Source organism: Bacillus sp. (in: firmicutes) (genome assembly GCA_017656295.1).
GTDB lineage: Bacteria > Bacillota > Bacilli > Bacillales > JACDOC01 > JACDOC01.
Genome location: JACDOC010000016.1, coordinates 1 through 57,671 on the forward strand (window position 1 = coordinate 1; position 57,671 = coordinate 57,671).

At 39.5% G+C, this 57,671-nt stretch carries 53 protein-coding genes, 3 riboswitches and 1 other annotated feature (1 of these 57 running past the window's edge); of the genes, 40 read left to right on the plus strand and 13 right to left on the minus strand.

The window, feature by feature from the left end; genetic code table 11:
• The first annotated feature begins 89 nt into the window (after positions 1-89).
• The 4 genes from H0Z31_11875 (at position 90) to H0Z31_11890 (ending at position 4,944) form a co-directional block, all read left to right on the plus strand.
• Positions 90-1,217, plus strand: coding sequence for a sugar ABC transporter substrate-binding protein (locus H0Z31_11875; protein MBO8178140.1), 1,128 nt, complete (start codon positions 90-92; stop codon positions 1,215-1,217).
• Positions 1,210-2,685 carry a sugar ABC transporter ATP-binding protein gene (locus tag H0Z31_11880; GenBank protein MBO8178141.1) on the plus strand — a complete coding sequence of 492 codons (1,476 nt, stop codon included), beginning with the start codon at positions 1,210-1,212 and terminating at the stop codon, positions 2,683-2,685. The genes H0Z31_11875 and H0Z31_11880 overlap by 8 nt, the downstream gene beginning before the upstream one ends.
• A gap of 56 nt (positions 2,686-2,741) precedes the next feature.
• Positions 2,742-3,719 carry an ABC transporter permease gene (locus H0Z31_11885; protein MBO8178142.1) on the plus strand — a complete coding sequence of 326 codons (978 nt, stop codon included), beginning with the start codon at positions 2,742-2,744 and terminating at the stop codon, positions 3,717-3,719.
• Between the two features lie 178 nt (positions 3,720-3,897).
• Positions 3,898-4,944: a methyltransferase domain-containing protein gene (locus H0Z31_11890; protein MBO8178143.1), complete on the plus strand. Its 1,047-nt coding sequence runs from the start codon at positions 3,898-3,900 to the stop codon at positions 4,942-4,944.
• Between the two features lie 47 nt (positions 4,945-4,991).
• Here the strand turns inward: H0Z31_11890 and H0Z31_11895 are convergent, their stop codons facing one another.
• From H0Z31_11895 to H0Z31_11905, 3 genes are all read right to left on the minus strand, one after another.
• Positions 4,992-6,029, minus strand: a complete 1,038-nt coding sequence (locus tag H0Z31_11895) for a ribonucleotide-diphosphate reductase subunit beta (protein ID MBO8178144.1) — start codon at positions 6,027-6,029, stop codon at positions 4,992-4,994.
• 19 nt (positions 6,030-6,048) lie between these two features.
• Positions 6,049-8,292 carry a ribonucleoside-diphosphate reductase subunit alpha gene (locus H0Z31_11900; protein ID MBO8178145.1) on the minus strand — a complete coding sequence of 748 codons (2,244 nt, stop codon included), beginning with the start codon at positions 8,290-8,292 and terminating at the stop codon, positions 6,049-6,051.
• A gap of 127 nt (positions 8,293-8,419) precedes the next feature.
• Positions 8,420-8,618: riboswitch (cobalamin riboswitch) on the minus strand.
• A gap of 330 nt (positions 8,619-8,948) precedes the next feature.
• Entirely contained in the window at positions 8,949-9,386 is a 438-nt protein-coding gene (locus H0Z31_11905; protein ID MBO8178146.1) for an Hsp20/alpha crystallin family protein, read from the minus strand.
• Between the two features lie 221 nt (positions 9,387-9,607).
• Between H0Z31_11905 and H0Z31_11910 the strand changes: the two genes are divergently transcribed.
• The 8 genes from H0Z31_11910 to H0Z31_11945 all read left to right on the plus strand — a co-directional run bounded on the left by H0Z31_11910 (position 9,608) and on the right by H0Z31_11945 (position 17,917).
• The gene (locus H0Z31_11910) at positions 9,608-10,900 is read left to right on the plus strand and encodes a homoserine dehydrogenase (protein ID MBO8178147.1); all 1,293 of its coding nucleotides are present in this window, start codon (positions 9,608-9,610) and stop codon (positions 10,898-10,900) included.
• A 5-nt stretch (positions 10,901-10,905) separates the two neighbouring features.
• Positions 10,906-11,967, plus strand: a complete 1,062-nt coding sequence (locus H0Z31_11915) for a threonine synthase (protein ID MBO8178148.1) — start codon at positions 10,906-10,908, stop codon at positions 11,965-11,967.
• Positions 11,964-12,887, plus strand: a complete 924-nt coding sequence (locus tag H0Z31_11920; protein MBO8178149.1) for a homoserine kinase — start codon at positions 11,964-11,966, stop codon at positions 12,885-12,887. The genes H0Z31_11915 and H0Z31_11920 overlap by 4 nt, the downstream gene beginning before the upstream one ends.
• Before the next feature lie 203 nt (positions 12,888-13,090).
• A riboswitch (PreQ1 riboswitch) is annotated at positions 13,091-13,134 on the plus strand.
• A 92-nt stretch (positions 13,135-13,226) separates the two neighbouring features.
• Positions 13,227-13,892 (plus strand): 7-cyano-7-deazaguanine synthase QueC, encoded by a 666-nt coding sequence (gene queC / locus H0Z31_11925; protein ID MBO8178150.1) that lies wholly within the window; start codon positions 13,227-13,229, stop codon positions 13,890-13,892.
• The gene (gene queD / locus H0Z31_11930; GenBank protein ID MBO8178151.1) at positions 13,889-14,332 is read left to right on the plus strand and encodes a 6-carboxytetrahydropterin synthase QueD; all 444 of its coding nucleotides are present in this window, start codon (positions 13,889-13,891) and stop codon (positions 14,330-14,332) included. Before queC ends, queD begins: the two co-directional genes overlap by 4 nt.
• Complete coding sequence (gene queE / locus H0Z31_11935; GenBank protein MBO8178152.1) at positions 14,325-15,053, plus strand: 7-carboxy-7-deazaguanine synthase QueE; 729 nt, start codon at positions 14,325-14,327, stop codon at positions 15,051-15,053. The genes queD and queE overlap by 8 nt, the downstream gene beginning before the upstream one ends.
• A gap of 193 nt (positions 15,054-15,246) precedes the next feature.
• Positions 15,247-16,026, plus strand: a complete 780-nt coding sequence (locus H0Z31_11940; protein MBO8178153.1) for an alpha/beta hydrolase — start codon at positions 15,247-15,249, stop codon at positions 16,024-16,026.
• 469 nt (positions 16,027-16,495) lie between these two features.
• Entirely contained in the window at positions 16,496-17,917 is a 1,422-nt protein-coding gene (locus H0Z31_11945) for a S8 family serine peptidase (protein ID MBO8178154.1), read from the plus strand.
• Positions 17,918-18,015: 98 nt separating this feature from the next.
• Here H0Z31_11945 and H0Z31_11950 read toward each other — a convergent pair whose 3' ends face one another.
• The gene (locus H0Z31_11950) at positions 18,016-18,480 is read right to left on the minus strand and encodes an Hsp20/alpha crystallin family protein (GenBank protein MBO8178155.1); all 465 of its coding nucleotides are present in this window, start codon (positions 18,478-18,480) and stop codon (positions 18,016-18,018) included.
• 467 nt (positions 18,481-18,947) lie between these two features.
• On the opposite strand from H0Z31_11950, the gene H0Z31_11955 reads away from it, so the two are divergent.
• A complete protein-coding gene (locus tag H0Z31_11955) occupies positions 18,948-21,779 on the plus strand; it encodes a 2-oxoglutarate dehydrogenase E1 component (GenBank protein ID MBO8178156.1) in 2,832 nt (943 codons plus the stop codon).
• A 19-nt stretch (positions 21,780-21,798) separates the two neighbouring features.
• On the plus strand, positions 21,799-23,040 hold the full coding sequence (gene odhB, locus H0Z31_11960) for a 2-oxoglutarate dehydrogenase complex dihydrolipoyllysine-residue succinyltransferase (protein ID MBO8178157.1): 1,242 nt from the start codon (positions 21,799-21,801) through the stop codon (positions 23,038-23,040).
• 370 nt (positions 23,041-23,410) lie between these two features.
• Here the strand turns inward: odhB and sda are convergent, their stop codons facing one another.
• Positions 23,411-23,548, minus strand: a complete 138-nt coding sequence (gene sda, locus H0Z31_11965; protein MBO8178158.1) for a sporulation histidine kinase inhibitor Sda — start codon at positions 23,546-23,548, stop codon at positions 23,411-23,413.
• Between the two features lie 254 nt (positions 23,549-23,802).
• Between sda and H0Z31_11970 the strand changes: the two genes are divergently transcribed.
• From H0Z31_11970 to H0Z31_11980, 3 genes are all read left to right on the plus strand, one after another.
• A complete protein-coding gene (locus tag H0Z31_11970; protein MBO8178159.1) occupies positions 23,803-24,516 on the plus strand; it encodes an AAC(3) family N-acetyltransferase in 714 nt (237 codons plus the stop codon).
• A gap of 152 nt (positions 24,517-24,668) precedes the next feature.
• Positions 24,669-26,312: an AMP-binding protein gene (locus tag H0Z31_11975; protein MBO8178160.1), complete on the plus strand. Its 1,644-nt coding sequence runs from the start codon at positions 24,669-24,671 to the stop codon at positions 26,310-26,312.
• A gap of 133 nt (positions 26,313-26,445) precedes the next feature.
• Positions 26,446-27,327: a gamma-glutamylcyclotransferase gene (locus H0Z31_11980; GenBank protein ID MBO8178161.1), complete on the plus strand. Its 882-nt coding sequence runs from the start codon at positions 26,446-26,448 to the stop codon at positions 27,325-27,327.
• 59 nt (positions 27,328-27,386) lie between these two features.
• Here the strand turns inward: H0Z31_11980 and H0Z31_11985 are convergent, their stop codons facing one another.
• Together H0Z31_11985 and H0Z31_11990 are read right to left on the minus strand one after the other, a co-directional pair.
• A complete protein-coding gene (locus H0Z31_11985; protein ID MBO8178162.1) occupies positions 27,387-27,722 on the minus strand; it encodes a hypothetical protein in 336 nt (111 codons plus the stop codon).
• Positions 27,723-27,931: 209 nt separating this feature from the next.
• Positions 27,932-29,419 (minus strand): aldehyde dehydrogenase family protein, encoded by a 1,488-nt coding sequence (locus tag H0Z31_11990; GenBank protein ID MBO8178163.1) that lies wholly within the window; start codon positions 29,417-29,419, stop codon positions 27,932-27,934.
• A 330-nt stretch (positions 29,420-29,749) separates the two neighbouring features.
• On the opposite strand from H0Z31_11990, the gene H0Z31_11995 reads away from it, so the two are divergent.
• From H0Z31_11995 to H0Z31_12005, 3 genes are all read left to right on the plus strand, one after another.
• The gene (locus H0Z31_11995) at positions 29,750-29,956 is read left to right on the plus strand and encodes a hypothetical protein (GenBank protein ID MBO8178164.1); all 207 of its coding nucleotides are present in this window, start codon (positions 29,750-29,752) and stop codon (positions 29,954-29,956) included.
• Between the two features lie 110 nt (positions 29,957-30,066).
• Positions 30,067-30,663, plus strand: coding sequence for a DedA family protein (locus tag H0Z31_12000; protein ID MBO8178165.1), 597 nt, complete (start codon positions 30,067-30,069; stop codon positions 30,661-30,663).
• Between the two features lie 81 nt (positions 30,664-30,744).
• Entirely contained in the window at positions 30,745-31,176 is a 432-nt protein-coding gene (locus H0Z31_12005; GenBank protein ID MBO8178166.1) for a hypothetical protein, read from the plus strand.
• Positions 31,177-31,198: 22 nt separating this feature from the next.
• Here the strand turns inward: H0Z31_12005 and H0Z31_12010 are convergent, their stop codons facing one another.
• Positions 31,199-31,663 carry a hypothetical protein gene (locus H0Z31_12010; GenBank protein MBO8178167.1) on the minus strand — a complete coding sequence of 155 codons (465 nt, stop codon included), beginning with the start codon at positions 31,661-31,663 and terminating at the stop codon, positions 31,199-31,201.
• 243 nt (positions 31,664-31,906) lie between these two features.
• On the opposite strand from H0Z31_12010, the gene H0Z31_12015 reads away from it, so the two are divergent.
• The 3 genes from H0Z31_12015 to H0Z31_12025 are packed head-to-tail and all read left to right on the plus strand — an operon-like array spanning position 31,907 to position 36,430.
• Positions 31,907-32,776 (plus strand): MoxR family ATPase, encoded by an 870-nt coding sequence (locus H0Z31_12015; protein MBO8178168.1) that lies wholly within the window; start codon positions 31,907-31,909, stop codon positions 32,774-32,776.
• Between the two features lie 10 nt (positions 32,777-32,786).
• Positions 32,787-34,700: a VWA domain-containing protein gene (locus H0Z31_12020; GenBank protein MBO8178169.1), complete on the plus strand. Its 1,914-nt coding sequence runs from the start codon at positions 32,787-32,789 to the stop codon at positions 34,698-34,700.
• Between the two features lie 29 nt (positions 34,701-34,729).
• Positions 34,730-36,430 carry an ABC-ATPase domain-containing protein gene (locus tag H0Z31_12025; protein ID MBO8178170.1) on the plus strand — a complete coding sequence of 567 codons (1,701 nt, stop codon included), beginning with the start codon at positions 34,730-34,732 and terminating at the stop codon, positions 36,428-36,430.
• Between the two features lie 68 nt (positions 36,431-36,498).
• Here the strand turns inward: H0Z31_12025 and H0Z31_12030 are convergent, their stop codons facing one another.
• From H0Z31_12030 to H0Z31_12040, 3 genes are all read right to left on the minus strand, one after another.
• Positions 36,499-36,558 (minus strand): YjcZ family sporulation protein, encoded by a 60-nt coding sequence (locus H0Z31_12030; protein ID MBO8178171.1) that lies wholly within the window; start codon positions 36,556-36,558, stop codon positions 36,499-36,501.
• Positions 36,559-36,674: 116 nt separating this feature from the next.
• Positions 36,675-36,779 (minus strand): YjcZ family sporulation protein, encoded by a 105-nt coding sequence (locus H0Z31_12035; protein MBO8178172.1) that lies wholly within the window; start codon positions 36,777-36,779, stop codon positions 36,675-36,677.
• A gap of 211 nt (positions 36,780-36,990) precedes the next feature.
• Positions 36,991-37,947 carry a site-specific integrase gene (locus H0Z31_12040; GenBank protein MBO8178173.1) on the minus strand — a complete coding sequence of 319 codons (957 nt, stop codon included), beginning with the start codon at positions 37,945-37,947 and terminating at the stop codon, positions 36,991-36,993.
• A 249-nt stretch (positions 37,948-38,196) separates the two neighbouring features.
• A riboswitch (SAM riboswitch) is annotated at positions 38,197-38,300 on the plus strand.
• A gap of 89 nt (positions 38,301-38,389) precedes the next feature.
• Between H0Z31_12040 and H0Z31_12045 the strand changes: the two genes are divergently transcribed.
• A complete protein-coding gene (locus H0Z31_12045; GenBank protein ID MBO8178174.1) occupies positions 38,390-38,752 on the plus strand; it encodes a hypothetical protein in 363 nt (120 codons plus the stop codon).
• Entirely contained in the window at positions 38,752-39,144 is a 393-nt protein-coding gene (locus H0Z31_12050) for a VOC family protein (protein MBO8178175.1), read from the plus strand. Before H0Z31_12045 ends, H0Z31_12050 begins: the two co-directional genes overlap by 1 nt.
• Positions 39,145-39,207: 63 nt before the next feature.
• Here H0Z31_12050 and H0Z31_12055 read toward each other — a convergent pair whose 3' ends face one another.
• Positions 39,208-39,540: a thioredoxin family protein gene (locus tag H0Z31_12055; GenBank protein MBO8178176.1), complete on the minus strand. Its 333-nt coding sequence runs from the start codon at positions 39,538-39,540 to the stop codon at positions 39,208-39,210.
• A 149-nt stretch (positions 39,541-39,689) separates the two neighbouring features.
• On the opposite strand from H0Z31_12055, the gene H0Z31_12060 reads away from it, so the two are divergent.
• From H0Z31_12060 to argF, 4 genes are all read left to right on the plus strand, one after another.
• On the plus strand, positions 39,690-40,073 hold the full coding sequence (locus H0Z31_12060; GenBank protein ID MBO8178177.1) for a MerR family DNA-binding transcriptional regulator: 384 nt from the start codon (positions 39,690-39,692) through the stop codon (positions 40,071-40,073).
• Between the two features lie 2 nt (positions 40,074-40,075).
• The gene (locus tag H0Z31_12065; GenBank protein ID MBO8178178.1) at positions 40,076-41,593 is read left to right on the plus strand and encodes a long-chain fatty acid--CoA ligase; all 1,518 of its coding nucleotides are present in this window, start codon (positions 40,076-40,078) and stop codon (positions 41,591-41,593) included.
• Complete coding sequence (locus H0Z31_12070; protein MBO8178179.1) at positions 41,590-43,269, plus strand: acyl-CoA dehydrogenase family protein; 1,680 nt, start codon at positions 41,590-41,592, stop codon at positions 43,267-43,269. The genes H0Z31_12065 and H0Z31_12070 overlap by 4 nt, the downstream gene beginning before the upstream one ends.
• 232 nt (positions 43,270-43,501) lie before the next feature.
• On the plus strand, positions 43,502-44,449 hold the full coding sequence (gene argF, locus H0Z31_12075; protein ID MBO8178180.1) for an ornithine carbamoyltransferase: 948 nt from the start codon (positions 43,502-43,504) through the stop codon (positions 44,447-44,449).
• 294 nt (positions 44,450-44,743) lie between these two features.
• Here argF and H0Z31_12080 read toward each other — a convergent pair whose 3' ends face one another.
• Positions 44,744-44,986, minus strand: a complete 243-nt coding sequence (locus H0Z31_12080; GenBank protein ID MBO8178181.1) for a YkuS family protein — start codon at positions 44,984-44,986, stop codon at positions 44,744-44,746.
• Between the two features lie 108 nt (positions 44,987-45,094).
• On the opposite strand from H0Z31_12080, the gene H0Z31_12085 reads away from it, so the two are divergent.
• From H0Z31_12085 to ilvA, 11 genes are all read left to right on the plus strand, one after another.
• Positions 45,095-45,226: a YuzL family protein gene (locus tag H0Z31_12085; GenBank protein MBO8178182.1), complete on the plus strand. Its 132-nt coding sequence runs from the start codon at positions 45,095-45,097 to the stop codon at positions 45,224-45,226.
• A gap of 380 nt (positions 45,227-45,606) precedes the next feature.
• Positions 45,607-46,737, plus strand: a complete 1,131-nt coding sequence (locus tag H0Z31_12090) for a DUF2156 domain-containing protein (protein MBO8178183.1) — start codon at positions 45,607-45,609, stop codon at positions 46,735-46,737.
• Positions 46,738-47,096: 359 nt separating this feature from the next.
• Complete coding sequence (gene ilvD, locus H0Z31_12095; GenBank protein ID MBO8178184.1) at positions 47,097-48,761, plus strand: dihydroxy-acid dehydratase; 1,665 nt, start codon at positions 47,097-47,099, stop codon at positions 48,759-48,761.
• Positions 48,762-48,774: 13 nt separating this feature from the next.
• Positions 48,775-49,016 (plus strand) — a binding site (T-box leader).
• Positions 49,017-49,094: 78 nt separating this feature from the next.
• Positions 49,095-50,792 carry an acetolactate synthase large subunit gene (ilvB, locus tag H0Z31_12100; protein ID MBO8178185.1) on the plus strand — a complete coding sequence of 566 codons (1,698 nt, stop codon included), beginning with the start codon at positions 49,095-49,097 and terminating at the stop codon, positions 50,790-50,792.
• Positions 50,789-51,307, plus strand: coding sequence for an acetolactate synthase small subunit (ilvN, locus tag H0Z31_12105; protein MBO8178186.1), 519 nt, complete (start codon positions 50,789-50,791; stop codon positions 51,305-51,307). Before ilvB ends, ilvN begins: the two co-directional genes overlap by 4 nt.
• Before the next feature lie 26 nt (positions 51,308-51,333).
• Entirely contained in the window at positions 51,334-52,356 is a 1,023-nt protein-coding gene (ilvC, locus tag H0Z31_12110) for a ketol-acid reductoisomerase (GenBank protein MBO8178187.1), read from the plus strand.
• Positions 52,343-53,878 carry a 2-isopropylmalate synthase gene (locus H0Z31_12115; GenBank protein MBO8178188.1) on the plus strand — a complete coding sequence of 512 codons (1,536 nt, stop codon included), beginning with the start codon at positions 52,343-52,345 and terminating at the stop codon, positions 53,876-53,878. Before ilvC ends, H0Z31_12115 begins: the two co-directional genes overlap by 14 nt.
• A 16-nt stretch (positions 53,879-53,894) precedes the next feature.
• The gene (gene leuB / locus H0Z31_12120) at positions 53,895-55,004 is read left to right on the plus strand and encodes a 3-isopropylmalate dehydrogenase (GenBank protein ID MBO8178189.1); all 1,110 of its coding nucleotides are present in this window, start codon (positions 53,895-53,897) and stop codon (positions 55,002-55,004) included.
• A 150-nt stretch (positions 55,005-55,154) separates the two neighbouring features.
• Complete coding sequence (gene leuC, locus H0Z31_12125; protein MBO8178190.1) at positions 55,155-56,573, plus strand: 3-isopropylmalate dehydratase large subunit; 1,419 nt, start codon at positions 55,155-55,157, stop codon at positions 56,571-56,573.
• A gap of 10 nt (positions 56,574-56,583) precedes the next feature.
• Positions 56,584-57,177 (plus strand): 3-isopropylmalate dehydratase small subunit, encoded by a 594-nt coding sequence (gene leuD / locus H0Z31_12130; protein MBO8178191.1) that lies wholly within the window; start codon positions 56,584-56,586, stop codon positions 57,175-57,177.
• Between the two features lie 43 nt (positions 57,178-57,220).
• Positions 57,221-57,671 carry the start of a threonine ammonia-lyase gene (gene ilvA / locus H0Z31_12135; GenBank protein MBO8178192.1) on the plus strand. It continues 506 nt past the right edge of the window, so the window shows 451 of its 957 coding nt (coding positions 1-451); it begins with the start codon at positions 57,221-57,223; the stop codon falls past the right edge of the window.

The window sequence follows — 57,671 nt, forward strand, 5'->3', positions numbered from 1 at the left end:
TCTACGAAACGTCGATGCTTATAAAAATCAAAGAAATTTAAAGAAAAAACGAGTAAATCAATATTTTATAGAGGGAGAGAGTGTGAAGCATGAAAAACATTCAATGGAAATGGCTACTTGTCTTTATTAGTGTTATCTGGTTAGTAAGTGGTTGTACAAACGAACAAGATCAAGTGAGTGCACCAGTAGAAGAAGAGAAGACTTCTGAAACGAAGACAACGAAAACAAGTTCGTCAAGCGAAATCCCGGCAGTGTTTGATCGTCCAATCAAAATCGCGTCTGTCAATCAATTGTCGATCGGGACCTTTACTTCACAATATATTCAAGGGATTAAAGAGCAAGTGGAAGCATTTGGTGGAGAGGTGCAATTTTACAATGCCGATAACGATTTAACGAAAATGGCTTCGCTACTTGATACTGCCATCAACCAGGGAGCGGATGCCATTTTAATTGACCATGGTCGTGCCGACGCTTTGGAAGCAGGTGTAAAAAAAGCGCTTGAAAAAGGAATTCCAGTGGTTGCATTTGACAATGATTTGAATCTTCCTGGAGTAACGGTTATTGACCAAGATGATTATAGTTTGGCGTGGAATTCCCTACGGACGTTAGCTCAAGACTTAAATGGGAAAGGAAATATCGTTTATATTTGGGTAGCTGGCTATACGCCAATGGAAAGACGGAATGTGATCTATGAGGCGTTTAAACAAAGATATCCGAATATTCAAGAAATTGCACGATTCGGTACGGCATCTGCCAACACAGCGTTAGATACGCAAGCCCAAATGGAAGCAATTTTACAACAGTATCCAAATAAAGGAGACATCGATGCGGTATTTGCGACATGGGATGAGTTTGCCAAAGGAGCCGTTAAAGCAATCCAACAAGCTGGACGTGATGAGATTAAAGTATACGGCATCGATTTAAGCGATGAAGATTTACAATTGATTCAGCAGCCGAATTCTCCATGGGTAGCAACTACGGCGACAGACCCATCCGAAATAGGACGTATTCAAGTGCGGTTTGCTTATCAAAAGTTAGCAGGGGAAGAAACACCAGATATTTTCTCAGTTACCCCTTACTTAGTGCACAGGAACCAACTGCCTGAACAAACGGTGACGATGAATGACTTACACCAATACATCCCTGGTTGGGGGCAAGCTGAAGTAGCTGTATCACCATGGATGAAAGCGTTGGAGGAGCGCGTTAAAAATGAGTAAGCTAGAGGTTCTGCAAGTTTGTAAGTCCTTTAATGGAGTTCCGATTTTACAAAATATCAATTTTTCAGTTAAAAGAGGGGAAATTCATGCGCTCATTGGGGCAAATGGTGCAGGAAAAAGTACATTAATGAAAATTTTAGCTGGTGATTACGAAAAAGATGCCGGAGAACTATGGATTGACGGGAGAAAGGTGCACTTTACATCACCCGAAGACGCTTTACAACATGGCGTTGGGATGGTCGTTCAAGAAGTCGATACCGCGCTTGTCCCAACGCTTTCAGTCACAGAAAATGTCTTGCTTCCGTTTCTTACATCGGCTTCCATGCTAATTCGTCCTACTCAATGGAACAAACGAGCAGCCCAACATTTAGATGAAGTGGGTGCATCGATTCAGGTAACGAAACAAGTTTCTGAGTGTACGATATACGAAAAACAACTCATTTTATTGGCTCGAGCGGTGGCTCAACGAACAAACTATTTAATTTTAGATGAGCCGACCGCTCCGTTATCTTCTTATGAAACGGAGAAGTTGTTCGAAGTGATATCACACTTAAAGGAAAATGGTGTTGGTATCATATTTATTTCCCATCGGTTAAACGAAGTGAAGCGATTAGCCGATCGGGTTACCATTTTACGAGATGGAACTGTTGTTCAAACAGCCTCTACCTCTCAGCTTTCAATAGAGGAAATGATTGAGAAAATGGTGGGGAAGGTAGTAGGCCATAAAAGAAAAACGAAAGAAAAGAAAAAAGAAGTACTTCTATCTATTGATGACCTTTTTGTACCGTCGACCAGTCAAACAGTTCAACTTTCGGTCCATCAAGGGGAAGTCGTCTGTGTAGTCGGGCTCATCGGAGCGGGGAAAAGCGAAACTGCTCGGGCAATTGTCGGAGCGGATCGGGCGGTCGGCTCCATTCAACTATACGGAAACACGTATACCTTTTCTTCACCAGCTGATGCCATTCGTGCTGGCATCTGTCTAGTCCCCGAAGAACGCAGAAAAGAAGGGATTTGGATTGATGAATCGGTCATCCAAAATTTATCGATCCCACAATTGGCTTATGAAAAGAAATGGGTTATCCCTACGTTAAAAGAAAAAGAGGCGATCACCATCATCGAAAAATTACGAATTAGGGCCGCTTCCTTGTATGAGCCATTACGTTATTTGAGCGGAGGAAATCAACAAAAGGTCGCGATTGGTAAATGGTTATCCATTCCTGCATCCGTTTACGTATTTGATGAGCCGACGAAAGGAATCGATATCGGGTCAAAAGAAGAAGTGTTTCGCATCATCGAAGAATTAGCTCAAAATGGGAAAGGCATTCTTTATTTTACATCGGATGTGGATGAAGCTTTCGCAATTGCCGATCGTATTTTAATCATGCAAGATGGGGTAATTAAAAATGAGTTGCTGCCAAGTGAAATCGATGTACCAACATTAACGAAGGCAGTATCAGGAGGGATTTAGTCGTGACACAACCCGTCGTAACGAAAGAACAAGTAACCTATAAAAATGGGTTTTCATTGGGCACCTTCTTTAATAAATATGGAACACTTTTGGTTATCGTTGGAATCATTTTCTTTTTTAGTATTACAAACGACCGCTTTTTCACGTATAGCAATTTCACCGATATATTGCGTTCGATCTCGATTGTTACGTTTGTAGCTCTTGGCGTCACATGCTCACTCATTGTCGGCGGCTTTGATTTATCGGTTGGGTCAATTGTTAGCATGAGCACGATTACAAGTGCGGCGATGCTCGTTTGGTATCGGCAAGAGCTTCTTGTCGCCTTAGTCGTTCCCATCCTCGTCGGGCTACTTATCGGGCTGTTCAATAGTTTTGTTGTAATTCGTTTAAGAATCCCAGATTTATTAGGGACGTTAGCGGTCATGTATATCATCAATGGGGTCCATTTAACAGCAACAAAAGGGTATTCCATCTACAATAATATGATGTTAACCAATGGAGAAATGGCACCTGGTAAATTTATCCCTTCATTTTTATTTATTGGTCAAGGAAAATGGTTATCGATTCCGTTTCCCGTTCTTCTCATGCTTGCTGCGGTCATATTTCTTCATTTATTTTTTCGATACACAAAGACGGGCAGATTGCTCTATGTAACGGGTGGCAATCCTGAAGCGGCACGCTTGTCAGGAATTTCGGTGAATCGTTACCGGACCTATGCGTACTTGTTAAGTGCATTTTTTGCTTCGGTTGCCGGTATCGTTTTAGCTGCTAGAGTCGGTACTGGACAAGTGTCAGCAGGAGCTTCCTTATTAATGGATGCCGTCGCTGCTTCTTTTATTGGGTATTCCGTGTTTGGTCAAGGAAAACCAAACGTCATTGGCACGTTTTTCGGGGCAGTGTTAATTGGTGTGTTATTGAATGGACTGACGATGTGGAACGTACCGTATTATGCGATGGATATCTTAAAGGGGAGTATTTTAGTGTTAGCGTTAGCGATTATGTACGTGCAGAAAAAAGGAGTTTTTCATAAATAAGTTAGTAAGCGCTAGAATATCATGTTCTAGCGTTATTTTTTTGATGCACAAACATACAAGAGACTAGGTAGAGTTGTCGAAAGTTGTTTTAGAAAAGAAACTGACCAGAAACTGCTTTTGATGTACAATTTTTATTAGAAAATTCAGAAAAATAGGAGGTGCGCCAATGAAGGGGACGATGGAAACGGAATCGCATTCGTCGGTATACATAAAGGATGAAGTGGCGATAGAGAATACATTTTTAACGAATAGCTATCGAGTGGATTTACGAACGTTGTCACCTCAACAAAAAGATCGATTTGTAAAATGTTCAAACATTCGTGATTGGAGTATGGTTACGTGGAAAGATGTCGGCAAACCTTATGAAGTGACAACTTATTCTAAAGATCGCTTAGCATGGGAAAAGGAGCACCATCAAACGATGGATCCAAAAACTTCCTGGCAATTTTTTAATCAAGCGTTTCACGAGTGGTTTGTGAAGGATGTACCAAAAGAAATGGACGATAAAAAGAAAGCATTTTTTCGAAGTTTAAAAAGTTTTCGTTTACAAGAAATTCAAACAGCTCTTCAAGATGTCATCCAAATTCATTTATGGAACTATGTGCATCGGGTCGAAGACGGAATTTGGGACCCTCGTGGAAAGCGGGCACTTTTTGAAGGATTAGATGTAACCAAGCCTAAAATCCTTTTTTTAGGTGCGGCGGAAGGATACGAAGGGATGCAATTAGCGGCCATGTATCCCGGTGCTGAAGTCGTATTAGTGGATTACGATGCCTATTGTCGTGATACAAGATTTCAAGACTTTCCTGAATCGTATCCGTTTTTAGGGGGGGATTTGGCAACAGGTGGTAAAAAAGTATACTATAAAAAAGATTTTCACATTGAATATATCGTAGAAGATATTCGAAATTTACCATTTGGAAAAGAATTTGATATCGTTCTATCGGTCGGGTTACTCGAACATTTTCCAGATGAGAAAAAGCCGGAAGTCATCGAATGGCACCGAAAATTTCTTAAACCGACAGGGTATTGTATTATGACAACGCCACGTAATCAATGGAAATCACGTATGTATTATCGAGTGATGGCCGATGTCATGAACCATACGTACCGTGAATTGATGACGGTCGAACAAATGGGACTCTATGCCTATGAAAACGGATTGAATATTGAACGTCACGGATATATAAAAGTTCATAATGGATTGATTGCCACCGTAAGATAGCCCTCTTAAAAAAGGGTTGTCCCAATATTTAGAGACAACCCTTCCTTTTATAGTTCATCAAAACCATTATCGACATAATTGACTTTCGTGTATTGTCGTGATTTTTGTTCAAAGAAATCGGATTTCCCTAAATCAACTTCCTCATACGCTTTAATCCAACGAAGAGGGTTCTTGCGATATCCTTCAAACGGTCGATCATATCCCAATTGATTGGCACGAACATTTGCATAAAACTTAATGTAATCTTCTACTTCATTAATAAAAATTCCATCAATGCGATGGCCGATAATGTATCTTGCCCATTCGATTTCTAATTCAGCTGCTTGAAGAAATGTTTGCTGAACAAAAGGTTCAAGCTTTTTCTTATATTCGGGATATTCATTCAATATTTCTTTAAAAATTTTCACAAACAAGTCTACGTGAATATGCTCATCGCGATTAATGTAATTAATCATCGTGCTTGTAGCTACCATTTTTTGATTACGAGCAAGGTGATAGAAAAAGGCGAAACCTGAATAGAAAAATAAACCTTCTAAGATTACATCAAACACAATGGACTTTAATAAATGTTCTACGTTTGGTTGTTCGACAAAATCTCGGTATCCCCGAACGACAAAATCGTTTCGTCGTTCTAAAATGGGCTCTGTTCGCCAAAATTCAAAGACTTCATCTTGTTTTTGTTTGGACACCAAGCTTGATAACACGTACGAGTAGGAATGGTTATGAATCACTTCCTGCTGGGCAAGCATAATCATGAGGGCATTTAAACTAGAATCCGTTAAATAATCGGCTACTTTTCCTGCATAATCGGTTTGAATGCTGTCTAAAAGTGCCAATAGCCCAATAATTTTTAAAAAGGTATCTTGTTCTGCTTCACTTAAATTCGGAAATTGTTTTATGTCTTGAGCCATATTGATTTCAAAAGGCGTCCAAAAGTTGGCCAGCATTTTTTTATATTTAGGATAGGCCCATGGAAAACGAACATCGTCCCAATTTAAAACATTTGAAGATTTCCCATTGATGATTCCAGTTGATCGGTTTGGGGCTGTTTTATCCATTAACGTTCGTTTCGATACGGAATGCATAGCTTGAACCTCCCATTGTTTAACTTGAGCACGAATCGCATTCTTCTAACAGTGAAGAAGTTGACCGTAAGTAATATGTGGTTTTTAATCCAGATGACCAAGCAAGTAAGTGTAATTCCAATAATTCTTTTGCTTTTATGTTATTTTGAACATACAAGTTAAACGAAATGGATTGATCAATATGCCGTTGACGGGCCGCATTTTGACGGATGCTCCAACGTTGGTCGATAAAATAGGCTGATTTATAAAACCAAGTAGTTTTTTCATTTAAATCTGGAGCAGTGACCGGAATCTTATAATCCTTCTTTTCTTCTGAGTAGTGTTTTTGAAAGATCGGGTCGATACTAGGTGTACTTCCTGCAATCAGTGCTGTTGAAGAATTCGGAGCAACGGCTAATAAATAGCTGTTACGAATCCCATATGTTTGTACATCTTTTGCTAGACGTTTCCACGGAAACGGCGACTTCGTTGCATTCAAATACCCACGCTTTTCAAAATAGGTTCCGGTTTCCCATTCAGAACCGCAAAATGCAGGAGCATATCCTTTTTCTTTTGCCAATTTCATGCTGGCATGAATCGTTAAAAAGGCGATTTTTTCGTATAAGCGATCGGCATACGCTACCGCTTCATCGCTCTCCCATGTAATGCCTTTTAAAGCTAATAAATGATGCCAGCCAAACGTACCTAATCCAATGGCCCGGTACTTTTTATTCGTTAATTGAGCTTGTAAAACAGGAATCCGATTCAAATCAATAACGTTATCGAGCATACGAACTTGAATCGGGATCAGTCGTTCGAGAACATCTTCCATCACCGCACGGGCTAACGAGATGGACGATAAGTTACAAACGACAAAGTCACCAGGACGTTTTTCAATTATTATTTTTCCATCTTCGGTATATTGTGTCGATTGAATCGTTGGGCTTTGATTTTGGGTAATTTCGGTACACAAATTGCTAGAATAAATCATCCCCAGATGCTTCATTGGATTTTTTCGATTAACCTCATCCCGGTAAAACATAAACGGGGTTCCTGTTTCTAATTGACTCTTTAAAATTCCTTTCATAACTTCGATTGCGGGTACTTTTTCTTTTGATAGCATTGGGTGGTTGACGCATTCGAAATATTTCTCACGAAAAGAACCTTGTCCTTTTTTTTCATCGTAAAAGTCTTCCAATGAATAACCCATCACTTTTCGAACTTCATGTGGGTCAAAAAAATACCAATCTTCGCGGGCTTCCACTTTTTCCATAAATAAATCGGGGATGCATACTCCTGTAAATAAGTCGTGCGTACGGAAGCGTTCGTCCCCGTTATTTAACTTCGCATCTAAAAAGGAAAAGATGTCTTTATGCCAAACGTCGAGGTAGACACAAATGGCTCCTTTTCGTTGACCGAGCTGATCGACGCTAACGGCCGTGTTGTTTAACTGCTTCATCCACGGAAGAACACCGGAGGAAGCTCCTTTAAATCCTTTTATATCACTTCCTCGGCTTCGGATTTTTCCAAGATAGACACCGATTCCACCACCATATTTGGATAAGTTGGCAATATCCGTATTGCTATCAAATATTCCTTGTAAACTATCATCCACCGTATCTATAAAACAACTAGATAATTGTCCATATGTTTTCCCAGCATTTGCTAGAGTAGGGGTAGCGACTGTCATATATAAATGGCTTAACGCCCAATACGCTTCTTGGATATAGTGCATTCGGATTTCAGCTGGTTCATCTTGCATTAACGTCATAGCGATGATCATCCAACGTTCCTGAGGTAGTTCATAAAGTTCTTTATCGTACCCACGTGCTAAGTACCGGTCAGATAACGTTCGTAAACCAATGTATGTAATCAATTGATCTTTGGAAGAATCGATGAACTTTTCAAGCTGTTCAATTTCCTTTTGTGTATACTTTTTGAGTAAAAACGGAGCGTAGATCCCTTTATTTACTAATGTAACGATTAAGTCGTAAAAAGACCCGTATTTTTGTTGAACATGATATCTACGATTCCGGGCAGCTTGACGATACAATTGGTGGAGATGTAAGTGAGCAGCAACATATGTCCAATCAGGTTCTTCTACATCGATTTGGGCTAAGCTTTCTAATATCATTTCATGGAGCCATTCAGCTTCAGAAAGCCAAGGTTTATGAGATAACACTCGATTACTTCGACAAATAAGATGCTCGACGTATTTTGATGGAAAACGAGGGCTTATTTCCGAAAAGATTTCTTCAGACAAAAGAGTCGTCAGTTGTGTCATATGGTTTCCTCCTATTTAGTCAAAATAAATAAAAAAGCCGCTCCCAAAATTGAGCGGATCAAACGATAGGAAAAGGAGGATGCCACCTTTTCACCTATCGTTTCATCTTCTCAATCCCCGGAGAATCGAAACTACTCCAAAAACAGGCAGGTCTCCTGACTTATGCTTCCTCCTACTTAGGACCCTTCCCGTATAGACGCCGATTAAGCTGGTCTAAACAGTGGATGTGTCCTGTTCGTCCACACTTACAGTTGCGGGGACAGTTCCGGAATTTCACCGGATTCCCTATTAAGTCCAGTTTGGACACCTGTTTTCGTGGTGAAAACACAATATATTGTTGTGGTAATTTGCGGTAACACTATATATCGTAAATGATTCTACCACACTCGACATATAAAAAACAACCAAAAAGTCCACCATTTTTGAAAATTGTACCATCTTTCTTGTTGTAACAAATTTGTAACACGAAAATCGTTGACGAAGAGGGGAGTACAACTTATAATGAAATTGAAAATCGTTCTCAATCAAAAAAATTACCCCCTCTATACAAGGATGGAGAATGATTCATGAAAAACCCCCTTTTGCCCTAGAAAAAGACGAGTCATAGCGACTCGTCTTTTTTTGTTGTGCGCCCGGCATGGGTGTAATCTATAGGGTTAATGAAATTCCACATCAATACGTCGACGTTGAGGTGGATTTTTTTTCGTTGCCCGAATCTCTAATATCCCATTGCGGTACGTGGCTTTAATCGAAGATTCGTCGATATCAGCAGGTAGGGTAAGGGAACGATGAAACTTACCGAAATACCGCTCTTGATGATGGGTTTGCTCTTCTTTAACGTCATAATGCCGTTCAATCTTACCACTGATTGATAATACGTTATGATCGACATCAATCGTTACATCTTCTTTTCTCTCTAGACCAGGAATTTCACAATGAACAATCACTTCGCGGTCGGTTTCATGTACATCCATTCTTGGTGTGCCAAAACGTTCCGGTGTCCAAGAAAACAGTTGTGGAAAACTGGAATTAAAAAACCGCTCTAAATCTCGTTGAAAACGTGTAAATGGATGTTCATACGGTGTTAGAGCCATTCGTTTTATCCCCCTTCGTTAAATGGTTCGAAATTAGTTTTAATAAGTTCAAAAATATTATTCATTAATAATAAAAAACGCGAACAAATGAAGGCGCTTTCATGAAAATTATAAAAATTTATTATTTTTAGTATTGTTTTCCTAAAGTAATCATGTTATATTGTCTATCATACAAAAACAATTGTACTCTACGAAAATACAAAAAATGAGGTGAGGCACTCATGAATGGCGTGATTAAAATTGGGTTGTTAGGCTTAGGGACGGTCGGTTCTGGGGTGGTAAAAATTATCCGTAATCACCAAAAAGAGTTACAACATCAAGTCGGTTGCCCGGTACACGTTCAAAAGGTGTTATTACGCGACGTAAATAAAAGGCGCCTAGTCGATATTGAAAAAGATTTGTTAACAACTGATCCAGATGAAGTGATTAATGATCCAGAAATTGATGTGATTGTAGAGGTAATGGGAGGAATTGAAGAGGCTCGTAAGTATATTTTACAAGCATTAAATAATAACAAGCATGTTGTTACGGCAAATAAAGATTTAATTGCATTGTATGGTTCCGAGTTACAGGACGCGGCAAACAGAAATGGATGCGACTTGTATTACGAAGCAAGTGTTGCTGGTGGTATCCCAATCATTCGTACCATTATCGATGGGCTCGTCTCCGATCGTATTCAAAAAGTGATGGGGATTGTCAATGGAACAACAAACTATATTTTAACGCAAATGGACCAAAAAGGGTTGCCATATGAAGTCGCTTTAAAACAAGCGCAAGACTTAGGATTTGCCGAAGTCGATCCTACATCAGATGTAGAAGGTCTAGATGCGGCCAGAAAAATGGCCATTTTAGCTCGACTTGCATTTTCGATGAATATCGATTTAGAAGATGTGGAAGTAGAAGGAATTGCGAACGTTTCGAAAGAAGACTTAGAGTATGGAAAACAATTTGGGTACACAATGAAGCTAATCGGATTTGCACATCGAGATCAAAATCGGGTTGAAGTGAGTGTACAACCTACGTTTCTCACTCAAGGACACCCATTAGCGTCCGTAAATAATGAATACAATGCGGTGTATGTCACTGGTGAGGCCGTAGGTGAAACGATGTTTTACGGACCGGGTGCAGGTAGCTTACCAACAGCTACATCCGTTGTAGCCGATATCGTTTCCGTCATTAAACATATGCGGCTTGGGGTAACAGGTCGGGAATCGTTCCGCCCGCAATTTGAAAAACAATTAAAAAATCCAGACGAACGGTTTGCCAAATATTTTTTAAGACTTCACTTGAAGGATGAAGTCGGTACGTTTGCTGAAATGACGAGCTTATTTGCGAAGTACAATGTAAGCTTTGAAAAAATTTTACAACTTCCTTTGAAAAACGAAAATACAGTTGAAGTTGCTGTCGTCACTCACCATGCATCATTATACCAATACCAACATTTATTGCATGAACTAAAACGACTAGATGTTGTGAAAGATTTCATCAGCATATACCGTGTTGAAGGGAGCTAGCCAGCATGTTATGGGAAGGATTATTAAAAAAGTATCACGATTATTTACCGGTTACAGAGAAAACACCAGCACTCACCCTACAAGAAGGAAATACGCCGCTTCTCTTTTTACATCGTCTGTCTGAACAATGGGGAATCAAATTATACGTAAAAGTGGAGGGGGCGAATCCAACTGGTTCGTTCAAAGACCGTGGAATGGTCATGGCAGTTGCGAAAGCAGTAGAAGAAGGAAGCCGTACAGTCATTTGTGCGTCTACTGGAAATACATCTGCCTCAGCTGCTGCGTATGCAGCTCGGGCAGGCATTCGTTCTATAATCGTCATTCCTCACGGGAAAATTGCCTACGGAAAATTAGCTCAAGCCATTATGTATGGGGCAGACATTGTTCAAATCGAAGGGAATTTTGACCAAGCGCTAGCACTTGTACGAGAAATTAGTCAATCAAGCAATGTAACTCTTGTGAATTCTGTTAATCCTTACCGTATTGAAGGACAAAAAACTGCGGCTTTTGAAATTTGTGAACAATTAGGGAAAGCCCCTGATGTGTTGGCCATACCGGTTGGAAATGCAGGCAACATTACCGCTTATTGGAAAGGGTTTAAAGAATACGATGAACGCCATCATTCCGGTAGGCCAAAGATGTTAGGATTCGAAGCGGAAGGTGCTGCGGCCATAGTTAAAAACGAAGTGATTGAACATCCAGAAACGATTGCGACAGCGATTCGGATCGGTAATCCTGCTAGCTGGAAAAGTGCGTTAGAGGCTTGTGAACAATCAAAAGGCAAAATGTCATATGTTACGGATGAAGAAATATTGCAGGCGTTTCGTTTATTAGCGAAAACAGAAGGGGTATTTGCTGAACCTGCCTCTTGTGCTTCAATTGCCGGAGTAAAAAAACAAGTCGAAGCCGGTCGTATTCCTAAAGGAACAACAGTGGTAGCGGTCCTAACTGGTAATGGTCTAAAAGATCCACAAATAGCAGTAGAACAACTGCAAGTAGAGCCAACCGTTCTTCCTTATGATCAAGATGCCATTAAAAAATATATTTATGGTGTGGTAAACCAATGAGCCAATTATTTTCCCTCCGAATTCCGGCAAGTTCGGCAAATTTAGGTCCCGGATTTGACTCGTTTGGTTTAGCGTTACAAAAATATTTAACCCTTTATGTGGAACGAAATAACGAGTGGGTGTTTCAGCATCAAAGTGATCATTTATCTCATTTGCCAACAGGAGAAGACCATTTCATTTTCCAGGTAGCCCAACAAGTGGCCAAACGGTATGAGCGGACGTTACCTCCATGTCGAGTGATGGTTGAAAGTGATATTCCTTTAGCACGAGGGTTGGGCAGTAGTGCTTCTGCTGTTGTAGCGGGAGTGGAATTAGCAAACCATTTGCTTCAATTAAATTTATCAACAAAGGAGAAAATATCCTTTGGGATTCACTTTGAAGGACACCCAGACAACATCAGTGCGTCTCTTTTAGGCGGCTTTATCATCAATGGTTTTGATGGGAAGGAATTTGATTGGGTTCGAATCGACCAATTCGATGTGGACATCGTTATGATCATTCCACCTTATGAATTAAAAACCGAGCTTGCGAGGTCCGTTCTCCCTCGTCAATTTCAAAGAGAAGAGGCAACAAAGGGAAGCTCCATCGCGAATCTTGTTCTTGCAGCCTTACTTCAAAAAGATTACGAAAAAGCAGGGGATTGGATGGAAAAAGATCTCTTTCATGAACCGTATCGTGCCTCACTGATTCATGATTTTCGGATTATACGTAAACAAGCTAAATATTTTGGAGCTTTCGGTACAACCATTAGCGGAGCGGGGCCAACCATGATTTCAATTGTGCCGAAAGGATTTGGCGAGCACATCCAAAAAAAATTGAGTTATCATTATCCATCATTTGTCATTGAAAAGGTAGGTATTGAACCAAAAGGAGTTCAAGTCCAGTTCTATTCACAAGGACGGACAGAAAATATTGTATAATTAGAAAAGCAGTCAACTAAATTTGATGTTGACTGCTTTTTATGTGCATCGGGAATGTTACATTCCAAGTTCCGTACTACTTTTAATATTTTTAACATATTTTTTAAGATAAAATCATGGTCACATTGAGTGAAATTTTATATAATGATACTTTGGTAGTTATTTAGAAAAAACTAAAAGAAGAATTCTGTATGGTAGTTCATGCAGGAGAGGTTCGCGAACTCCCTCTATAAAAAACTACGGAAAATGTTTATTTTCCTCTATTCTTTTAGTTTTTCATAGAGCAAAGTTCATGGATCCCTTTCTTCTTTCAGTAGATAGACGAAAGGAGATAGATGTATGAAACAGGAAAAAGCAATTGTTGTATTTAGTGGTGGACAAGATAGTACAACATGTCTATTTTGGGCACTAAAACAATTTCAAGAAGTAGAAGCGGTGACGTTTAATTATGGTCAACGCCATTCATTAGAGATAGAGTGCGCAAAAGAAATCACTAAAGAATTAGGTGTGAAACATCATATATTAGATATGAGTTTATTAAATCAGCTCGCTCCCAATGCGTTAACGAGAGATGATATTGAAATCAAACAAGAGCAAGGTCAATTACCAACGACGTTTGTCGATGGCCGAAACTTATTATTTTTATCATTTGCCGCTGTATTAGCGAAACAAATCGGAGCCAAACATATTGTGACAGGAGTTTGTGAAACCGATTTTAGTGGATACCCTGACTGTCGAGATGTATTTATTAAATCCCTCAACGTTACGTTAAATTTGGCGATGGACTATCAATTTGTTATTGATACCCCATTAATGTGGCTGAATAAAGCAGAAACGTGGGAGCTTGCTGACGAGTTAGGTGCATTTGATTATGTCCGTGAAAAAACGTTAACATGCTATAACGGTGTGAAAGGGGACGGTTGTGGAGAATGTCCAGCCTGTCACCTTCGAAAGCGTGGCCTTATTGAATATTTACGGAAAAAAGAAGGGGTGATGAACGGATGATGCAACAAATTTATCCTATCGTTTCTCATCCGTATCGCTACGAATTAAATAAAGACTTTCATTTTGCCGCTGCCCACTATATACCGCATGAAAAAGCAGGCAAATGCAGTCAAGTCCACGGACATACGTATTTTGTCAATGTAACGATTGTAGGCGACCAATTAGATGAAACGGGATTTTTAATTAACTTTCAGGATATTAAAAAATTAATTCACAAAAAATTTGATCACACACTATTAAACGATCATACCGATCAGTTTTCCGATAAAGATCACGAGCGTTTCCCAACAACGGAAATTGTTGCACAAACCATATGGGAAATTATTCAAAAACATTTAGATACATTACCAAATCGACCGAAATGCGTTCAAGTGTTCTTACGCGAAACGCCAACGAGCTACGTGATTTATCGCCCAAAAGACGGTGACTTCCGTGAATAAAATTCCAGTGATCGAAATTTTCGGACCAACCATTCAAGGTGAAGGGATGGTCATTGGGCAAAAAACGATGTTTGTTCGAACAGCTGGATGCGACTATGCTTGCGCGTGGTGCGATTCGGCATTTACGTGGGATGGGTCTGGCAAAGATGATATTCGCTTGCTAACGCCTGAAGAAGTTTGGGATGAGCTGAAAGCATTAGGACAATCCAACTTCTCCCATGTAACGATCTCTGGTGGAAATCCAGCTCTTTTAAAAGGGATTGGCCCGTTGGTTGATTTATTACATGAACATAACATCGTTGTCGCTTTAGAAACACAAGGGAGTCGTTGGCAAGATTGGATGCTTCATATCGATGAGTTAACGTTATCACCAAAGCCCCCAAGTTCCCGTATGGAAACAGATTGGAAAACGTTAGATAAGATCATTGGTCGCCTTTCGGAGGAAGGGAAAGGACAATCAAGTTTAAAAATCGTCGTGTTTGACGAAAAAGATTATGAGTATGCGGTAACGGTACACAAACGATATCCGCATCTTCCTTTTTACATGCAAGCTGGTAATTCATGGGTAAATGATAATAATGATGATGGATTACTGTTACATCGATTAGTGAATCGATACGAATGGTTAATAAGCCGCGTCATGAACGATGAACGCATGACCCGAGTACGCATTCTCCCTCAGCTTCATACGTATGTATGGGGGAATAAGCGAGGAGTATAAAACGGACGGTTCTGCCTATGGTGGAACCGTTTTTTTAATGAAGAGATGGAAAATGACATAAACTAACATTCGAAATATTTACGTAGAACGTTGAAATACCTTTATCATTGGTTAAATAATAAACAAAATTCGGAAGTTATTTAGAAATGGATAACTCCTAGCTTTTTTACAACTTATGAGAGGAAGTATGATTATGGAAATGGTGAAAGTTAGAGATGCGCAAATTGCATATGAAAAGAGAGGTTCGAGTGGACCAACTCTTTTATTTGTTCACCCTCCAGGATTGGGAAGAAAGACGTTTCTTCGTCAACTTCCGCTACAATCGGTGGCACAGCTGTATTTAATCGACTTGAGTGGACATGGGGACAGTGAAACCATCAATTGCTATCCACTATTGGACCTATTTATTGAGCAACTACATGCAATCATTCAAGCTGAACAACTAAAAGAGGTTGTGTTATTTGGTTATTCGGCAGGAGGGTGTGTCGTGCAGAAATTCGTTTTAACGTATCCTCACCTTGTCAAAGGAATCATCTTATCTGGAGGATATCCAATAGTTCGAACAAAAATGTTTCGACTTGAGCATCAAATAGGGATGTATATGGTTCGGCATCATCCGCATGCGTTAACTTCCCTTTTAGCGAAAAGTCACTTTAAAGATCGTTGGTTGGAAGAACAATTACGACAACAAATTGAAGCTGCTGATAGGAAGACGTGGGAAAATTATTATAAAGAAGCACTACATTTTAATTGTGTAAGTGAATTATCCTCTATTACTTGTCCATTAATGCTCCTTTATGGTAAAAATGCAACATGGATCAACAAACATGCATCCTATTATCACGTTTGCCCACAGAAAGAAATTTATTACATCAAGGGGGCTAATCACCAATTGCCGACACGATGGGCAAAAGTCGTCAATCAACTAACATCGGAGTTTATAACAAGAATTTACGATAAATATATTATGTAAACAAAAGGTAATCATCGAATTTTTCTAACTCAATTTTTCAAAGAATGAATATTTCACAATAAACGAATATTCGTCTAGTGAAAAAGAATAATCAAGTGAGGATGTCGAGCGACTCTGCTTTCTTTTACCGAGAGAAAATGCATTGCAACCAATGTTAGTAATAAGTAGCTCTTTAATTTTGAATTTTCAAAATACTTTAAAAATAGGCTATGTTATATTTCATTGTTGACTTTTAGTAAGTTGTACACAAGGCGGCGACTCCAGCGAAAACAATAAGACAAGCAAAACCCATACTTGAGCGTAGCAAGGGAAGCGGCTTGCACCTTGCCCGCGGAAAGCGTCCGCCACAAGCGTAATGTATACATATCATCAGTATCGTTTAAAAGAGCCTAAAAATAAAAAAGGATTTTCAGTTTTTTTTTGGAATTATTTAAATGTATGTTTTTCAATTTTTTACAGGAGGGATGGTATGAAGCAGAAATGGATGTCTTTACTTTTAGCTTGTGGGTTAGCGATTCCGAACGCGGTGAATGCTCAAATCGTTAACGAACAGGAACATTACTATTCCATACTATTACATGAAGAACACGTTCCAGAAAACTTTAAACAACAACTAACGAATGCTGGAATTGAAATTGTTTATGAAGTTGAAGAAATCGGGTTTCTACAAGTAAAAGCGACAGCTGATGAATTCGAAAAAATTCGTACATTTGGACAAGTGGCCATCGCAAACCCAGCTGTATCGTGGGAAGTTCCGGAAGTAGAACAAATTCCACTAGATGCCGAATCGTATACGAATTCCCCATTATGGGATTTGCAGTGGGATATTCAACGCATTACTCAAAACGGAGCTAGTTATGAGTTAGGCACTGGTTCTCATGATGTGGTAGTTGCAATTATCGATACTGGTATTGACCGAGACCATCCTGACCTTGTTGTGAACTTACTACCTGGTTCCAAAAACTTTGTCCCTGAAGGTGGATTTAGAGGAACCGAGCCAGAAGAAACAGGAGATCCTAACGCCTTCGATGATAAACATGGACATGGGAGTCACGTAGCTGGGTCCATTGCCGCCAACGGAAATATGGTTGGTGTTGCACCTAATACAGGTATTCGTGCGTATCGTGTTTTTGGAACTGGATCTGCGGAATCAGCTTGGATTTACGAGGCGATGATAGCGGCAGCAAACGATGGTGCAGACGTCATTTCGATGAGTTTAGGCGGCTTTGATATATTAGGCCAAGTGTTTTATGTTGATCCAGAAACGGGAGAAAAAATAAAGTTAGGGAACGATGTAGCCGATTTCTTGGCATATCAACGAGCGGTTCAATACGTGACGGAAAAAGGTTCGTTAGTCGTCGTAGCTGCGGGAAATGATGGAATTAATGCTACAAACAAACGTGAAGTTACTGACTTTTTAAACGCTGAATACGGTGGGGACGGTTTTTATTTTCAAGGAGCTGGATTTGAAGTACCAGGAACGATTCCAGGTGTGATCACTGTATCTGCTACAGGACCTAACGATGAATTAGCCCTTTATTCCAATTATGGTCCGGGATTTATTGACATTGCAGCTCCCGGTGGTGACTACCGGATGTATTTAGAGTATTTAGCGAATGGTACATTTGATCAATATCTAGAGCAACAACTGTATCGTAACGAATTTACTTTAAGTACTAGTGAAAATGGGGGTTATTATTATAGTATTGGTACTTCCATGGCAACCCCAAAAGTTTCAGCAGTGGCCGCTTTATTAGTCGATAAATACGGAAAGATGGAACCGCATAAACTAGCTGAATTACTTCGAAAAAAAGCCGTTGATCCAGTGAAAGCCCAGGAGAAAAAGGTATTTGGAGCAGGTCATTTAAATGCATTGAATGCCTTACAATAAGAAATTAAAAAGAGCTTCCTTAATGGGGGCTCTTTTTCGTTATAGGTATCTTTCCATTGATTACAGGATATAGAAAAAGGAGAGAAGGGTGTTGGGCATCACTCATCTTGGATCGTTAATTCGGTAAATTGCCAATCGTGACTTTTCGGAAAACGAAGTTCTAAAATTCCTTCCTTATATAAAGCATTACCGCCTTTTTTCTTCACAAGAGCTGGAAGGGAGATAACATGTCGATCATTTTCTTCTGGAACATGCTCTAAAATAACTTGGTTAGAAGTATGGTACAGCTTTAAAGCTGATAAACAGTCTTCCTTTAGCCGAATGCGGACAAACACTTCTTCAAACGTTTCAAATACATCATATTGAAATGGGGATGATGATGGAGCTTTGTCCACTGTGGTTGTTGATAAAGGAGACATTCCTTCATTTTGAAAGTTCCTCATCATGTTGGACATAAAATCAGCCATATATTTCTCAATTTGATTGGGAGAGAACCCTTTCCATGGACTTTGGTCGTTTTTATGGAAAGGGAATAAATTCCATGGTAACATTATAGGTGTCATCCTTTCAAAAAAGGGTACTATCTTAAAAATGATGCCTACATTACTAATATGCGTTTGAGCAACAAACGGTACTTTATATGCATCATTTGACTAAGCTAAGATAAGGCATTCAATTGGAAACGCAAGCCAATAGGTGACAAAATTTTTAAAAAAATCGTTGGAATTTTTTCTGAACAGTAGTAAGATGTTTATTGATAATTGGTATGATGGAAAATGAAAGGGGTCATAGGGGTAATTATTTCAGAATAGTCAATTAGAAAGAAAATTATTTTTATTCTGTAGTAAAGAAAAATTTTTTGTCACAAAAAATTAACATTTTTCAAATTTTACCTTTATCTTAGCATTTCTTAGTGTTAAAATGTCCATGTAAGCGTTTCAATCAAAGACTATTGACTCAATATTATTCTATTATGAAAAAATTTTTTTTAAAAAATTATTTAGGGCGAGATTGTTGGAGGTTTTTCACAATGAGACAGCAAACAGCAACTCAAGGGGTTCCATGGCAACATTTTCATGGTCCAAACCTCGGTTACGTCATGGAAATGTATGAAAAATTTTTAGAAAACCCAGAAAGTGTGGACCCAGAATTAAGAAAAATGTTTGAACAATACGGTCCTCCATCCACAGAATCAAATATAGAAAAAGGCAGACTCGATATTTCTTTCCAACTTCCTTCCAGTCCGACAATGTTATCAAAGGTTGTAGCAGCCGTCAAGCTTGCGGACAATATACGTACATATGGTCATTTAGCGGCTGACATTAATCCATTAACAAATGAAAACAAAGATACACGTCGGATCGAATTAGCTGAATATGATTTAACGGAAGAAGATTTGAAACAAATTCCGAAAGAGTATATTTGTCCTGATGCGCCACCACACGTGCAAAATGGACTCGATACGATTTTGCATTTGAAAGAAGTGTATACGAAAAAACTTGCCTACGAATTTCACCAGGTTCACGATGTCGAAGAGAAAAATTGGCTTCGCCATATGATCGAATCAGGAAAAGTTACAGCCAATTTATCAAAGGCACAAAAAAAGAAACTGTTAAAACGGTTGACAGAAGTTGAAGGGTTTGAAAAATTCCTACACCGGACGTTTGTCGGACAAAAAAGGTTTTCGATCGAAGGCCTTGATGCAATGGTTCCGTTAATAGATGAATTAATTGCCTACTCTGTCGAACATGGTGCGAAAACGGTTAATATTGGTATGGCACACCGTGGACGTTTAAACGTTTTAGCACACGTATTAGGTAAGCCGTACGAAATGATTTTTGCTGAATTTCAACATGCGCCTAACAAAGATTTAATTCCTTCTGAAGGCTCAATTGGTATTACATACGGTTGGACAGGGGACGTTAAATACCACCTTGGAGCTGATCGACGTTTTTCAGCAGATCAAACCAAGCGCGTTCGTGTGACATTAGCGAACAACCCAAGTCATTTAGAGGTGATTAGTCCAATTGTGGCAGGTTACACTCGTGCTGCCCAAGAAGAAAGAACGGTAAAAGGAGTTCCTGTACAAGATACAGAAAGCTCTTACGCGATTTTAATTCATGGTGATGCCGCTTTCCCAGGACAAGGTGTCGTTTCCGAAACATTAAACTTAAGTGGATTGAAAGGATATCAAACAGGTGGATCCATCCATATTATTGCCAACAATATGATTGGGTTTACTACAGAAAGCTACGATTCTCGGACAACTCGTTATGCGTCAGATACAGCAAAAGGTTTTGAAGTTCCTATTGTCCATGTGAATGCTGATGATCCGGAAGCTTGTATCGCTGCAGCTATATTTGCTTATGAATACCGTCGCCGTTTCAAAAAGGATTTTGTAATTGATTTAATTGGATATCGTCGATTTGGACATAACGAAATGGATGAACCAATGGTGACAAACCCATTAATGTATCATATCATCCGTAAGCATCCGACCGTTCGTGCCCTATACGCCGAACAGCTCATAGCAGAAGGAATTATTACAAAAGAAGAAGTGGAACAAATGGATGCGGATGTTCAAGAAAAGCTTCAAAAAGCCTATGACAAAGTTCCAGCTAAAGATGAGGAACCAGACACTACGATGAATCCGCCAAAAGATGTGACGAATGGATTACCTTCGATTAATACAACAGTTTCAGAAGAAGTGCTTCGCCGTCTTAATAGTGAAATGCTTCAATGGCCGGAAGGGTTCCACGTTTATAAAAAGTTGGAACGAATTTTAAAACGTCGTGAAACCGCCTTTAATGATGGAACTATTGATTGGGCCCATGCAGAAGCGTTAGCATTTGCATCCATCCTCCGTGATGGAACCCCAATTCGGATGACTGGACAAGATTCACAACGGGGAACATTTGCCCAACGACATCTCGTTCTTCACGACGAAAAAACGGGGGAAGAATATGTTCCTTTACACCATATAACGGATGCGAATTCTTCCTTTGTCGTCTATAATAGCCCATTAACCGAAATGGCCGTAGTCGGTTATGAATATGGTTATAACGTCTTTGCACCAGAAACGCTCGTATTGTGGGAAGCACAATTCGGTGATTTTGCAAATATGGCGCAAGTGATGTTTGATCAATTTATTGCCGCCGGTCGAGCGAAGTGGGGACAAAAATCTGGTCTTGTGATGTTACTTCCACATGGCTATGAAGGTCAAGGTCCAGAACATTCCAGCGGTCGTGTCGAGCGCTTCTTACAACTAGCTGCAGAAAATAACTGGACCGTAGCAAATTTATCGAATGCTAGCCAATATTTCCATATATTACGTCGCCAAGCGGCAATTTTACAAAAAGAAGAAGTACGTCCATTAGTGATAATGACACCGAAGAGTTTACTCCGCCATCCGTTAGCAAGTTGCCATTACCGTGACTTGACGGAAGGGGCGTTCCAGCCAGTCATCGAACAGCCTGGTTTAGGAAAAACACCTGAAAAAGTCGAGCGAATTGTGCTATGTAGTGGAAAAATTGCGATTGATTTAGCTGAGCGTATTCAAAAAGAAAAATCTCTTGATTGGTTACACATTGTACGTGTCGAAGAATTATATCCGTTCCCGGAAAAGCAAATAAAAGAAATTATTGCACGTTTCGCGAACTTGAAGGAACTCGTTTGGGTCCAAGAAGAACCGAAAAATATGGGTGGTTGGACATTTGTAGAACCACGACTTCGAGATCTTACCCCAGAAGATGTTGACGTACGTTATATCGGAAGACGTCGTCGTTCTAGCCCATCAGAAGGGGATCCTAGCGTTCATAAAAAAGAACAAGCTCGAATTATCACTGAAGCGGTATCACGATAAGTAGGAGGAGGACATCAAAGTGGCTGAAATTAAAGTACCTGAGTTAGCAGAATCTATTACGGAAGGAACTATCGCCCAATGGCTAAAGCAACCAGGGGACAAAGTAGAAAAAGGTGACTACGTCGTTGAGCTAGAAACAGATAAAGTAAATGTCGAAGTCATTTCCGAAGAAGCAGGTGTGCTACAAGAAATCTTGTTCCAAGAAGGGGATAACGTAAAAGTTGGGGATGTTATTGCCATTGTTGGCAAAGGCACTGCATCCACACCTTCAGCTTCAGTACCGGAAAAAGAGGAACCGATTCAACAAGTGGAAGAACCAAAAGCAGAAGTGAAAGAAGAGCCGGCAGCAAAAGAGCGCCCAATCGCTTCTCCTGCAGCAAGAAAATTAGCACGCGAAAAAGGAATTGATTTGTCACGAGTTCCAACGGTAGATCCACTTGGACGAGTTCGTAAACATGATGTAGAACATTTTGCTAATCAGCCTGTCCAAGCAGTTCAACCAACTCAAGCAACCCAGCAACCGTCTGCGCCTAAACCGCAGGTGGAACATGGGGACAATAAACCAGTTGAACGTATTCGTATGTCTCGTCGCCGTCAAACAATTGCGAAGCGTCTCGTCGATGTACAACATACCGCAGCCATGTTAACAACGTTCAACGAAATTGATATGACGAATGTCATGGAACTTCGTAAACGTTACAAAAACAAAATATTAGAAGAATATGATGTACGTTTAGGATTTATGTCCTTCTTTACAAAAGCGGTTGTTGCTGCATTGAAAAAGTATCCGTATGTAAACGCTGAAATTCAAGGCGATGAAATCGTATTGAAAAAATACTATGATATTGGTGTAGCCGTATCTACAGACGAAGGATTAGTAGTACCGGTAGTCCGTGACTGCGATCGTAAGAACTTTGCTGAAATCGAACGTGATATCGCTGAACTTGCTCAAAAAGCTCGTAACAACAAACTCGCCTTAAGTGATTTACAAGGTGGCACATTTACCATTACAAATGGTGGAGTATTCGGCTCCTTACTGTCGACTCCAATCTTAAACGGCCCACAAGTCGGAATTTTAGGTATGCATAAAATTCAACTACGTCCTGTAGCCATTGATGAAGAACGTATCGAAAACCGTCCAATGATGTATGTGGCCCTATCTTATGACCATCGCATCATCGATGGAAAAGAAGCAGTTGGATTCTTGGCGAAAGTAAAAGAGCTATTAGAAAACCCTGAACAACTCTTGCTTGAAGGCTAAAATAAACAAAAAAACGCCTATTTCCTACTAGTGGGAATAGGCGTTTTTATTGAAGCCATAGTCTATTACAGGGGACAAAAAGTCAGTTGTTAGAGTATAAGTGTCAAAGTTAACACTTTTAAAATTTTTATAAAGTTAAAAAAGTTGACTAAAGGAAACATTTTGGTAAAAGTTGAATACTTTAATAAAAAGTAAAGGAGAATGAACCATGAGTAAACGTATTCAGAAAAAAGTTATGTTGTATAGTACATTACTTCAACAGCTAGGAATGTTAAAAGAGGAAGATGTGAAGGATTTGATGAACAAGTGGGGAATGTCTGCAAATAAATAAAAAGCACATATAGTGGTCACTATATGTGCTCCAATGATCTTAGCGGCGTTTTTTAAAAGGATTTAATCCTCGTTTTTTTATTTCATCTTTCAAAAGCTTGATCCACATCCGGTCCTCACCATTTTTTTGTGCGTCTCGGTAAGCTGCGACAAGTTGCTCATTGCTCATAATTTTCATGGAAGAACCTCCTAAGTAAAATATTCTGTATTTTCTATATATTTTATATAATTATGCAGTTTTGTGAAAGGCATTACGCAAAATTTTTTGTTAAAAATCTAGAAATCTTAACATTTTAAAACTAATTTAGTAAATTTAAGATATTACAAGAAAGAGTGTAGAACGTGACAATAAAAAAGGGGATCCTACAAGGAGCAATTGTTACGAAAGAACGTATAGTGCAAGATTTAAAACAACTAGGATTAAAAAAAGGTATGACAATCATTGTCCATTCTTCCCTTAGTTCCCTTGGCTGGGTGTGTGGGCGAGAAAAAGCCGTCATCGACGCGATAATGGAAGTGGTTACCGAAGAGGGGACGATTATCATGCCTGCTCAATCGGCGGACAATTCCGATCCTCAATATTGGCAAAATCCTCCTGTTCCACGGGATTGGTGGGAAACTATACGAAATTCGATTCCACCTTTTGATCCAGCGACAACTCCGACATGGGGAATCGGCCGGATTGCCGAAGCATTCCGTACTTATCCAAGTGTTCTTCGAAGTGCGCATCCCATTCATTCGTTTAGCGGTTGGGGAAAGGAAGCGAGTGCCGTATTAGCAAGCCATCCACTTGACTTTTCGCTTGGTGACGAATCTCCACTTGGCCGTTTGTATGAGCGAGATAGTTATATTTTATTGTTAGGTGTTGGGTACGATTCTTGTACGGCGATGCATTTGGCTGAGCACAAGCTTCCGAATCGGAAGATTGAAACACAATCGTCAGCTATATTGGAAAATGGTCATCGCGTGTGGAAAACGTATCAACTTATTGAAATGGATGATGAACAGTTCCCAGCCATAGGAGAAGCATTTGAAAAAAAGGCGTCTATTTCCGTAGGTAAAGTTGGATGTGCGAAAGCAAAACTCGTTCCGTTACGCCCGCTTGTCGATTTTACTTTTGAATATCTAATGAACAAACATACATAATAACAACATTTATTTTGGAGAATGGTCTACAGGCACGTATGTAAAGGTTTTTAGCGTGCTTGTTTATAATGTACAAAAATTCGGAAAAGTATGATAATATTTAATTAGGGAAATGATGCTCCAAAAATTTCGGACAAAGGGGGAAGAACAGGTTGTCAAAAGAATGGAATGTAACGATCGGTCAACTGTTAGCTCAAAAAGCGGAAGCTCACCCGAATCACGAGGCGGTCGTGTATCGTGACCGTGGCTTAAGGTGGAGCTATCGTGAATTTGATTTGCTTTGTCGCCAAGCTGCAAAAGGATTGATGAAATTAGGAATTGAAAAAGGCGAACATGTAGCGATTTGGGCAAGTAATGTACCGGAGTGGCTGATTTGCCAATTTGCCACAGGAAAAATGGGAGCCGTTCTCGTTACGGTCAATACGAACTATCAAACGGCAGAATTAGAATATTTACTCTCCCAGTCTGATTCCACCACGATTATCCTTCTAGAACAGTATCGTGATTCTTCCTATATTGATATGCTATATTCAATTGTACCTGAGTTAAAAACCGCAACGCCAGGTCAACTTCACTCAAAGCGACTTCCTCATTTGAAAAATGTCATCGTCCTTGGTGACAATAAATATCCAGGTACATATCAGTGGGGGGACGTTTTAGCGCTAGGAGAGGATGTAGCGGATGAAGCGCTCGACCAACGAATGGACACCCTTTATCCAGATGATGTCATTAATATGCAATATACTTCTGGTACGACCGGTTTTCCAAAAGGAGTCATGCTCAGTCATTCGAATATTATTAACAATGCCTATAACATTGCCCAATGTATGAAGCTAACCGAACAAGATCGATTATGCATACCGGTTCCATTTTTCCACTGCTTCGGTTGTGTGCTCGGTACGTTAGCTTGTGTAACAGTTGGAGCAACGATGGTTCCAGTACAAGAGTTTCATCCGAAAGAAGTTTTGCAAACGGTACAAGACGAAAAATGTACCGGCCTTCATGGAGTACCAACGATGTTTATCAGCGAATTAAATCACCCTGATTTTGACCAGTTTGATTTATCCTCACTTCGAACAGGCATTATGGCAGGTTCTAACTGTCCAATCGAAGTGATGAAAGCAGTCATGGAAAAAATGGGCGCAACCGAGATTACGATTGCATATGGACAAACGGAATCCTCTCCAGTCATTACTCAAACACGGACAGACGACCCGATTCAAATTCGAGTAGAAACCGTTGGTCGAGCGTTACCAAATGTGGAAGTGAAAATTGTGGAACCAGGTACGAACAAAGAGGTTCCACGTGGGGTACAAGGGGAATTATGCACAAGAGGATACCATGTGATGAAAGGATATTATAAAAATCCAGAAGCAACAAAGGAAGTAATCGACGAAGAGGGCTGGCTGCATACAGGTGACTTAGCTGTGATGGATGAGCAAGGATATTGCCGCATTACTGGTCGTTTAAAAGATATGATTATCCGTGGGGGTGAAAACATTTATCCACGAGAAATTGAAGAGTTTTTATATACCCATCCAAAAATTTTAGATGTCCAAGTAGTTGGAGTACCAGATGAGGTATATGGAGAAGAAGTGATGGCATGGATTATATTAAAAGAAGGGGAAGAAGCAACTCCAGAAGAAATAAAAGAATATTGTCGAGGAAAAATTTCTCGACATAAAATTCCACGATATATTGAGTTTATCGACCAATATCCAATGACAGCTTCTGGGAAAATCCAAAAATATAAATTGCGAGAAAAAGCGGTACAACTATTTAGAAAATCCAATTAACTCATTATTTAAAAGGAAGCTTTATATTGAGAAAGCTTCCTTTTTACTTTATAGTATTCTATAAGAATTTTTTGAAAAATAAATTAACAATAATAATGTTATGTAAACAAAATGATGAAAGGAAGAATAAGCAATGAAAAGGTCCGTCTATTTATTTGTATACGGAACGCTTCGTAAACACGAAAGGAATCATCATTACCTAAATAAAGCGAAAAAGCTTTATGACCAGGCTTGGGTTTATGGTACCCTATATGATACAGGATTCGGTTATCCAGCATTGTCGTTAAACGGGAATGATCGAGTGTTTGGAGAACTATTTGAACTTTCTATTGATGATCTACCATTCATTGATCAGTTAGAAGATTACCATCCTGCTAGAACCGATTCATTATATACGAGGGTAACGGAGCAAATTTGGACAGATGATGGTCCCGTTGAAGGGGTTGTTTATGTAACGACAAATAAGTCGATAATGAAAGAACGTATTCCAACTGGTGATTGGAAAGTTCATCAATTTTTATTAAAAAAACCGGACTTTGTTTCCTACTTTGCTTATGGGTCGTGTATGGATCACGAACGATTTCAAAAAGCGAATGTCGATCATTTTTTTCAGCACGTGATTGGCACTGGACGTTTACATAATTATTCTATGAAATATACGTTTCCTGTCGAAGACGGTGGACGTGCTGATATTGTCGAAGATGGGGGAATAACAGAAGGAATTGTATATCACGTTCCATATGAAGGAGTTAAGTATTTATTTGAACGAGAAGGGGTCGAACTTGGATGGTATCGGCCAGCTTTTGTCGATGTAACCATCAATGGGGAACAACATGTAGATGTGTTAACATTTATCGTAAATAACAAACAGAACGAGACATGTCCACCGGTACATTATGCACGAGAGATTTTGAGAGGTGCTTATGGATACGTTAGTGCAGCTTATATGAAACAGTTAAAAGAAAGGTTACATTCATTAGGTATGTCAATGGATCAGATCGAACAGCTTATATAAAGTGATAACTTTAGTCATAAAAAAATGAACAAAGGGCTAACTTTTAAGTAAGCTGACTGTTAGCCCTTTGTTGGAACATTTTCCTCAATAATTGGAAAAAATCGTCCCATAATCCCAATCGCTTTAATCAGCATTTCTTTTCCGTCCATCGTTTCAAACCGTTGTTCAATCGTAGAAAAAATTAAATAGTCTTCATTTATATTTTTTCCAATTTCTAATAAAGGAAACTTTTGTTCATTTGTGTTCGTATATGAACACATGACACTTCCTTGACATTCGATAGAATAGCGGTTGTAGCGCCACTCCTCATATTGATGAACGGATGGGCGTTGCACGGTTAAAAAAACCAGTACACTAATGAATAGGACATACATGAATGGAGCGAACTTTCTCATTCCATCACCTACTGCATTTGATGTATGTATCCGGTATCTATTACACCAATTCGAAAAATATCGACATTTTTAGGGGGTGTTCGAGCTATCCTATTGGTCCTATATTAATAGACGATCGATAGTGAAAAAAGTTTCGCAAAAGTAAGAAATTTTTTCGCAAAAAAACCGTTCGGCACCATGTCCGAACGGTTCTTCTCAGCAATGTCAAATTAATGTTTTAAACTTACCCAAACGCTCTTTACTTCTGTATAGTTGTCTAGTGCATAGGACCCCATTTCTCTTCCGATACCTGACTGTTTATATCCACCGAATGGGCTCGCAGCATCAAATACATTATAACAGTTCACCCAAACGGTTCCGGCACGCAGTTTGCTGGCAATATAATGAGCTTTCGCTACATCTTTGGTCCATACCCCAGCTGCTAAGCCGTATTGCGAATCATTTGCCCGAGCGATAAGCTCGTCAAGATCTTCATAAGGCAAGGCCGCAATAACAGGACCAAAAATCTCCTCACGAGCAATGGTCATATCATCTCGGACGTCAGCAAATACGGTAGGGGAGACGAAGTACCCTTGGTCACTTGGTTTATCACCACCAACGAGTAACTCAGCTCCTTCTTCAATTCCTTTTTGGATATAGTTTAAGACACGAGATTGTTGCTCTGCTGAAACAAGTGGCCCAATTTCTGTATCCGGATGAATGCCTGCTCCTTGTTTCATCGATTTCGCGTGGGAGACCATATCAGCCACAACGTTATCAAATTGGTCTTTCGGGATAAAGACACGAGAACCGGCACAGCAAACTTGCCCTTGGTTAAACATGACCCCATTAAAGGCACCTGGAATTGCCTTTGATAGGTCGGCATCCGGTAAAATAATGTTTGGTGATTTTCCACCTAGTTCAAGCGTGACTCTCTTCAATGTTTTTGCTGCCCGCTCCATAATGATTTTTCCGACTTCGGTCGAACCTGTAAAGGCAATTTTATCCACTAGAGGGTGATCAACTAATGGTTGTCCTGCCGTTTCCCCAAAGCCTGGAACAATATTGACCACACCTTTAGGGAAGCCTGCTTCCTCAATTAGTTCTGCTAAATAGAGTGCTGATAGCGGAGTTTGCTCTGCTGGTTTTAACACCACTGTACATCCCGTTGCTAATGCTGCCCCTAATTTCCACATGGCCATTAGGAGTGGGAAGTTCCATGGAATAATCTGTCCAACCACACCGACTGGTTCGTGGCGAGTATAGTTAAAATATGTTGGATGCACTGGAATCGTTTGTCCAACAATTTTCGTTGCCCATCCCGCATAATAGCGCATATGTTCAATCGCAAGTGGTAAATCAGCGTTTAACGTTTCGCGAATAGGTTTACCATTATCTAATGTTTCGAGCTGAGCTAATGCTTCTTTATGTTCTTCCATTAAATCAGCTAGCTTGTACATTAAGCGGCTTCGCTGAGCTGCGCTCATTTTGGACCAAGGACCTTCATCAAACGCTTTACGAGCGGCTTTTACCGCAAGATCAATGTCTTCTGGACCAGCTTCGTAAACCGTTGCTAACGTTTCCCCAGTCGCCGGGTTTGGAGTGTCAAACGTTTTTCCTGTTTTACTTTCGACCCACTCCCCGTTAATATACAGTTTTTTCGTCCCTTGTAAAAATTTTTGCACCTTTTCATTCACATTAATCATTAATTGACTCATCAAAATCCTCCTTTTTAAGGTTAATAGAATAGAAGGTTTGCAACTAGTAAATCGTGATGAGGTGCAAAGTTGAAAATCTTGTTGAAACCGCTTCCGTATCTAATGGTAACAACTGTAAAGTTTTCTATCAAGAATAAAAAATCGAAAAATAATGACAAATAAATCGCTTATTTTACAAAAAGAAAAAACATTCACGTGTTTTTAGGATATTTTTTGACTAATACTGTTAGATGATGTCGAGATTGTTCATCTACCACTGGCTCCTTATTGATTCGAGAATGATTAATCCATATACTATTTATAGGCAACGATAGAAAAGGAGTGATCGAAATGATTCATTTATTATGGCAACAGGCACCAACGTTGAAAAAAGTAAAATGTGTACATACAGATGCGAAAAAATTTATTGTGAACAACATGCTGACGGTTGGAAAAGAGTACGAAGTAAAAAATGAAACGGACGAATTTTATTTTATTGTAGACAATAGTGGAAAAGTAGGGGGCTATTACAAAGAATATTTTGAAGAAATTCGATAAGCTTGGGAAACCAAGCTTTTTTAAATTTTTTCAGTTTTTTATTTGACAACATCTTCACCTCCCCATTAAAGTATAGGAACAAAGAATAAATGATGGGGGTATCATTACCGATGGGGGAATCTTTTTTATGGGAACTTGTCGGTGAATATGGTTATTTAAGCATGTTTCTTATCAGTTGGGTCATTTTTTTTGGTTTTCCATTACCAAATGAAGTTGGAGCGGCTTTTACGGGAATGTTGACTACGGTCTATGATTTTAAACCAGTATATGCTTTTTTAAGTCTTTATGCAGGGGTGTTATCATGCTCCATCTTTGGGTATATGGTCGGCCGATTACTCGGAACTCGGGTGGTTGATCGAATCCAACAGCGAGCATCCGAGCGGTACTTCTATCGAGCGAAAATATGGTTACAAAAAAGGTATGGTCTTGGTATTGGATTTAGTTACTTTGTTCCGGGGGTTCGGTTACTTATGCCATATTTAGCTGGCGCCATGAACGTTTCGTTTATTCAATTTTTTATGGTCACAACGGTTGCTTTATTTTTGTGGAGCAACATCTATTTTCAAGTCGGAAGAGTCTTTCCGACAGCATTTAATGAAATCATCGATTACTTGGTTTGGACGATTTGTATTGTTGGTATTATCGTGATTCTGTTTATTAGACGAAAAACTATTCAAAAAGGGAAAAAAACATTCGTCTCAAAGTGACTCGCCACTTGCTCTTTTATTTTTGTGAAGATGCACGTATAATAAGACTAATTGATGGGAATTAACGGAGGATGTGGACGTATGTTTGATGAAAGAATGGCACTCAAAATTCGACTAGAACAAATGGCGGATTCGGAAGAACGTATATTACGTGAATTCCGTCAAGAACGAGAAATGATTTTTAAACGATTACGAGAGTTGGATCAAGCAGAAAAACAAACAGCCCATTATGTCGTTTCAACAGACATAGAAGCAAATGAACAAGTAAGGAAAACGACCGTTAGAAATCGAAGCGAGCGGACGGCTCTATTGCGAGAGACAGCTCTTGAAGTGTTAAAAGAAAGTGAAGGACCCCTAAAAGGTGCTGACTTGAAACGGGAAGTTGAGCAACGGACGAACGAAAAAATTGCGAATATGACGACCTTTATGAGAGCGTTAGAGAAAATGCATCCAGAAGTAAAAAAAGTGGATCGAGGAACATACACAATCGTAGACGAAGCACACACATTGTAAAAAGATGTGTGTGCTTTTCCTTTTACATCATCGTTTCTAAATCTTTTATCAATAACTCTTGATGGTCACTTGGTTCAACTTGTTTTGCTAGAGAATAAGCTTTTTTAAAAGCGGCTTTCGCTTCTGGAATTAAATGAAGTTGATAGTAGGCTCGTGCCAATGCTTCAAAGGCATAACCGAGATAAAAGGGAGTTAATCCACCTTTTTCACTAATTTCTATACATTTTTTCGCGTATTCGAGTGCGATTTCAGGTTTCCCAATAGTAACATATACCCGTGACAATTGCCAGTACCCGATTGACAAATGCTCGGCTGTATGGTTTTCTACTTCCGTCCAATGTAGAAATGAAGCATGACATAAATGAACCATTCGTTCGTTATCTTCTTCTGTACGATTCTCTTTTTCGAGTAAGTCCCAAACGTTATTAAAATATTGAGCGGCGAATTCGCGATGGGCCAGTGGGGTTATCGTCTTATTTTCAGCCATATTCGACACCTCTTCTAAAAATTATGAATACTTAAATTATACAAAAAATAAGAAGGCAAGTAGTCGTTTCCAAGAAAAATAAACAAGGTTTCTCCATTTCTATTTCGACCATTAATTTTGAAATGACAACTCATCAAGAAGAGAATGGAATTGGAATTGCGAAAACATTGCCATGAAAGCGTTCTCCCTATTACAATAACAGTCGTATGATTTCGAACGTAACTGGGAAAGGATGACACATACATGATAAAGTTGCCACAACAGCTCGAACAAATGATAAATGAACGCAAATCGTTATGGAAAGATGTTGATCAACATTTAATAGGAAAAGGTGGGTATACACCTTCTAACGAATCGATCTTATATGATGCCTTAACAGCTCTTTCCATTGGTAAAAACGTATTATTGAAAGGGCCGACCGGTTCCGGAAAGACGAAATTGGCGGAAACGTTATCGGCAATTTTTTCACAGCCAATGCATTCCATTAACTGTTCCGTTGATTTAGACGCTGAAGCGTTGCTCGGATATAAAACAATCGTTGAGAAAGACGAAAAAACAATGATTGAATTTATTGAAGGACCCGTCATTCAAGCGATGAAAAAAGGTCATTTATTATATATAGATGAAATTAATATGGCCAAGCCAGAAACGTTACCAATCCTAAACGGGGTTCTCGATTATCGCCGGACGATAACGAATCCATTTACAGGAGAAGTGGTAAAAGCCAGACCGTCCTTTGGAGTGATTGCCGCGATTAATGAAGGATATGTGGGCACGGTTCCGTTAAATGAAGCGTTAAAAAACCGTTTTGTAGTCATTGACGTTCCGTACATTCAAGGTGATGTCTTAAAGCAAGTATTAAAGGAACAAAGCATTCAGCAAGATGATCGGCTGTTAACGAAATTTGTTCAATTATCAAATGATTTGCTTATCCAGGTTACGAACGGTCAAATTTCAGAGGAGGCAGCATCGATTCGCGCCCTTCTTGATACGGTTGATTTAACGGTTTACATGCCACCTTTACGTGCGATTCAACGTGGAATTATAGACAAGTTAGAAGACGAACGAGAAAAAGCGGCCATCCGGAATATTGCCGAAACGATTTTTGATTGAGGGATGTCCGATGAATCGATTTATTCAGTTTAACGACGAAAAAATAGATTCTTTTTTATTTATGCAACTAGCTGATTTAGCAAAAACGCTAACGAAAAATCCGAATATGGAAGTGGAATATAGTGTTCAATCGTATTTAGACGTAATCGGTGAAAAAATCTTCGTCAGCCACTTTTGGGACCATCGCTCGAAAGAAGATACGGTCGCTGGATTGAAAAGTGATGTGTTTTTACGCGCGATAGGCAGCTTCTATCACACTGACTTTCAAGAAGTGATTCGATACATCGAACTAATTAAACAAACGTCAATCCCGCGTTTTGCGAAACAATTATTTATGCTGGCAGAAGATACAAGGTTAGAAGATATTTGTATAAAAAAGCGTCCAGGCACGAAAAGCGTTTTTTCAAAACGGCGGATGATGTATAAAAAACATTTTGAAACACAGCTAAATGTCAATTTAGTAAAAAGTGTGTATACGGATGCTCTGTTTAACAGTTTATTTGGAATGATTCATGCAGAGTCACCAACGGAAGAGCCCCCATCGATTTCAGAACCATTAGACCGTGTCATTCCATTTATTCGCCATCAATTATCGAGAATTTTTGAAGCGGCGCATACAAGGGACATTGTTCACATTTGCATAGAACTAGTGGAAGTATTGGACGAGTTACTCGAAGAAGATATGTTGAATGAGTATTTTCACTTACCGGAGAACGTCTACCATGACGAAGAAGGTCTTGATTACCGCGATTTAAAACGCCAAGATCCACTGCAAAATTGTGATTTTCATGATAAGAAAAAAGACGGTGATGAAACGGTATTTGATGAAGAAATGCGGACATGGCATCGGGAAACGTCCGACCTATCAAAAACGTTTCTCCAATTCGATTTAGATCAAGGGACCCAATCTGATTTACTCGGTGAAGGGGTCCGTGAAGGAGACGAAGGGGACCAAGCGTTAGGCGTCGTTCAAGGTTCCGCTCGTCAATCCGTGAACAACGATTACACTTCTGCGGAAGCGACGGTGATGAAAAAAATGGACCGTTTAGGAGGAAGTGAGTCGTACGGAAAAGAGAACAAATATGCGGTTCCTATTTTTGTCGAGCCGACACTCTCAACGACGGAAGACAAGCGTCATTACGAACAAATAAAAAAAGACATTCTCACCTATCAAAAGAAACTGAAAAATATGATTGAGAAAACGCTTGAGCATAAAAAAATACAGCCGCGCACCGATTTGCACATGGGACGGTTAAATAAAAAACTTGTTCGTTTCTTTACAGATAAAAACCCTCGACTGTTTTATAAAAAGCATGAACCGTCGAATGAAATTGATGCAGTGTTTACGTTGCTTGTTGATTGTTCAGCTTCCATGTACGATAAAATGGAAGAAACGAAACGAGGAATTGTTTTATTCCATGAAGCGTTACAATCATTAAAAGTTCCTCATGAAATCGTCGGTTTTTGGGAAGATACAAACGACGCAACCGAAACGTATCAGCCGAACTATTTTAAACATGTTATTTCATTTCAAACGTGTTTTCAAAGAACAATAGGTCCAAAGGTCATGCAGTTGCAGCCTGAAGAGGACAATCGCGATGGATTCGCCATCCGACTAATGACGGAGCGACTATTAAAGCGATCAGAAAAACAAAAGTTTTTACTCGTTTTTTCCGATGGAGAACCTGCCGCCTTGGGGTATGATCAAAACGGAATAATTGATACTCATGAAGCGGTTATTTTAGCCCGTAAACAAGGAATTGAAGTAATAAACGTTTTTTTAGCAAATGGAGAAATTGATGAAGGACAAAAGACAACCATTCAAAACATTTATGGAAAATACAGCATCCTCGTATCCAACGTAGAACAACTTCCGGACGTATTGTTCCCGTTGTTAAAAAAATTACTGTATAAAAGTATTTAACCTGTAGTGTATAAAAAGGAGGGGTACGGATGGAACGGTTACGCCAAATACTTAAGCAAATTGACCATAAAGGGTACAAAGCGTATAAATCGATTCAAGGGACGTATCGCTTTCCACAATATGAATTAGCCATTGATTATGTACAAGGAGATCCGTTTGCCAGTCCTTCTAAAATTCGAATCATTATCCCATGGGAACAGACCATCCTTACGAGAGAAGATACCCTTACCCGAAAACGAACGATTCATATCGAAGACTATATAACAAGACAAATTCATCGGGCCATTCAACGTGTCGGGAAACAGGTAAACGGATCAGGAAAAAGCGGACTTATTTGGATCGATCCGCCAGGCCAAGAAGTATTAGAGACAACGGCAGTTACGATTTCCCCCCGTTATCTAACCGTCTGTCTTTCCATCGGTTTACCGGCTCGTGGGCGTACCGTTCTTGGTAAAGAAGCAGAACGACTGTTGTTTGAACAACTTCCAACGGTGTTACAACAAAGTGTTTTTTCCCTGAAGCGGGAGTCGATTACATCTGTTATCCACTTGTGCGATCAGCAAGCAGCGATAAGGGAATATATGAAAAAGCATGGACTCGTGGCCGTTATTGGAAACGGCGCCATATTACCACGTGAAAGCGGAGTAAGTGATCGTCCATTAAAACAGGGAGCGGTTCCTTTTCAAAGTCCAAAAGAATTAGAGGTGGGCATTCCCGTTCCTCATCAACAAGAACCGATTCGGGGGATGGGGATTCGAAAAGGAATTACGTTAATCGTAGGCGGGGGATTTCATGGGAAAAGCACATTTTTGAAAGCCCTTGAACGAAGTGTTTACGATCATATCAAAGGGGACGGGCGAGAATTTGTTTTTACGGACGAGCAAGCGATAAAAATTCGTGCTGAAGACGGCCGAAGTGTCCAAATGGTAAATATAAGCCCGTTTATTACTCACTTACCATTGGGGCGGAAAACCGATGCTTTTACAACTGATAACGCAAGCGGTAGTACTTCCCAAGCAGCCAACATCATGGAGGCACTCGAAGCCGGAGCGACGACACTTTTGATTGATGAAGACACAAGTGCGACGAACTTTATGATCCGTGATGCCCGTATGCAAGCGCTTGTTCAAAAGGATCACGAACCGATCACGCCATTTATTGATAAAGTAAAACAACTATATGAAGAAAAAGGTGTATCGACAATTCTTGTTATGGGTGGGGCTGGTGATTATTTTGATGTCGCCGATTGTATTATTAAAATGGAACAATACAAACCGTATGATGTAACGGATGAAGCGAAAAAGATTTCCCAAACGTACCCGACGGAGCGAAAAATGGAAGGAGGGATTTCGTTTGGTCAGATCAATGGTCGCGTCATTACGGAAACGTGTTTTAACAGTCAAAGAGGAAAAAAACAGAAAGTGGTCGCTAAAGGAAAACAGGTATTACAATACGGTTTATCGACTATTGATTTAGCAGCCGTTGAACAGCTCGTGCACCCGAGTCAAGTAAATGCCATCGGGGCCATTTTATTGTATTTAGAACGGAATAACTTGTTTCGAAAAGGATGGACTATTCCTGAAATTTTATCGTTTGTCCGTGACCAAATAGACCAGCATGGAATCCAGATTTTTTCTATGCAGAAAGGTCATCCTGGGGAACTTGTTTATGTAAGACCGTTGGAGCTTGCTGCAGCCATTAATCGATTTCGATTATTAAAGGTGAAATAAAAAGAAAAACGTCGCCTTCCCTGAAAGGAGGCGACGTTTTTCTTACAATTTATTTGCTAAAGTTTGATTTAGAAAATAAAAGATGTTCCGACGATGATGAGTAAAATAAATAGTACGACAATTAGCACAAATGTTGAACCAAGATTTAAACCGCCAGAACCATAACCTCCATAGCCATAGCCACCATAACCGCATCCAAAGCCCATCATTGATTCACCCTTTCATTTATTTTTTATTAGGTTAGTTAATAACCACATCCACAGATAAAGGCTGCTCCTACAATAATAAGGAGAATGAACAATACGACAATTAACGCAAAATTATTATCTCTTCTTCCGAAATCAGACATGAACTAGCCACCCCTTTCATTTTTTCAATGTGATAGGAAGTTATCCTTCACATTAATTACAATATTCAATGAATGGAAAAAAGGGTGGATGGTTGTCCTAATATATGAAAAAAAATAATCAAAATCTTAAAAAACGAACTAAGCCAAAGCAATAGAGGTTCTTTCTGTTATGTCAGTTTAAAGAAAAGTGTTCCTTTAAAAAAATATAATTTCACACATCCAAGTTTTTCATCAATTGCTGTGCATATTTTACATACCGGTGTAAAGAAAAAGAGGAAGTTAGATCAAAGTAAGTGACAATTTCATCCGTCGGTTTTCCTTTTAAAAGGGCGTCCAAAATGCACTGGTTCCTTAAATGAAGCGCTGAAATTTTGCGTAAGCCAGCTCGTCGAACTTCTTCTTTGATCATTTCTTGTATTCCCCGTACGGATAAATATTTTGGACAGTTTGCTTCATAGTCATATTGAAAGCTAAAAGATACATTGTTGTAGGCGACAAATAAAGGATGATCTGAAAAATAGTGTGGACGTACTTCTTTTGGGATAGAGCGATAATACGTGATTAAGTGATGATGAATTTTATCAGATATGACAAATGTCCGTGTTCTTTTTGCTGAACGAACGACGATTTCTTTTTGAGCGAAGTTAACGTCTTTCATTTTGATTTGCGATAGTTCTGTTGGCGTTAAACCAATGTATCGGACGAGGAGAACGATCGCTTGATTGCGATGTTTTAAGTCTTTACGAGCGGAGGGAACGTGATGCGGTAAATAATCCTGATCAGCGAACGAATGATACAACCGCTCAAATTCATCATCTTGGATAAAGTCATTCTTGGAGAGGGGTCTTAACGTTTCCGTATCCGTTAAATCCGTAATCTCACAACCGACATTAATCGAAAAATGGTGAAATAGACGGTTAATGACGACACCAATCCGGCGAATCGTTGCGTGCGAATAGTTTGCCTCATGTAAAGTCTGGAAAAACGATTGTAATTGATCTACCGTTAACTTGCGCATCATTGCTTCGTTTGTTTCACCAAATGTATGTTCCATCCAGCGAAAAAAGTGAAGTAAATCCGAGCGATACCGTTTGATGGTCGAAGGCTTCCGGCCTTTGCCTAGTAACATTTCATAAAAACGATCAACAAATGAAGGGGTTTCGTTCATATCCAATCCTCCTACACGAATAATTTCACGCATCCAATTTTTTATATAAATTATACAAATAAATGAAATAGTTTCCAAGGGAAAAAAGAGAAAATTTTACGAATGGTAAGCTTTCGAATCATATTTTTATTCATTGTAAGCATATATTAACAACTGTGATAAAAAGAAAAGGTTGCATTTGATGGGAATTTATTAAAAAGCCATTGTATTTCATGAGAAGAAATGGTAAAATCAGTTTAACTTAATAAGAGCTTATCAAGAGTGAACGAGAGATCGGGCTCGATGACTTCACAGCAACCTGCCATTTTGCAAGGTGCTCCAACCCGCAAAGCATTCGCTTTGGATGATAAGAACGGACGAAAACTCTTTTCCCATCATTCATGGCGAAAAGAGTTTTTTTATTTCCTCCGTTCTATCCAAATTTCATAAAGGAGGAAATGGGATGAAAGGGAATGTGGTGTTAAGGGGCTATTTGGCCAGCCATTACACAGTGGATGCTTTTGTGAGTCATGTGAAAAATTGTGTTATTCAACAGCTGAGAGAATTCGGATGTGACACAGAACTGTATTTAGATTCACAGCCTAATTTTTTTCTGTTTTACGGTCATGTGAATAATGAGCTATATCATCTGTTATTAACTCGGAACGAAGTGGATCAGTTGAAAGCAGCGGGTCCATATGCGTTAGATCGGGCGTTATGGGAGGTTATTTTCACGAGATACAATTACAATCAAAAAAAATTTTCCAGTTCCTATTTAAAGCTTGTGTTTTGTGAAACGAGCGATGATGGGGAGGGAGACATATAATGACCATTACCTCTTTTAATCATGTAGGAATTATGGTATCAGATATCCAATCATCTAAAAAATTTTATCAACAAGTGTTAGGATTAAAAGTAATGGAAGAGTTCGTTCACACGAACGGAGAATTGCATTTAGCATTTTTAGGAAAAGATAATCAAACGATCATTGAACTTATAGAAGGATACAATCCAAATCTTCCGGTTGAAGGAAAGGTTCATCATGTTGCATTTTCTGTTCAAGATATTGAAAAAGAAAAAGAACATTTGCAATCATTAGGTGTACCTCTTGTTTGGGATGACATTACCACTTTACCAAATGGGGGGAAATATTTATTTTTTCACGGTCCAGACGGGGAATGGATTGAATTGTATGAAAAACGTGTAGAAGATAATTAATGAAATATATGGGAAAAAGGCTATTGGAGAGAAAAGACATTAAAATCTCCTCCAATAGCCTTTTTAGTGGCTTAATTCGTATATTTTTTTCAATTTTTCCCGAAAGACATCGAGATGTACAAAACGTGCTTCCCGTAGCACTTCTTTTCCATCCATAAACAATATCATCACAGGTGCTGTAAAGATTGATAAATAACCAGCCACTTCAGGGACATCATCCGCATTGACTACGCCAAGTTGGATGTCCGGAAAATCTTCTAACACGTTTTTAAGTTGTGGAAACAAGGCATGACAGACACTACAATTGGTTCGCATAATGTATACGAATGAAAAACGATGGTTTGTGATGAACTGTTCTATTTGAGAGATAGAAGCTAAAACATTTTGCTCATTCAATATTAATCCTCCCTTTTATTAAAGTTAACAATACCTATTATAGTATATTTTTCATCAAAAAGATATTCGAAGGATCAGAAATAAAAATTGACATTTACGTAAGCGTAAATTAAACTAAATTCAGAATAATCAAATAAATGGTGAGCACAATGGAACAATACACAATTTCTCAACTATCCTCCGAATTTGAAATTAGTACCCGGACTATTCGCTATTATGAAGAAAAGGGACTTTTATCCCCAAAACGAACGAATACAGGGCAACGGATTTATACGAAAACTGATCGTGCTATTTTAAAATTAATATTACGAGGAAAACGATTTGGATTTTCTCTTGATGAAATAAAAGAAATGATCCAACTTTTTAACCAAGATCGTTCAGGAAAAAAGCAATTGGAAAAAACAATTGAGTACGGTGAGACAAAATTAAAGGAGGTGAACGAAAGGATAGAGGATTTAATGTACTTAAAAAAAGATTTAGAAGCAATTCTTCAAGATTTTAAAGAAAGGTTACGTCTATTAAGGGAGGGATAATGATGAATATTTCACAATTCTTAGCTCGTAATGCTCGAAAATTCCCAAATAAGTTGGCTTATATTGATGGAAGTAATTCTTTAACGTATAGCGAAGTCGATAACATCGTCAATCGGCTTGCTTCATCTTTATCGAGATTACACATTCAGCCAAATGATAAGGTAGTTTTATATTTACCCAATGGATTGGAATTTGTGTATGCCTATTTTTCTGTCTTGCGCTTAGGTGCAATCGTTGTTCCGATAAATACCCGATTAGCTAAAGAGGAAGTAAAATACATTCTCGAACATAGCGATGCAAAAGCAATCATTGCTCACCATACGTTGTCTCAACAATTAAACCCTCTCATCAACGAACTGGACCTCTTTTGGATTCATACCGGAAGTAATTCCCCACCTTGGATATCACTTGAGACGTTAATCAATGACGGCTCACCTCACTTGATTGAATGTAACCGCCATGATGATGACGATGCTTCCATATTATATACTTCTGGAACGACTGGAAAGTCGAAAGGTGTTTTATTTACCCATCGAAATATTTTAACTGTAGCAAATATGATGGTCATTGAAACAAACATGAATAAAGATAGTCGATTATTACACATGATGCCGCTTAGCCATTGTGCACCACTACATCTTTTTTTCATCGGTGGTCTGTATGTCGGAGCTACGCATGTTTTAGCCTCACAATTTACTCCAAAAGATTTTCTTCATCTCATTCAGTTGCACAAAATTACACACTTCTTTGGGGCTCCAGTTGCTTATTTACTCACTGCTAAACAATCCGATATCGATGAATATGATTTATCTTCAGTAAAGTATTGGTTGTATGGCGGAGCACCATTATCGACACAGGAAGTTCAATTTGTTCAGCAAAAATTTAAATCGGATCGATTTATGTGCCTGTATGGGTTAACGGAAGCGGGACCAAATGGGATATATTTATCACCTGAGGAACATCGTGACAAAGCTGGAAGTATTGGTAAAAATGCCGCACTACATTGTGAAGCGAAAATAGTTAATGAAAAAGGGGAAGAGGTTAAGGTAGACGAAATCGGGGAAATCGTATTAGCTGGTGAAGGAACGATGAAAGGTTACTATAAAGATCCAGTAAAAACAGCAGAAACCATTCGGAATGGGTGGCTATATACTGGGGATTTAGCCCGAAAAGATAAAGATGGATATATATGGATTGTGGACAGAAAAAAAGACATGATTATTTCTGGAGGTGTGAATATCTATCCGAAAGAAATTGAAGACGTGTTAAAAACGCATCCATCGATATCAGATGTTGCTATCATCGGGGTTCCACATCCGGATTGGGGAGAAACGGCCAAGGCGTTTGTTGTGACAAATGAGCACATTCCTAATCTCGAAGAAGAATGCAAGCGTTTTCTTGAAGGAAAAGTGGCTGATTACAAAATTCCACGTCTATTTGAAACAATCGATGAACTTCCTCGGAATGCTTCAGGAAAAATATTAAAGCAGCTATTACGTCAAAAGGAGGTAAAGGCATGAAGCCTTTAAACAAAGTTGATCCCCATTTCTTATGGAATGTAAAAAAATTAATGGATCCCAAGTTGTACGCATTTACAGAAGAAATGCTTCAAGATTTTTGGCGTAAATGTATGACAGATTTTGATCGTCGTGCTGTTCATACTGATCGTGAAGGACAACCACGGTTAATCAAATATGATCGGTTCGGTAACGATATTTCAGAGGTTTGGGTAAATGAAGGGTATAAACAAACGGTACAAGAGACTTATGCAACTGGAATTGTTGGTTATGTCCATAAATTGATTCCTGATCTCGGACAAAAAGGAAATTATGTATATTCATATGCATTAGGATACTTATTGTCTCAAGTTGAGCCCGGCTTTTACTGTCCAGTCACCTTGACGATGGCTACCGCCTATATTTTAGAACACTTTGCTGATGATTGGTTAAAAGAAAAATATTTACCTCACGTGACATCTACAGGGGACGTCGAATTATATGAAGGGGCAACGTTTTTAACGGAACGTCAAGGAGGATCAGATGTCGGAGCGAATGTAGTAAAAGCAGTACCAGAAGGCAATCATTATAAAATTTATGGTGAAAAATATTTTGCAAGTAATGCAGGAACGTGCGGAGTTGCCACCGTCTTAGCACGGATAGAAGGGGGCCCACCGGGGACAAAAGGTTTAAGCCTATTTCTTGTTCCTTGGCGTAAAGATGACGGAACGTTAAATGGTATCCACATCCGCCGTTTAAAAGATAAACTCGGAGTGAGAGCCGTTCCATCGGCGGAGGTAGTGTTTGAAGGGGCTGAAGCTTACCTAGTAGGAGATCCAACCAAAGGATTTTACTACATGATGGAGGCATTAAATTTGTCTCGTGTATGTAATGCCATAGCCTCCATAGGCATTATGAAACGCGCGTTAGAAGAATCCAAGAGTTATGCGGTAGAACGAGCGGCTTTTGGAAGAAAATTAATTCAATTTCCAATGGTTCAACAAACACTTTGTAATTTAATAGCCAGACAAGAAGTTCAAACGAGCGCTTGTTTTCAATTCATCCATTTCTTTGACAGAGTGATGAGTAATCTAAGCCAAGTAACGAAGGTAGAAAAAGCCTGGAACCGATTAATCATTGCTCTATTAAAAATGCGTACTGCAGAAGAAGCGATTACCTTTGCGCATGAGGCAATTGAAATCCATGGAGGCAATGGTTATATCGAAGATTTTATCACTCCAAGATTGTTGCGTGATGCCCAAGTGTTAACCGTTTGGGAAGGAACTGCGAATATTTTAGGGTTAGAAGTTTTAAGATTAATAAAAAAATATAATATTCATGAAACATTTGAGGAGTATATTCATAACGAATTAGTAAAACTCCCTGTACATCTACATGCACATAGACATGTAGTAAAAGAAGGGCTTCTCGAATTACAAGAGCTTCTTACTTCATTACAGAATGAAAAAGAAGAAGTATGGAGCTACTATGCAAAAAAAATAGCCAACCGAATGTGTGACATTTATTTAAGTGTGGTCGCGTTAAAAGATGCAGCTGAAGGTGGAAAGCGGTATGAAATCATTGCTAAACTATTTTTACAACATATTTGGAAAAATCGTATTTTAGAAGAAGAACGACTTTCTGAACAATACTTTTCCATTATTTTTAACCCTGAGGAAGTACCTATTTCAAAAGAATAAGTAATAAATAATATTATTATGTAAACAAAATCCTTGCCATAGAAATGGTAAGGATTTTTATTATTGAGAGTGTTTTGAATAAAAATACATAATTATGAAATTTGTGTTGCTTGCTACTGTATTTTATTATATAATTACTAGCAATTACAAAGAATAATTATTACATAATATGAATAAATATAAAAATATTTGATTTCATATTAAAGGTGGGAATATGATGGGACTTGCTGAAATGATTCATAACGATGTGATTACAAACTTAAAGGGAAAGGATTTGTTATCTTTATGGGATCTATCTTCAAAAGAAATTGAAAGTTTAATAGCCTTAGCCATTGAGTTAAAAAAGGGAGATGCGCTTCATTTTCAACCATTAGCTGGAAAAACATTGGGGATGATTTTTGAAAAACATTCAACGAGGACACGTGTTTCTTTTGAAGTAGGTATGTATCAATTAGGTGGTCACGCTTTGTTTTTAAGCAATCAAGATATTCAACTCGGACGTGGTGAATCCATACCAGACACGGCTCGCGTGTTATCCGAATATGTGAATGGAATAATGATTCGAACGTTTGAACAACAAAAAATTATTCAACTAGCCGAATATGCCTCCGTTCCAGTGATTAACGGGTTATCGGACGATTATCATCCGTGTCAAGCATTGGCCGATTTATTAACCATATACGAATTGAAAGGACGAATGAAAGACATTTCCCTTGCCTATATTGGAGATGGCAATAACGTTGCGCATTCATTAATTATTGTGGCTACAAAAATGGGGATGAATATTCGAGTAGCAACTCCTCCATCATACGAACCGAATGAATGGGTGGTAAAAAAAGCAAAGGAACTAGCGAAGCAAACAGGGGCGACGATTCTTATAACGCATGACCCTTATGAGGCAGTCAAAGGAGTTGATGTCGTCTATACCGATGTTTGGGCAAGTATGGGCCAAGAGGATGAAAATGATACACGAAAACAAATTTTTTCCCCATATCAAGTGAATGGTCCACTTATGAGCATCGCGAACAAAGATGCGATCTTTTTACATTGTCTTCCTGCTCATCGTGGTGAAGAAGTAACCTCCGATGTGATTGATGGTCCGCAGTCAAAAGTATTTCATCAAGCTGGAAATCGTCTTCACGTTCAAAAGGCGTTGTTAGTGGCTCTTTTAGGAGATTAGTCGGAGAATTTCTCATAATTCAAGCGGTTTTCTCATAAAACTAAAATCTATTCCCATAAATGAATCTTTTTTGCTCATAAATTGAAAAATTTTTCCCATAAACGTGTCATTTTTGCTCATAAAAGTAAAAATTTTTTCTCAAACGATTATTTTAACTCATAATCGAAAAAGATATACGAATCTTATGGTTTTTGTTCTGAATCGGAATGATTAATACGGGCAAAGTGATTACGACTACCGACTCATGAAAAGGCGACCTTCGTGAAAATGTTCACTTGGTCGCCTAACACCTTTTTACCCTAAATAATTTTCAACTTCTTGGCACACTTCTTCTGCGGATAGGCCACGTGCGTCAATGACTCGTCCAGCAGTCACGACATTTTGCATGCCCATCACGTTTTCGTCTTGACCTGAAATCACACAGCAGTCGCAGCCTTTAGCATCTTCCTCTTGTTTCAAGTCCACCACATCATATCCACGTTCACGTAAGGCATCTTGAACATTTGTTAACGATGATTCTACACCAATTTTAGCCACATGCACACCTCCTCACATCCTTAATTTGAGTAGGGTTGCCTATTTTTATTCCTTATCTCATTCATATTTTTGCTCTAAAAGAAAAAAATACGATTGGAGGTGATCTGCTTGAAAAAAAGAAAAAAAGATCCATCAACGATTGGATTATCGTCGTCTCAAGTGGAAGGTCAAGGAACTACTCAACAAGAAACTGGTTCCCAATCCTTGGACTCGTCACGAAAAAAACAAAAAAGAATGTAAACAAAAAACTACCAATGAACAGAGATGGTTCCATTGGTAGTTTTTCTCGTCACGTTATTTTAGTATCTGCCGGGCTTCTCCTAATCGTGGACATTTATACACATTTTATTAAAAGGACCAAAAAGAAAAAATGGCGGAAAAATCATAATCCCCGGATTTCAAGGAAATCATTTTTTAAGAAGGAACTTTTACTTAGCTCGACAAAAAATTTCAAACATTAACGGACTTTTGTCATTCGTTGTCATCTCATGCGCTTCCCAAGGAAATAACAGATTTCCAAAACCTTTCACGAGTAATTTCTTTGAGTCCGATGTTTTTTTTCTATTGATAGGTATGATATCCTTTTAAAGGTGTGACTGATTGACATAGGGGGGAGCTCGATGGAAACATCCACTGTTGTTTTCTTAGCGTTTGTAGGCGCTTCCATTACCGTTTGTATCTATTCTCTAGCTCAATACATAAAAAGCAGAAAGCTTCCATCAATGACAATTACAGAAAAGGAACTACATCAACATCTTTCTCGTTATAATGGATCCACCATGGGACATTTACTTTTTTTAAATGATAAATCATTTTTTTGGAACGAAGAGAAAACGGTATTAATTGCCTTTCGAAAAGTAGGTCGTAAACTAATTGTTTTCGGGGATCCAATTGGAAAAGAGCAGGAAATAGCTGATTCGCTCTTACAATTTAAACGTTGGGCTGAAACCTATAAATGTACTCCGATTTTTTATCAAGTCAATCCGACTTTTTTATCTTGTTACCATGATCTTGGGTATAAATTTTATAAATTAGGTGAAGAAGCGAAAGTCAATTTACAACAATATTCGATTGCTGGTAAAAAAGGGGCTAGGTTACGGACAAGAAGAAATAAATTTTTACGGAATGGATACGAATTTAAAGTGATTTACCCACCATACAACAACAAATTGTTATCCGAATTAAAGCTAGTATCGGATTCATGGTTAAATGGTCGAAAAGAGAAAAGTTTTTCTGTCAGCTTTTTTGATGAGGATTACGTCTCTCGCTTTCCTATTGCTCTATTAAAAGGACCTGACCATTCGATTATAGCTTTTGCCACCTTAGCGATAGGACATGAGGTAACAGGCAAGACTATGACGATCGATTTAATGCGGCATATCGCCAATCAGCCTCATGGAACCATGGACATGCTTTTTGTATCAATCTTATTATGGGCTAAAGAAAAGGGATTGGAATGGTGTAGTTTAGGAATGTCTCCACTGGCAAACGTAGGGACCAACCGTTATGGATTTGTTAGTGAAAAAATTGGACGATTTTTATTTTTACATGGAAACATGTTTTATAAGTTTAAAGGATTGAAAGAGTTTAAGGATAAATTTGCTTGCACTTGGGAATCGAAATATTTAGCTTATAAAAAAGGTTTATTACCTATGATTTGTTTACAAATCATTTTAGTCATTCATCAAGTACCGGGAATGGACATGACATCTAACAAAAATCCCCGAAAAACAAGACAGAAAGCAAGTTAAGGGGAAGGATGTTATGTCCTTTTTTGCTTAGAAAATTTTTCGATAAAATCGAACAACATTCTACAAAAGTAGCAAAATTTCAACATGGATTTGTAAGCGCTTTAAAAATCTTTACAAAAAATTTTGGGGGACAAAAAAAGATTGTTATAACGCACATGTAAGCGTTTTCTTAAACGTTTAATAAAACAGAATGTTCAAAAAATTATTAAAAAGGGGGTTGAAATTCGTACTTAACGGTCGTATGATTGATGACAACTAAGGAACAAGGTATAAGTTTCCACTCAAAATACATTTTCAAAAAAGAATTGGGTTATGACGACTTTGTAGAATCAAAAGCAGTTTAGAGATAGGTGATAGTGATGAGAAGTGACATGATCAAGAAGGGAATTGATCGAGCGCCACATCGGAGCCTGTTATATGCAACCGGTGTTCGAGCGAAAGATTTAGACAAACCATTTATCGGTGTTTGTAATTCGTATGTTGATATTATTCCAGGGCACAAACATTTACGTGAATTTGCGGAGGTTGTCAAAGAAGCGATTTGGGAAGCAGGAGGAGTTCCATTTGAATTCAATACAATTGGGGTTGACGATGGGATTGCAATGGGTCACATCGGGATGCGCTATTCACTACCAAGTAGGGAACTTATTGCCGATGCAGCGGAAACAGTTATCAATGCCCACTGGTTTGATGGGGTGTTTTATATCCCGAATTGCGACAAAATCACACCAGGAATGTTAATGGCGGCTGTACGCACCAATGTTCCATCCGTTTTTGTTTCAGGTGGACCGATGGAAGCGGGGGTTTCCTCCAAAGGTAAAACGCTGTCACTCGCATCTGTATTCGAAGGAGTTGGCGCGTATCAATCGGGAATGATCACAAAACAAGAACTGGATGATCTTGAACAACACGCCTGCCCGACATGTGGTTCTTGTTCAGGCATGTTTACAGCTAACTCTATGAACTGCTTAATGGAAGTATTAGGAGTAGCGCTACCTGGCAATGGAACAATCGTAGCTACTTCGAAACAACGATATCAACTCGTGTACGAAGCGGCGAAACAATTAATTGAAATGGTAAAACATGATGTTCGACCACGTGACATCATCACTAAACAAGCGATTGATGATGCGTTTGCTTTAGATATGGCCATGGGAGGCTCAACCAATACGGTCCTTCACTTGTTAGCTATTGCAAATGAAGCGGGAATTGACTATGACTTAGATCGAATTAACGAAATTGCCAAAAAAGTTCCTTACTTAGCGAAAATTAGCCCGGCCTCAGATTATTCTATCGGGGATGTTCATCGAGCAGGTGGAATCAGTGCAATCTTGAAGGAACTGAGTGATTTAGGTGTCTTACATGACGAACGGAGAACTGTCACTGGTCAAACGCTATATGACAATATTAAAAATGCAGTTATTTTAGATGACCAAGTCATTCGTCGAAAAGAAAATCCTTATCGAAAAGACGGTGGATTATCCATATTAAGAGGCAACTTAGCCCCTGATGGAGCTGTCATTAAGGTGGGGGCAGTGGATCCTTCCATTCAAAGATTTTTAGGGGAAGCTATTGTTTTTAATTCGCAAGATGAAGCGATTAAAGGAATTGAAAATGGGACGGTTCGAGAAGGTCATGTAGTGGTCATTCGTTATGAAGGACCAAAAGGGGGACCAGGAATGCCCGAGATGTTAGCCCCTACGGCCCAAATTGTCGGAAAAGGATTAGGAACAAAAGTAGCACTTATTACGGACGGGCGTTTTTCAGGAGCAACACGAGGAATTTCAATTGGACATATCTCTCCAGAAGCAGCAGAAGGTGGTCCAATTGCCTTTGTAGAAAATGGCGATCCAATTCTCATTGATTTAACACAACGAACGATTCAAGTGCTTGTAGATCAAGAAGAATGGGAAGAGCGTAAGAAAAATTGGAAACCATTTGAACCGAAAATCAAATCCGGCTATTTAGGACGCTATTCAAAACTAGTAACATCAGCAAATACAGGCGCGATATTAAAAATATAAAAATCAGAATATTAAAAAAACGATGATGAGGACAAAGTAAGAGGACTAGGTATTTACAGAGAGCCGGGGGAGCTGGAAACCGGTAATACCCCCTCTTACGACATCACCTCGGAGTGCTGTCTTGAAACGAAAGGAGTAGGGATGGCCGAGTGTTCAACACTCGTTATCAAAAGGACAACTTCGGTTGTTCATGAGGTGGCATTTGCGAAAATGTCACGAAGTAGGGTGGTACCGTGAAGCTTTTTCACCCCTGCAACTTCCATTGGGAAGGTGCGTGGGTTGGAAAAGCTTTTTTCATTATGAATTAGAGGAGGGATTGGGGTGAAGTCAGAAATGATGACGGAACCGAAAACAGAGACGTGGACTGGAGCCCAGCTGTTAATGCAGTGCTTAAAAGAAGAAGGAGTAGAAGTGATTTTTGGGTATCCAGGTGGAGCCGTTTTACCAATCTACGATGCGATTTACGATACGCCAATCAAACATGTTCTGACACGTCATGAGCAAGGGGCCATTCATGCGGCAGAAGGATACGCTCGAGTTTCCGGAAAACCAGGGGTAGTCATTGCGACTTCAGGACCAGGAGCAACCAATTTAGTAACCGGAATTACGGATGCGATGATGGATTCGATTCCATTGGTCGTTTTTACTGGTCAAGTGGCCACGCAGGTCATTGGGACGGATGCCTTCCAAGAAGCAGATATTATGGGAATTACGACTCCGATTACTAAACATAATTATCAAGTTCGAGATGTACATGAATTACCACGGATTGTGAAAGAGGCGTTTCACATCGCTACTACCGGTCGCCCAGGACCAGTTGTCATTGATATTCCAAAAGACATCTCGATTTCTGATGGTGCGGTAGATTTTCAAGGAGACATTTATTTACCTGGTTACCAGCCAACCATTCATCCAAATTTTATGCAACTGAAAAAAGTCATTCATGTCCTTGAAAAAGCGGAAAAACCGGTCTTGCTCGGTGGAGCCGGAGTTCTTCATGCCAAAGGGGCAAACGAATTTGTTGCATTTGCTGAGCGTTGGAATCTTCCTGTGACCACTACATTATTAGGTCTTGGAAGTATTCCAGGAGACCATCCACTCTTTTTAGGAATGGCAGGGATGCACGGTACGTTTGCGGCAAATCGTGCACTGTATGAATGCGATGTGTTAATTAACATTGGTGCACGTTTTGATGATCGATTAACAGGTAACTTACAACATTTTGCCCCAAAAGCAACGGTTGTCCATATAGATATCGATCCAGCAGAAATAGGGAAAAACGTTCCAACTGCAGTTCCAATTGTGGCCGATGCTAAGGAGACGTTGAAACAACTGTTACAAATGGAAGGTCAGATTCCTTCGTATGACTCATGGCTTCATCATTTAAAAGACTATGAACTTGAATTCCCACTATGGTATGAAGCAAATGAAAATATCTTAATGCCGCAACAGCTTGTGGAACTAGTCCATAAAATTACGAACGGTGAGGCCATCGTTACAACAGATGTCGGTCAACACCAAATGTGGGCCGCCCAATATTTTCGAATGAAGTATCCTCATCGTTGGGTTACATCCGGTGGTTTAGGAACTATGGGGTTCGGGTTCCCAGCAGCGATTGGAGCACAATTAGCTTCAAAAGAAGCAACGGTTGTGTCGTTAACCGGAGATGGTGGATTTCAAATGACGTTCCAAGAATTAGCTGTTGTAAAAGAAATGAATTTACCGGTTAAAATTGTCATCTTCAATAACTATTCGTTAGGAATGGTACGCCAATGGCAACAGCTCTTTTATCAAGAACGATACTCCCATTCATTAATTCCAGTACAGCCGGATTTTGTCAAGCTAGCTGATGCCTTCGGTATTAAAGGTTATAGAATTACCAATCCATGTGAAGCAGAATCCATTTTACAAGAGGCGCTTTTATCAGACGAACCGGTAGTCGTTGATTGCCTCGTTAAACGTGATGAAAATGTCTACCCAATGATTGCACCAGGAAAAGGAATTCACGAAATGGTGGGGGTGAAAAGATGAAGCGAATCATCACGGCGTTAGTGAACAATCGAAGTGGCGTCCTTAATCGCGTTACAGGTGTTATGAGTAAACGCCAATTCAATATCGAAAGTATCACGGTTGGGCTAACGGAAACAGACGGTGTTTCACGGATGACGTTTGTCGTTCACGTAGAAGATGATCGGAAGCTGGAACAATTGATTAAGCAGCTAAACAAATTAATTGATGTCTTAAAAGTGTCAGATATTACGGATCAATCCATTGTTGCCCGTGAACTAGCGTTGATAAAAGTGATTAGTAATCCTCAAGTCCGAAGTGAAATTGGTGGCATTATTGAACCATTTCGGGCCTCCATCATTGATGTCAGTCGAGATAGCGTCACGGTCCAAGTAACGGGTGACTCTGAAAAAATTGAGGCCTTAATTGAATTGTTAAAACCGTATGGCATTAAAGAGCTTGCGAGAACGGGTCTTACCGCCTTTCCGCGTGGTTCACAAAAGCCTACTACTCAAGTGAAACAAGTATCTTTAATATAAAAAATTAACTAAAAGGAGTGTTGATCATGGTTAAAGTTTATTATGAAAACGATGTACAAGAATCTGTATTAAAAGGAAAGCAAGTGGCTGTTATCGGCTATGGATCTCAAGGGCATGCCCATGCACAAAACTTACGAGACAATGGTTACAATGTCGTTATCGGTTTAAGAAAAGGGAAATCATGGGACCAAGCCCAAAAAGATGGCTTTCACGTGTATCCAGTACGTGAAGCTGTTCAACAAAGCGATGTAATCATGGTCCTGCTACCTGATGAACATCAACCCAAGGTATATAAAGAAGAAATTGAACCATATTTACAGCCTGGTAAAGCATTAGCATTTGCGCACGGCTTTAATATTCATTATCACCAAATTACTCCACCAGCACATATCGATGTATTTTTAGTGGCACCGAAAGGTCCTGGTCACCTAGTTCGTCGCCAATTTGAAGAAGGAGCAGGGGTGCCTGCATTAGTCGCCGTTTATCAAGATGTGACGGGTGTAGCCAAACCGCTAGCACTTGCTTATGCAAAAGGAATTGGAAGTGCCAGAGCCGGGGTGTTAGAAACAACGTTTAAAGAAGAGACTGAAACCGATCTATTTGGAGAGCAAGCTGTTTTATGCGGAGGCTTAACTTCACTAGTCAAAGCAGGATTTGAAACATTAGTAGAAGCTGGTTACCAGCCAGAAGTGGCTTACTTTGAATGCTTACACGAATTAAAGCTGATTGTTGACTTAATGTACGAAGGTGGACTCGAATACATGCGTTATTCGATTTCAGATACGGCTCAATGGGGTGATTTTGTTTCCGGACCACGCGTTGTAAATCAAGAAACGAAACAACGGATGAAAGAAGTATTAGCAGACATTAAATCAGGTAAATTTGCTAAAGAATGGTTACTCGAAAATCAATTAAATCGTCCACAATTCCATGCGTTGAATGACAGAGAAAAAGACCATCCAATTGAACAAGTGGGACGTGAACTCCGTAAAATGATGCCATTTGTGCGGCGAACGAAAAAGGATGTGGTTGCTCATGCGAAAAATTGATGTCTTCGATACAACGCTACGAGATGGAGAACAAACGGTCGGTGTCAATTTGAATACGGTCGAAAAGCTCGAAATTGCTAAACAGCTTGAACGCCTTGGAGTAGATATTATGGAGGCGGGTTTTCCCGCTTCCTCTAAAGGAGATTTCGAAGCAGTTCAGATGATAGCCAAGACGATCAAACACTCCTCCGTTACTGGATTAGCGCGTTGTTATCAAAAGGATATTGACATAGCTTGGGAAGCGTTAAAGTATTCAGAAGAACCACGTATTCACGTGTTTTTAGCTACATCTCCGATTCATATGAAATACAAGTTACGAAAAACACCTGAAGAAGTGATCGAAACAGCCGTTCAAGCGGTGACTTATGCTAAACGCTTGTTCCCACATGTACAATGGTCTGCGGAGGATGCATGTCGATCGGATTGGAAGTTTCTGGCTAAGGTTATTGAAAAAGTAATTGAAGCAGGGGCGACAGTGATCAATATTCCAGATACAGTAGGCTACATTACCCCGAAAGAATACGGAGCGTTATTTACTTATTTACGTGAAAACGTGAAGAATATCGATCAGGTGAAATTGTCTGCCCATTGTCATGATGATTTAGGATTAGCGGTCACAAATACATTGGCAGCTATCGAGCATGGGGCCCTCCAAATTGAAGGGACCATCAACGGAATTGGTGAGCGTGCAGGGAATGCGGCCATTGAAGAAGTGGCTGTCGCATTAACGATTCGAAAAGACTACTATCAAGCCCAAACAAATCTGAATTTACAAGAAATTAAACGAACGAGTGATCTGGTCAGTAAATTAACAGGGATGATGGTTCCGGCGAATAAAGCGGTTGTTGGAGCTAACGCATTTGCTCACGAATCAGGCATTCATCAGGACGGTGTCTTAAAAGAAAAATTAACCTATGAAATTATCACACCAGAAATGGTTGGAGTTTCATCCAATCGAATCGTTCTTGGCAAACATTCTGGTCGACACGCATTTAAAGAAAAAGCGTTGGAACTTGGATTTGATTTAACAGAAGAGAAATTGAATGCTGCATTTTCCGCATTTAAAGAGTTAGCGGATAAAAAGAAAGAAATAACAGATGATGACTTATTTACTATTTTAACAGATTATCAAACGAAACGGGTAGACGAACCAAAATATGAATTAATGAGTTTACAAGTTCAATATGGACTAAATCATATTCCGACGGCAACCTTACTTATTCAAACACCGAATGGCACGCTTGTACAAGAAGCTGCCACCGGTTCAGGGAGTGTAGAAGCAATTTACAACACGATTGAACGTATGATTCCAGGGGAACTCTCGCTTCAAGACTATCGAATTCATTCCGTTGGAAAAGGTAGAGATGCGCTAGCGGAAGTGTATGTAAAAGTAAAGTATAACGATCAACCTTCAAGCGGCCGCGGGGTGGCTCAAGACGTGTTAGAAGCATCCGCCAAAGCCTATTTAAATGCTGTGAACCGTTGTCGCAATCATTCGGAATTATCAACTTCACCATTATAATATAGGGGGTATTCGTATGGAAAAACATATTGCTGTATTACCTGGAGATGGAGTAGGACCGGAAGTAATGAGTGGAACGGTTAAAGTGTTAAAACGAATCGCCGAACGATTTGGGCATCAATTTCGTTTTCATTATGGCTCCATCGGTGGGGAATCGATTGATCAGTATGGTGTTCCATTAACAAAAGAAACGCTTGAAATGTGTCGAAAATGTGATGCCGTCCTATTAGGGGCGGTTGGAGGACCAAAATGGGATCAACTTCCATCACATAAGCGCCCAGAAAAAGGACTTCTACAATTACGAAAAGAATTGCAACTTTTTGCGAATATTCGTCCCGTAAAAGCCTGTGAAAGCTTATATAACGTGTCTCCATTAAAAAATGAAGTGATTCAAGATGTAGATGTGTTAATCGTTCGAGAACTAACAAGCGGTCTTTATTTTGGGACACCAAAAGGAAGAAGTGGCCAAAACGGAGATGATGTCGTTGATACCTTATATTATCATCGAACAGAAATTGAGCGGGTTGTAAAAAAAGCATTCGAATTAGCAAAATCTCGTCGAAAAAAATTAACATCGGTAGACAAAGCAAACGTTTTGGAATCCAGTCGAATGTGGCGAGAAGTGGTCGAAAAAATGAAACAGCAATTCCCTGAGGTTGAGGTCGAACACCTACTCGTCGATGCAGCAGCGATGAAATTACTTCGTGATCCACGGTCCTTTGATGTAATCGTAACGGAAAATATGTTTGGCGATATTTTAAGTGATGAAGCATCTGTCATCGTTGGGTCGCTCGGTATGCTGCCATCTGCTAGCTTACGAGAGGATCGATTCGGATTGTATGAACCGGTCCATGGTTCTGCTCCAGATATTGCTGGAAAAAATCAAGCCAATCCAATCGGTATGCTTCTTTCAGCAGCGATGATGCTTCGCTACTCTTTTGGCATGACAGAAGAAGCTGATGCGGTCGAAAAAGCAGTAAATGAAGTGCTTACATCTGGAGTAATGACGAGGGATGTCGCTACGTTATCGAACTATTCCGTTTCAACGTCGGTGATGATTCATCATGTTTTAGATCAACTTGAAGAAGATCATGCAATTGCAGGGATTATGGCGGCCTATGCCTAAAATACATTTTCCTTTAAATAGTTTTTATCACATACATGATTTTGATGAGAGAATGATTGATTTGGTGTAAATGGAAAGGACAATTGTTAGGAGTTAAATGATTTTTTAATCCGACTATAAGGACTTTTCAATAAAAGGGGGGATGAATGAATGCCACAAACGATTATAGAAAAAATTTGGAATCATCATGTGGTCTATCAAGAAGAGGGAAAGCCCGATTTATTATATATTGACCTTCATCTTATTCACGAAGTTACTTCGCCACAAGCGTTTGAAGGGCTCCGGCAAAAAAAGCGACGCGTTCGACGGCCAGATTTAACGTTCGCTACTATGGACCATAACGTCCCGACATTGAACCGTAATGACATTCAAGATGAAATTGCTATGCGGCAAATGACAACATTAGAAAAAAACTGTATAGAATTTGACATTCCGTTAGCGGACCTCAATCACCCGGATCAAGGGATTGTCCATGTCATTGGTCCTGAACTTGGATTAACGCAACCAGGTAAAACGATTGTCTGTGGTGATAGCCACACTTCGACAAATGGTGCGTTTGGAGCAATCGCCTTTGGTATTGGAACGAGTGAAGTGGAGCACGTGTTAGCGACACAAACACTTTGGCAAAAAAGACCGAAAACGATGGAAGTACGAATTGAAGGAAAGCTTCAGCCAGGGGTGACGGCAAAAGATGTGATATTACATTTCATCGCCACATACGGAACAGATGTTGGGACCGGCTATATTTTTGAATATACTGGTGAAGTGATTCGTAATATGAGCATGGAGGAGCGGATGACCATATGCAACATGAGTATCGAAGCCGGTGCTAAAGCTGGTCTCATCTCTCCTGATGAAACAACTATTTCCTATTTATATGGCCGGAAATACGTTCCCAATGATGTTCCGTTTGAAGAATTAGCCAACGAGTGGAAAAGGTGGGCCACCGATCGAGGAGCAACCTACGATCGCACAATTATTATAGATGCATCCACTATTGCGCCACAGGTTACTTGGGGAACCAACCCATCGATGGGGGGACCTATTGATGGGGTAGTCCCATCCCCAGATGATTATTCGACAAAACGTGAACAAGAAGCTGTGGCGAAAGCTCTTTCTTATATGGGCTTACAGCCAGGTACCAACCTATCGGACATTGAGATTCAACATGTGTTTATTGGTTCTTGTACGAATTCTCGTCTTAGTGATTTACAGGAAGCTGCTCGAGTGGTGAGAGGAAGGAAAGTGCACCCGAATGTTCGGGCCATTGTTGTTCCTGGTTCCCAACACGTAAAGCGACAAGCTGAAAAAGAAGGAATTGACCAAATTTTTAAAGAGGCTGGATTTGAATGGCGAGAATCTGGTTGTAGTATGTGCCTAGGAATGAACAATGACCTCGTTCCTCCAGGGGATCGTTGCGCCTCTACGTCTAATCGAAATTTTGAAGGACGACAAGGGGTAGGTGCACGTACACATCTTGTTAGTCCGATCATGGCGGCCGCCGCTGCGATTTATGGACATTTTGTCGATGTACGTACCTTGTTACACGAAGCATCTATTTTATCTTAAGGAGGAGCCGATGAAACCATTTACAACCGTTACCGGAAAAGTATGTCCGCTTGACTACGCTAATGTAGATACCGATCAAATTATTCCGAAACAATTTTTAAAGCGAATTGAACGTACGGGATATGGTCAATATTTATTCTATGATTGGCGTTTTGATCATGATGGAAAGACGCTATCATCCTTTCCATTAAATCAGGAAGCATATAAAGATGCATCCATTTTACTGACAGGTCCAAATTTTGGCTGTGGCTCGTCTAGGGAACATGCCCCGTGGGCGCTATCAGACTTTGGAATCCGTGCGATTATTTCACCGAGCTTTGCAGATATTTTTTATCAAAACTGTCTTAAAAACGGGCTATTACCTATTACATTGGATGAACAAACTGTCGAAAAATTAATGAACAAGGCGAAAGAAGAACCAATCATCATGACAATCCAATTAGAAGAACAACAAATTGTTGTCGATGGATTAACCCCTATTACTTTTACCATCGATCCTTATTGGAAACAGATGTTAGTAAATGGTTGGGATGAAATTCAATTGACATTAAATTATGAATCCTATATTTCTTCATACGAGAACAAATCAACGTTAGGAAGGTGATTCCATTGGGAATTGGTTACGATATTCGCAAATCGTGGAAGCAATGGAGTATGTCGGAAAGGTAGCTCGACGAACGCCTTTAAAACAATCAAGTACGTTAAACCGGTGGACGGGTGCAGATGTATATTTAAAACTAGAAAATTTACAAAAGACCGGTTCTTTTAAACTACGAGGTGCATGGAACAAAATTCGTACATTGTCGGAAGTCGAAGTAGTTCGAGGAATTGTGGCCGCTTCTGCAGGAAACCATGCGCAAGGAGTAGCCTACGCGGCAACCAGTAGAGGATTGAAAGCTACTATTTATATGCCCCTCAATACACCGACGAGTAAAATCGATGCAACGAAATCATATGGTGCCAACATTGCCTTGGTAGGAGAATCGTACCAAGAAGCATATGAAGCTGCGAAAGGTGAACAGCAAGTGAAAGGGGCTACTTTTGTTCATGCGTTTGATGATCCGCTCGTCATGGCCGGACAAGGAACAGTTGCAATGG

Excerpts from the sequence above, each read along its gene's own strand:
- H0Z31_12040 (MBO8178173.1), bottom strand. The coding sequence starts at position 37,947 with ATGAACGAAACCCCTTCATTTGTTGATCGTTTTTATGAAATGTTACTA.
- H0Z31_12050 (MBO8178175.1), top strand. The coding sequence starts at position 38,752 with ATGACCATTACCTCTTTTAATCATGTAGGAATTATGGTATCAGATATC.
- H0Z31_12115 (MBO8178188.1), top strand. The coding sequence starts at position 52,343 with ATGCGAAAAATTGATGTCTTCGATACAACGCTACGAGATGGAGAACAA.
- H0Z31_12020 (MBO8178169.1), top strand. The coding sequence starts at position 32,787 with ATGAATCGATTTATTCAGTTTAACGACGAAAAAATAGATTCTTTTTTA.
- H0Z31_12005 (MBO8178166.1), top strand. The coding sequence starts at position 30,745 with ATGTTTGATGAAAGAATGGCACTCAAAATTCGACTAGAACAAATGGCG.
- H0Z31_12015 (MBO8178168.1), top strand. The coding sequence starts at position 31,907 with ATGATAAAGTTGCCACAACAGCTCGAACAAATGATAAATGAACGCAAA.
- H0Z31_12065 (MBO8178178.1), top strand. The coding sequence starts at position 40,076 with ATGAATATTTCACAATTCTTAGCTCGTAATGCTCGAAAATTCCCAAAT.
- H0Z31_11875 (MBO8178140.1), top strand. The coding sequence starts at position 90 with ATGAAAAACATTCAATGGAAATGGCTACTTGTCTTTATTAGTGTTATC.
- H0Z31_12035 (MBO8178172.1), bottom strand. The coding sequence starts at position 36,779 with ATGTCTGATTTCGGAAGAAGAGATAATAATTTTGCGTTAATTGTCGTA.
- H0Z31_11905 (MBO8178146.1), bottom strand. The coding sequence starts at position 9,386 with ATGGCTCTAACACCGTATGAACATCCATTTACACGTTTTCAACGAGAT.
- H0Z31_12045 (MBO8178174.1), top strand. The coding sequence starts at position 38,390 with ATGAAAGGGAATGTGGTGTTAAGGGGCTATTTGGCCAGCCATTACACA.
- H0Z31_11880 (MBO8178141.1), top strand. The coding sequence starts at position 1,210 with ATGAGTAAGCTAGAGGTTCTGCAAGTTTGTAAGTCCTTTAATGGAGTT.
- H0Z31_12060 (MBO8178177.1), top strand. The coding sequence starts at position 39,690 with ATGGAACAATACACAATTTCTCAACTATCCTCCGAATTTGAAATTAGT.
- ilvD (MBO8178184.1), top strand. The coding sequence starts at position 47,097 with ATGAGAAGTGACATGATCAAGAAGGGAATTGATCGAGCGCCACATCGG.
- queD (MBO8178151.1), top strand. The coding sequence starts at position 13,889 with ATGATGCAACAAATTTATCCTATCGTTTCTCATCCGTATCGCTACGAA.
- H0Z31_11995 (MBO8178164.1), top strand. The coding sequence starts at position 29,750 with ATGATTCATTTATTATGGCAACAGGCACCAACGTTGAAAAAAGTAAAA.
- ilvN (MBO8178186.1), top strand. The coding sequence starts at position 50,789 with ATGAAGCGAATCATCACGGCGTTAGTGAACAATCGAAGTGGCGTCCTT.
- H0Z31_11920 (MBO8178149.1), top strand. The coding sequence starts at position 11,964 with ATGAGCCAATTATTTTCCCTCCGAATTCCGGCAAGTTCGGCAAATTTA.
- H0Z31_11970 (MBO8178159.1), top strand. The coding sequence starts at position 23,803 with ATGACAATCATTGTCCATTCTTCCCTTAGTTCCCTTGGCTGGGTGTGT.
- H0Z31_11980 (MBO8178161.1), top strand. The coding sequence starts at position 26,446 with ATGAAAAGGTCCGTCTATTTATTTGTATACGGAACGCTTCGTAAACAC.
- H0Z31_12090 (MBO8178183.1), top strand. The coding sequence starts at position 45,607 with ATGGAAACATCCACTGTTGTTTTCTTAGCGTTTGTAGGCGCTTCCATT.
- H0Z31_12070 (MBO8178179.1), top strand. The coding sequence starts at position 41,590 with ATGAAGCCTTTAAACAAAGTTGATCCCCATTTCTTATGGAATGTAAAA.
- H0Z31_12000 (MBO8178165.1), top strand. The coding sequence starts at position 30,067 with ATGGGGGAATCTTTTTTATGGGAACTTGTCGGTGAATATGGTTATTTA.
- leuD (MBO8178191.1), top strand. The coding sequence starts at position 56,584 with ATGAAACCATTTACAACCGTTACCGGAAAAGTATGTCCGCTTGACTAC.
- H0Z31_11915 (MBO8178148.1), top strand. The coding sequence starts at position 10,906 with ATGTTATGGGAAGGATTATTAAAAAAGTATCACGATTATTTACCGGTT.
- leuC (MBO8178190.1), top strand. The coding sequence starts at position 55,155 with ATGCCACAAACGATTATAGAAAAAATTTGGAATCATCATGTGGTCTAT.
- H0Z31_11950 (MBO8178155.1), bottom strand. The coding sequence starts at position 18,480 with ATGACACCTATAATGTTACCATGGAATTTATTCCCTTTCCATAAAAAC.
- H0Z31_11890 (MBO8178143.1), top strand. The coding sequence starts at position 3,898 with ATGGAAACGGAATCGCATTCGTCGGTATACATAAAGGATGAAGTGGCG.
- ilvC (MBO8178187.1), top strand. The coding sequence starts at position 51,334 with ATGGTTAAAGTTTATTATGAAAACGATGTACAAGAATCTGTATTAAAA.
- sda (MBO8178158.1), bottom strand. The coding sequence starts at position 23,548 with ATGAAAATTATGAGCAATGAGCAACTTGTCGCAGCTTACCGAGACGCA.
- H0Z31_11945 (MBO8178154.1), top strand. The coding sequence starts at position 16,496 with ATGAAGCAGAAATGGATGTCTTTACTTTTAGCTTGTGGGTTAGCGATT.
- H0Z31_11990 (MBO8178163.1), bottom strand. The coding sequence starts at position 29,419 with ATGAGTCAATTAATGATTAATGTGAATGAAAAGGTGCAAAAATTTTTA.
- H0Z31_12025 (MBO8178170.1), top strand. The coding sequence starts at position 34,730 with ATGGAACGGTTACGCCAAATACTTAAGCAAATTGACCATAAAGGGTAC.
- H0Z31_11895 (MBO8178144.1), bottom strand. The coding sequence starts at position 6,029 with ATGCATTCCGTATCGAAACGAACGTTAATGGATAAAACAGCCCCAAAC.
- H0Z31_11910 (MBO8178147.1), top strand. The coding sequence starts at position 9,608 with ATGAATGGCGTGATTAAAATTGGGTTGTTAGGCTTAGGGACGGTCGGT.
- argF (MBO8178180.1), top strand. The coding sequence starts at position 43,502 with ATGATTCATAACGATGTGATTACAAACTTAAAGGGAAAGGATTTGTTA.
- H0Z31_12010 (MBO8178167.1), bottom strand. The coding sequence starts at position 31,663 with ATGGCTGAAAATAAGACGATAACCCCACTGGCCCATCGCGAATTCGCC.
- leuB (MBO8178189.1), top strand. The coding sequence starts at position 53,895 with ATGGAAAAACATATTGCTGTATTACCTGGAGATGGAGTAGGACCGGAA.
- H0Z31_11900 (MBO8178145.1), bottom strand. The coding sequence starts at position 8,292 with ATGACACAACTGACGACTCTTTTGTCTGAAGAAATCTTTTCGGAAATA.
- queC (MBO8178150.1), top strand. The coding sequence starts at position 13,227 with ATGAAACAGGAAAAAGCAATTGTTGTATTTAGTGGTGGACAAGATAGT.
- H0Z31_11955 (MBO8178156.1), top strand. The coding sequence starts at position 18,948 with ATGAGACAGCAAACAGCAACTCAAGGGGTTCCATGGCAACATTTTCAT.
- ilvB (MBO8178185.1), top strand. The coding sequence starts at position 49,095 with ATGATGACGGAACCGAAAACAGAGACGTGGACTGGAGCCCAGCTGTTA.
- H0Z31_11940 (MBO8178153.1), top strand. The coding sequence starts at position 15,247 with ATGGAAATGGTGAAAGTTAGAGATGCGCAAATTGCATATGAAAAGAGA.
- H0Z31_11985 (MBO8178162.1), bottom strand. The coding sequence starts at position 27,722 with ATGAGAAAGTTCGCTCCATTCATGTATGTCCTATTCATTAGTGTACTG.